At 40.1% G+C, this 57,041-nt stretch carries 58 protein-coding genes and 1 tRNA gene (1 of these 59 running past the window's edge); 27 read left to right on the top strand and 32 right to left on the bottom strand.

All coding sequences use genetic code 11. From position 1 onward, the window contains the following. Positions 1-192 carry the 3' end of a DNA translocase FtsK gene (locus ACWIUJ_RS08725; protein WP_454170325.1) on the top strand. Its footprint begins 2,763 nt before the window's first position, so 192 of the gene's 2,955 nt are visible here — the last part of the coding sequence; its start codon lies beyond the left edge, outside the window; its stop codon occupies positions 190-192. 37 nt (positions 193-229) lie between these two features. Here ACWIUJ_RS08725 and yedF read toward each other — a convergent pair whose 3' ends face one another. From yedF to rsmA, 6 genes are all read right to left on the bottom strand, one after another. After that, entirely contained in the window at positions 230-466 is a 237-nt protein-coding gene (yedF, locus tag ACWIUJ_RS08720) for a sulfurtransferase-like selenium metabolism protein YedF (RefSeq protein WP_454150191.1), read from the bottom strand. 10 nt (positions 467-476) lie between these two features. Continuing rightward, the gene (yedE, locus tag ACWIUJ_RS08715; protein WP_454170324.1) at positions 477-1,706 is read right to left on the bottom strand and encodes a selenium metabolism membrane protein YedE/FdhT; all 1,230 of its coding nucleotides are present in this window, start codon (positions 1,704-1,706) and stop codon (positions 477-479) included. Positions 1,707-1,832: 126 nt separating this feature from the next. Further along, entirely contained in the window at positions 1,833-2,072 is a 240-nt protein-coding gene (locus ACWIUJ_RS08710; protein ID WP_454150195.1) for a DUF2443 family protein, read from the bottom strand. A 19-nt stretch (positions 2,073-2,091) separates the two neighbouring features. Further along, positions 2,092-3,063 (bottom strand): KpsF/GutQ family sugar-phosphate isomerase, encoded by a 972-nt coding sequence (locus ACWIUJ_RS08705; protein WP_454170322.1) that lies wholly within the window; start codon positions 3,061-3,063, stop codon positions 2,092-2,094. 10 nt (positions 3,064-3,073) lie between these two features. Continuing rightward, a complete protein-coding gene (locus ACWIUJ_RS08700) occupies positions 3,074-5,095 on the bottom strand; it encodes a ribonuclease J (RefSeq protein ID WP_454170320.1) in 2,022 nt (673 codons plus the stop codon). Beyond that, positions 5,095-5,979, bottom strand: a complete 885-nt coding sequence (rsmA, locus tag ACWIUJ_RS08695; RefSeq protein ID WP_454170318.1) for a 16S rRNA (adenine(1518)-N(6)/adenine(1519)-N(6))-dimethyltransferase RsmA — start codon at positions 5,977-5,979, stop codon at positions 5,095-5,097. The genes ACWIUJ_RS08700 and rsmA overlap by 1 nt, the downstream gene beginning before the upstream one ends. 196 nt (positions 5,980-6,175) lie before the next feature. Here rsmA and hisF point away from each other — a divergent pair, with 196 nt between their 5' ends. The 5 genes from hisF (at position 6,176) to ACWIUJ_RS08670 (ending at position 10,132) form a co-directional block, all read left to right on the top strand. Then, a complete protein-coding gene (gene hisF, locus ACWIUJ_RS08690; protein ID WP_454170316.1) occupies positions 6,176-6,934 on the top strand; it encodes an imidazole glycerol phosphate synthase subunit HisF in 759 nt (252 codons plus the stop codon). 73 nt (positions 6,935-7,007) lie between these two features. Then, complete coding sequence (locus ACWIUJ_RS08685) at positions 7,008-7,607, top strand: 5'-methylthioadenosine/S-adenosylhomocysteine nucleosidase family protein (RefSeq protein WP_454170314.1); 600 nt, start codon at positions 7,008-7,010, stop codon at positions 7,605-7,607. After that, complete coding sequence (gene rlmN, locus ACWIUJ_RS08680; RefSeq protein ID WP_454170312.1) at positions 7,604-8,791, top strand: 23S rRNA (adenine(2503)-C(2))-methyltransferase RlmN; 1,188 nt, start codon at positions 7,604-7,606, stop codon at positions 8,789-8,791. The genes ACWIUJ_RS08685 and rlmN overlap by 4 nt, the downstream gene beginning before the upstream one ends. Positions 8,792-8,807: 16 nt before the next feature. Further along, positions 8,808-8,936 (top strand): hypothetical protein, encoded by a 129-nt coding sequence (locus ACWIUJ_RS08675; RefSeq protein ID WP_454150209.1) that lies wholly within the window; start codon positions 8,808-8,810, stop codon positions 8,934-8,936. Then, on the top strand, positions 8,933-10,132 hold the full coding sequence (locus ACWIUJ_RS08670) for an epoxyqueuosine reductase QueH (RefSeq protein WP_454170310.1): 1,200 nt from the start codon (positions 8,933-8,935) through the stop codon (positions 10,130-10,132). The genes ACWIUJ_RS08675 and ACWIUJ_RS08670 overlap by 4 nt, the downstream gene beginning before the upstream one ends. Before the next feature lie 3 nt (positions 10,133-10,135). On the opposite strand, the gene ACWIUJ_RS08665 is transcribed toward ACWIUJ_RS08670, so the two are convergent. After that, on the bottom strand, positions 10,136-11,494 hold the full coding sequence (locus ACWIUJ_RS08665) for a M99 family carboxypeptidase catalytic domain-containing protein (RefSeq protein ID WP_454150213.1): 1,359 nt from the start codon (positions 11,492-11,494) through the stop codon (positions 10,136-10,138). Between the two features lie 176 nt (positions 11,495-11,670). On the opposite strand from ACWIUJ_RS08665, the gene ACWIUJ_RS08660 reads away from it, so the two are divergent. Next, positions 11,671-12,186, top strand: a complete 516-nt coding sequence (locus ACWIUJ_RS08660; RefSeq protein WP_454170308.1) for a flagellar FLiS export co-chaperone — start codon at positions 11,671-11,673, stop codon at positions 12,184-12,186. Then, complete coding sequence (gene gltX / locus ACWIUJ_RS08655; RefSeq protein WP_454170307.1) at positions 12,186-13,517, top strand: glutamate--tRNA ligase; 1,332 nt, start codon at positions 12,186-12,188, stop codon at positions 13,515-13,517. Before ACWIUJ_RS08660 ends, gltX begins: the two co-directional genes overlap by 1 nt. Before the next feature lie 2 nt (positions 13,518-13,519). Here gltX and ACWIUJ_RS08650 read toward each other — a convergent pair whose 3' ends face one another. From ACWIUJ_RS08650 to ACWIUJ_RS08615, 8 genes are all read right to left on the bottom strand, one after another. Beyond that, positions 13,520-14,272: an SIR2 family NAD-dependent protein deacylase gene (locus ACWIUJ_RS08650; RefSeq protein WP_454170305.1), complete on the bottom strand. Its 753-nt coding sequence runs from the start codon at positions 14,270-14,272 to the stop codon at positions 13,520-13,522. A gap of 12 nt (positions 14,273-14,284) precedes the next feature. Next, positions 14,285-14,596 carry a thioredoxin family protein gene (locus tag ACWIUJ_RS08645; protein WP_454150221.1) on the bottom strand — a complete coding sequence of 104 codons (312 nt, stop codon included), beginning with the start codon at positions 14,594-14,596 and terminating at the stop codon, positions 14,285-14,287. Positions 14,597-14,657: 61 nt separating this feature from the next. Beyond that, positions 14,658-14,990 (bottom strand): branched-chain amino acid transporter permease, encoded by a 333-nt coding sequence (locus tag ACWIUJ_RS08640; RefSeq protein WP_454170303.1) that lies wholly within the window; start codon positions 14,988-14,990, stop codon positions 14,658-14,660. Continuing rightward, a complete protein-coding gene (locus ACWIUJ_RS08635; protein ID WP_454170301.1) occupies positions 14,983-15,738 on the bottom strand; it encodes an AzlC family ABC transporter permease in 756 nt (251 codons plus the stop codon). The genes ACWIUJ_RS08640 and ACWIUJ_RS08635 overlap by 8 nt, the downstream gene beginning before the upstream one ends. A gap of 24 nt (positions 15,739-15,762) precedes the next feature. Then, entirely contained in the window at positions 15,763-17,406 is a 1,644-nt protein-coding gene (argS, locus tag ACWIUJ_RS08630; RefSeq protein ID WP_454170300.1) for an arginine--tRNA ligase, read from the bottom strand. A gap of 17 nt (positions 17,407-17,423) precedes the next feature. Beyond that, positions 17,424-17,657 carry a twin-arginine translocase TatA/TatE family subunit gene (gene tatA / locus ACWIUJ_RS08625; protein WP_454150228.1) on the bottom strand — a complete coding sequence of 78 codons (234 nt, stop codon included), beginning with the start codon at positions 17,655-17,657 and terminating at the stop codon, positions 17,424-17,426. A 48-nt stretch (positions 17,658-17,705) separates the two neighbouring features. Next, on the bottom strand, positions 17,706-18,311 hold the full coding sequence (gene gmk / locus ACWIUJ_RS08620; protein ID WP_454150230.1) for a guanylate kinase: 606 nt from the start codon (positions 18,309-18,311) through the stop codon (positions 17,706-17,708). Next, positions 18,308-20,284 carry a hypothetical protein gene (locus ACWIUJ_RS08615; RefSeq protein WP_454170298.1) on the bottom strand — a complete coding sequence of 659 codons (1,977 nt, stop codon included), beginning with the start codon at positions 20,282-20,284 and terminating at the stop codon, positions 18,308-18,310. Before ACWIUJ_RS08615 ends, gmk begins: the two co-directional genes overlap by 4 nt. Before the next feature lie 86 nt (positions 20,285-20,370). Between ACWIUJ_RS08615 and ACWIUJ_RS08610 the strand changes: the two genes are divergently transcribed. Then, the gene (locus ACWIUJ_RS08610; protein ID WP_454150233.1) at positions 20,371-20,886 is read left to right on the top strand and encodes a phospholipase D-like domain-containing protein; all 516 of its coding nucleotides are present in this window, start codon (positions 20,371-20,373) and stop codon (positions 20,884-20,886) included. Positions 20,887-21,003: 117 nt separating this feature from the next. Further along, entirely contained in the window at positions 21,004-21,603 is a 600-nt protein-coding gene (locus ACWIUJ_RS08605) for an NAD(P)/FAD-dependent oxidoreductase (RefSeq protein ID WP_454150235.1), read from the top strand. A 91-nt stretch (positions 21,604-21,694) separates the two neighbouring features. Here the strand turns inward: ACWIUJ_RS08605 and polA are convergent, their stop codons facing one another. The 4 genes from polA to dnaA form a co-directional block, all read right to left on the bottom strand. Continuing rightward, the gene (gene polA / locus ACWIUJ_RS08600; RefSeq protein ID WP_454170296.1) at positions 21,695-24,430 is read right to left on the bottom strand and encodes a DNA polymerase I; all 2,736 of its coding nucleotides are present in this window, start codon (positions 24,428-24,430) and stop codon (positions 21,695-21,697) included. A 4-nt stretch (positions 24,431-24,434) separates the two neighbouring features. After that, positions 24,435-26,753 carry a DNA topoisomerase (ATP-hydrolyzing) subunit B gene (gene gyrB, locus ACWIUJ_RS08595; RefSeq protein WP_454170294.1) on the bottom strand — a complete coding sequence of 773 codons (2,319 nt, stop codon included), beginning with the start codon at positions 26,751-26,753 and terminating at the stop codon, positions 24,435-24,437. Positions 26,754-26,785: 32 nt separating this feature from the next. Continuing rightward, positions 26,786-27,847, bottom strand: a complete 1,062-nt coding sequence (dnaN, locus tag ACWIUJ_RS08590) for a DNA polymerase III subunit beta (RefSeq protein ID WP_454170292.1) — start codon at positions 27,845-27,847, stop codon at positions 26,786-26,788. A gap of 198 nt (positions 27,848-28,045) precedes the next feature. Next, complete coding sequence (gene dnaA / locus ACWIUJ_RS08585; protein WP_454170290.1) at positions 28,046-29,371, bottom strand: chromosomal replication initiator protein DnaA; 1,326 nt, start codon at positions 29,369-29,371, stop codon at positions 28,046-28,048. A 118-nt stretch (positions 29,372-29,489) separates the two neighbouring features. Between dnaA and ruvC the strand changes: the two genes are divergently transcribed. Then, on the top strand, positions 29,490-30,002 hold the full coding sequence (gene ruvC, locus ACWIUJ_RS08580; RefSeq protein ID WP_454150245.1) for a crossover junction endodeoxyribonuclease RuvC: 513 nt from the start codon (positions 29,490-29,492) through the stop codon (positions 30,000-30,002). A gap of 92 nt (positions 30,003-30,094) precedes the next feature. On the opposite strand, the gene ACWIUJ_RS08575 is transcribed toward ruvC, so the two are convergent. From ACWIUJ_RS08575 to ACWIUJ_RS08560, 4 genes are all read right to left on the bottom strand, one after another. Next, entirely contained in the window at positions 30,095-30,691 is a 597-nt protein-coding gene (locus ACWIUJ_RS08575; protein ID WP_454150246.1) for a redoxin domain-containing protein, read from the bottom strand. 193 nt (positions 30,692-30,884) lie between these two features. Beyond that, a complete protein-coding gene (locus ACWIUJ_RS08570) occupies positions 30,885-31,973 on the bottom strand; it encodes a type I restriction endonuclease (protein WP_454170288.1) in 1,089 nt (362 codons plus the stop codon). Between the two features lie 12 nt (positions 31,974-31,985). Beyond that, positions 31,986-32,420, bottom strand: a complete 435-nt coding sequence (locus ACWIUJ_RS08565) for a hypothetical protein (RefSeq protein WP_454170286.1) — start codon at positions 32,418-32,420, stop codon at positions 31,986-31,988. A gap of 10 nt (positions 32,421-32,430) precedes the next feature. Next, positions 32,431-33,123, bottom strand: a complete 693-nt coding sequence (locus ACWIUJ_RS08560; protein WP_454170284.1) for a hypothetical protein — start codon at positions 33,121-33,123, stop codon at positions 32,431-32,433. Positions 33,124-33,256: 133 nt separating this feature from the next. Between ACWIUJ_RS08560 and ACWIUJ_RS08555 the strand changes: the two genes are divergently transcribed. Next, positions 33,257-33,667 (top strand): helix-turn-helix domain-containing protein, encoded by a 411-nt coding sequence (locus ACWIUJ_RS08555; RefSeq protein WP_454170282.1) that lies wholly within the window; start codon positions 33,257-33,259, stop codon positions 33,665-33,667. Between the two features lie 60 nt (positions 33,668-33,727). Here ACWIUJ_RS08555 and ACWIUJ_RS08550 read toward each other — a convergent pair whose 3' ends face one another. Genes ACWIUJ_RS08550 through accD form a run of 5 tightly spaced genes read right to left on the bottom strand, consistent with a single transcriptional unit; the run spans position 33,728 to position 37,886 of the window. Continuing rightward, positions 33,728-35,125 (bottom strand): FAD-linked oxidase C-terminal domain-containing protein, encoded by a 1,398-nt coding sequence (locus tag ACWIUJ_RS08550; protein WP_454170281.1) that lies wholly within the window; start codon positions 35,123-35,125, stop codon positions 33,728-33,730. Positions 35,126-35,136: 11 nt separating this feature from the next. Next, entirely contained in the window at positions 35,137-36,180 is a 1,044-nt protein-coding gene (locus tag ACWIUJ_RS08545; protein ID WP_454170279.1) for a hypothetical protein, read from the bottom strand. Between the two features lie 16 nt (positions 36,181-36,196). Then, entirely contained in the window at positions 36,197-36,571 is a 375-nt protein-coding gene (dksA, locus tag ACWIUJ_RS08540) for an RNA polymerase-binding protein DksA (protein WP_454170277.1), read from the bottom strand. 18 nt (positions 36,572-36,589) lie between these two features. Next, positions 36,590-37,042 (bottom strand): 23S rRNA (pseudouridine(1915)-N(3))-methyltransferase RlmH, encoded by a 453-nt coding sequence (gene rlmH, locus ACWIUJ_RS08535; protein ID WP_454170275.1) that lies wholly within the window; start codon positions 37,040-37,042, stop codon positions 36,590-36,592. After that, complete coding sequence (gene accD / locus ACWIUJ_RS08530; RefSeq protein WP_454150262.1) at positions 37,017-37,886, bottom strand: acetyl-CoA carboxylase, carboxyltransferase subunit beta; 870 nt, start codon at positions 37,884-37,886, stop codon at positions 37,017-37,019. Before accD ends, rlmH begins: the two co-directional genes overlap by 26 nt. A 100-nt stretch (positions 37,887-37,986) precedes the next feature. On the opposite strand from accD, the gene recO reads away from it, so the two are divergent. Further along, a complete protein-coding gene (gene recO, locus ACWIUJ_RS08525; protein WP_454170274.1) occupies positions 37,987-38,607 on the top strand; it encodes a recombination protein RecO in 621 nt (206 codons plus the stop codon). A 16-nt stretch (positions 38,608-38,623) separates the two neighbouring features. Here recO and ACWIUJ_RS08520 read toward each other — a convergent pair. Beyond that, positions 38,624-38,714, bottom strand: a tRNA-Ser gene (locus tag ACWIUJ_RS08520). Between the two features lie 160 nt (positions 38,715-38,874). Here ACWIUJ_RS08520 and fabD point away from each other — a divergent pair. The 5 genes from fabD to ACWIUJ_RS08495 are packed head-to-tail and all read left to right on the top strand — an operon-like array spanning position 38,875 to position 42,166. Beyond that, entirely contained in the window at positions 38,875-39,795 is a 921-nt protein-coding gene (gene fabD / locus ACWIUJ_RS08515) for an ACP S-malonyltransferase (RefSeq protein ID WP_454170272.1), read from the top strand. A 60-nt stretch (positions 39,796-39,855) separates the two neighbouring features. Beyond that, positions 39,856-40,566: a 5'-methylthioadenosine/adenosylhomocysteine nucleosidase gene (locus tag ACWIUJ_RS08510; RefSeq protein ID WP_454170271.1), complete on the top strand. Its 711-nt coding sequence runs from the start codon at positions 39,856-39,858 to the stop codon at positions 40,564-40,566. Then, positions 40,563-41,144: a SixA phosphatase family protein gene (locus tag ACWIUJ_RS08505; RefSeq protein ID WP_454170269.1), complete on the top strand. Its 582-nt coding sequence runs from the start codon at positions 40,563-40,565 to the stop codon at positions 41,142-41,144. The genes ACWIUJ_RS08510 and ACWIUJ_RS08505 overlap by 4 nt, the downstream gene beginning before the upstream one ends. A 4-nt stretch (positions 41,145-41,148) precedes the next feature. Next, positions 41,149-41,688, top strand: a complete 540-nt coding sequence (locus tag ACWIUJ_RS08500) for a type II secretion system protein (RefSeq protein WP_454170267.1) — start codon at positions 41,149-41,151, stop codon at positions 41,686-41,688. 25 nt (positions 41,689-41,713) lie between these two features. Continuing rightward, positions 41,714-42,166 (top strand): type II secretion system protein, encoded by a 453-nt coding sequence (locus ACWIUJ_RS08495; RefSeq protein ID WP_454170265.1) that lies wholly within the window; start codon positions 41,714-41,716, stop codon positions 42,164-42,166. Here ACWIUJ_RS08495 and ACWIUJ_RS08490 read toward each other — a convergent pair whose 3' ends face one another. After that, on the bottom strand, positions 42,167-43,081 hold the full coding sequence (locus ACWIUJ_RS08490; RefSeq protein WP_454170263.1) for an NAD(P)H-dependent glycerol-3-phosphate dehydrogenase: 915 nt from the start codon (positions 43,079-43,081) through the stop codon (positions 42,167-42,169). A 114-nt stretch (positions 43,082-43,195) separates the two neighbouring features. Here ACWIUJ_RS08490 and ACWIUJ_RS08485 point away from each other — a divergent pair, with 114 nt between their 5' ends. After that, the gene (locus tag ACWIUJ_RS08485) at positions 43,196-44,059 is read left to right on the top strand and encodes a prephenate dehydrogenase (protein ID WP_454170261.1); all 864 of its coding nucleotides are present in this window, start codon (positions 43,196-43,198) and stop codon (positions 44,057-44,059) included. Next, positions 44,056-46,032 carry an ABC transporter substrate-binding protein gene (locus ACWIUJ_RS08480; RefSeq protein ID WP_454170260.1) on the top strand — a complete coding sequence of 659 codons (1,977 nt, stop codon included), beginning with the start codon at positions 44,056-44,058 and terminating at the stop codon, positions 46,030-46,032. The genes ACWIUJ_RS08485 and ACWIUJ_RS08480 overlap by 4 nt, the downstream gene beginning before the upstream one ends. Before the next feature lie 167 nt (positions 46,033-46,199). Here the strand turns inward: ACWIUJ_RS08480 and ACWIUJ_RS08475 are convergent, their stop codons facing one another. Beyond that, entirely contained in the window at positions 46,200-48,194 is a 1,995-nt protein-coding gene (locus ACWIUJ_RS08475; RefSeq protein ID WP_454170259.1) for an Eco57I restriction-modification methylase domain-containing protein, read from the bottom strand. 50 nt (positions 48,195-48,244) lie between these two features. Here ACWIUJ_RS08475 and ACWIUJ_RS08470 point away from each other — a divergent pair, with 50 nt between their 5' ends. Both ACWIUJ_RS08470 and ACWIUJ_RS08465 read left to right on the top strand, forming a co-directional pair. Further along, the gene (locus ACWIUJ_RS08470; RefSeq protein ID WP_454170257.1) at positions 48,245-49,180 is read left to right on the top strand and encodes an SAM-dependent methyltransferase; all 936 of its coding nucleotides are present in this window, start codon (positions 48,245-48,247) and stop codon (positions 49,178-49,180) included. After that, positions 49,177-49,719, top strand: a complete 543-nt coding sequence (locus ACWIUJ_RS08465; protein ID WP_454170255.1) for a restriction endonuclease — start codon at positions 49,177-49,179, stop codon at positions 49,717-49,719. Before ACWIUJ_RS08470 ends, ACWIUJ_RS08465 begins: the two co-directional genes overlap by 4 nt. A gap of 33 nt (positions 49,720-49,752) precedes the next feature. Here ACWIUJ_RS08465 and ACWIUJ_RS08460 read toward each other — a convergent pair whose 3' ends face one another. After that, positions 49,753-50,298: a hypothetical protein gene (locus tag ACWIUJ_RS08460; protein WP_454170253.1), complete on the bottom strand. Its 546-nt coding sequence runs from the start codon at positions 50,296-50,298 to the stop codon at positions 49,753-49,755. A gap of 208 nt (positions 50,299-50,506) precedes the next feature. On the opposite strand from ACWIUJ_RS08460, the gene ACWIUJ_RS08455 reads away from it, so the two are divergent. The 5 genes from ACWIUJ_RS08455 to nikC all read left to right on the top strand — a co-directional run bounded on the left by ACWIUJ_RS08455 (position 50,507) and on the right by nikC (position 56,990). Further along, entirely contained in the window at positions 50,507-51,439 is a 933-nt protein-coding gene (locus tag ACWIUJ_RS08455) for an ABC transporter permease subunit (protein ID WP_454170251.1), read from the top strand. Positions 51,440-51,549: 110 nt separating this feature from the next. Further along, a complete protein-coding gene (locus tag ACWIUJ_RS08450; RefSeq protein ID WP_454170249.1) occupies positions 51,550-52,758 on the top strand; it encodes a DNA methyltransferase in 1,209 nt (402 codons plus the stop codon). 2 nt (positions 52,759-52,760) lie between these two features. Continuing rightward, on the top strand, positions 52,761-54,659 hold the full coding sequence (locus tag ACWIUJ_RS08445) for an ATP-binding protein (protein ID WP_454170247.1): 1,899 nt from the start codon (positions 52,761-52,763) through the stop codon (positions 54,657-54,659). Between the two features lie 11 nt (positions 54,660-54,670). After that, a complete protein-coding gene (locus ACWIUJ_RS08440) occupies positions 54,671-56,068 on the top strand; it encodes a DNA double-strand break repair nuclease NurA (protein WP_454170245.1) in 1,398 nt (465 codons plus the stop codon). 1 nt (position 56,069) lies between these two features. Continuing rightward, complete coding sequence (gene nikC, locus ACWIUJ_RS08435) at positions 56,070-56,990, top strand: nickel ABC transporter permease subunit NikC (RefSeq protein WP_454170243.1); 921 nt, start codon at positions 56,070-56,072, stop codon at positions 56,988-56,990. Positions 56,991-57,041: the final 51 nt, after the last annotated feature.

The raw sequence follows: 57,041 nt of genomic DNA, 5'->3' as shown, positions 1-57,041 counted from the left end.
AACAGCGAAGAAGATGGTGAAATTTTAGGGCAGATTAAACGCTTTATGCTAGAGAGCAATTCGACTTCTATTAGTGCCGTGCAACGAAAGTTTAGCATAGGCTACAACAAAGCGGCGAAATTTGTCGAGGAGCTTGAAAAAGAGGGGTTTTTAAGCAAGCCAAACCACAAAGGCGTGCGTGATATTTTATAATGCCCTTAGGCAAGGATAAATCTTGCCTAAGACAGGGTTACTTGCGGATTAAATACCGAATGCTTGAGCCAATTTGCTCGACTTTTAGCACTTCATAGCCGTGATTTTTCGCATCAATGGGAATGTTGTTGATACTTTGTGCGCAATCACTAATGACCTCTAAAATCTCGCCTTTTTTAAGACTTGGCAATGCTTCAAGTGTCGCAATCGCGGGATATGGACAGGGCTCTCCTTGTAAATCAAGCTGATAAGTTGGGATTATTTGATTACTCATTTTTGCCTCCTTAGTCATTTGTATCTGTCTTTTTAAAATACGACCTTTGCACTAAAAGCACAAAACCCAAAAAAAGCAATAACAACGCGTAATTTGCCACCAATCCACCATAGTTGCCAAAAGATTCTAAAAGGTTGATTTTAGGGAAATCTGTCGCCAAAGGTGCGGCATAATAATCCCAAGTAGCAGCAAGCAATGTCGCACCGATGATATTGCCAACGCCCACTACCCAATAATGTGTCTGTCCCTCAACAGCACGATACATCCAGCCACACTCACAGCCTCCAGCCACCACAATTCCAAAGCCAAAGAGCAATCCACCAATTACGGCATTTGGTCCTGCCCAAGCGGTCTTTGGCGCGACATCAAGTAAAATGTAGCTAAATACACCAATGCTTGAGACAATCATACCAAAAATAATCGCACGCGCCATCACGCCGCGTCCCGTCAAAAACAAATCTCTAAACGCAGAAGTAAAGCAAATCTGCCCGCGAGAAATCACAAAGCCAAAACCCACGCCAAATACAATCGCAAGCGCAAAAACGGAAATCTTCTTGCCCTCAGGCACTGCGCCAAATGCCATAATAGAACCAACCCAAATAGCCACCAAAAGCAATACACCAACACCCAATGCAAAAAAGAGTTGTTTTCTTTGTGGGCTTTGTGTGATGGTTTTTTGAGAATCTACCTTAACGAGCTGGACCTTTGCGCGAAATATTGGCAAAACAACCACTTTCGCACCAAAATACACACCCACCATTGAGGCGATAGTAAAAAACCACGCGTGCAAGCTAAACTGCGGAATCCCCGTAAAAAAACTCGCCAAATTACAGCCCATACCAATGCGCGCACCAAAGCCAGCTATTGCCCCACCAATAAGAGCTTGCGCAATGCGAATGTTGCTTTGAGGTAGGCGAAACTTCACATTGTTTGCCATTAGTGCCGCTGCGAGCGCACCAGCAAACATTCCTATAATCATCACGCCATCTACTCTATCTAGTGGCGTGCCTTTAAGTCCTATAATTTTGAAATATCCCCAATCGCTTGTATCAACTCCAATGAAGTTAAGGATATGTCCGCCCCAACGAGTAAATTCGCCCGTTACAGCCCAATAAGTGCCTGTGATTCCAAAATAATACGCACTCATCACGCCAAGTGCGATAACTGCGGGAACAGGCGACCAAAATTTCACCAAAAACCGCTCCCTAAATCCGTGCCAAAATGAAGAATCTCTATCCATTTCAACCACTCCAAAAACAATAAAATACAATTAGAATCTGCTCTATGCGAAGTCTATGTGAGACAAAAGAATCTAATGTAAAGCCTTAGCCTAAGGCAAGTAAATGCGATTATAACAAAAAATGGGTTAAAACACAAGCATTTCACGTTTGAGTTTATTGAGTGCATCAATTTGTGCTTTGAGCTTCTCTACTTCTGCGTCAATTTGTGCTAAAAGTGTGAGATTTAACCCTTCTGGATAATCTTTTGAGCCTCGTTTTATCATAATGTAATCCACCATCGAAATTTTTGCCATTCCTAGCAAAATATTGATGTCATCACGAATGTCCTCAATTTTTTTGAAAATTTCATCAATGCGTTCAAACATTTTGCCTCCTTAGTGGAATTTAAGATTTAATACCCGCACTTATCAGTGTATGTAAGTGTATCACGCCTTGTATTACATTTTGCTTATTTGTGATGATAAGTATTTGAATTTTGTTCTTTTCAATCATTTTTAATGCTTCAAAAGCAAGCATATCTGGGTCATTACAAGTCTTTGGATTTTTGGTAGCATAGAGCAAGGCGCGCGCCTGCATATCAAAATCCTTTTGCATTAACGCCCTACGCAAATCTCCATCGCTAAGCACGGCGAGGAGTTTGCCATCTTCTACAATAAGCGCGTTCCCAAGTCTTGCCTCACTCATTACCATAATGCACTCTTTAAGCGAAGTGTGAGAATCTATAATAGGCAGGTTGGTTGTTTGCATTAAGTCTTTGACCTTTACAAACAATCTCTTGCCTAAGCTCCCACCGGGGTGAAAAGAAGCAAAACGCTCTTGTGAAAAATTACGATAATACATAAGACACACGGCAAGCACATCGCCTAATGCAAGAGTGAGTGTCGTAGAGCTTGTAGGAGCTGTTTGGAGAGGACAGGCTTCTTTTTGCACGAAAATATCTAAAAATAACTCGCTCATTGTAGAAAGGCTAGAGTTTTTGTCTTTGCTCATTGTGATGATGGTGTTGCCAAGTCGCTTAATGTGGGGAATCAGATTTAAAAGCTCCTCACTCTCCCCGCTATAACTAATCGCGAGCACAACATCATCTTTTTGGATAACGCCCAAATCCCCGTGCATTGCCTCCACAGGGTGCATAAACATACTTGGCGTGCCCGTAGAAGAGAGTGTGGCAGCAATCTTTGCGCCAATATGCCCACTTTTACCCACGCCCGTTATGACAAGTTTTCCCCTGCTTGCGCCAATGACTTGCACAATCTTTTCTAGTTGCGCACTATTAAGGCGCGAAATAGAATCTAAAAGCGCGCTAGATTCTATTTCTAGCACAGATTTTGCGATAGCCAAATAGTCATTTTTCATTATGATGTTCCTATATCACATACGCCATTGCTTCAATAGCAGGATATTTTTTCACTTTTTTAAAGATATGCTTTCTAAAAGTTGCAATAATTTCTTGCTCCAAACCATTTGCATTAAAATGTTCTTTTTTGTAATTTTGAACAATAAGCTCTAACACCTCGCCCATTTCTTTTTCAAAGCCCTTATCCTCTTTATTCGCCACTAAGCCATAGCTTGAGATTTTAGAACTAAGAATCTTGCGCTCTTTGCTCACTTGTAGCGACACTACCACGATTCCATCATTAGCGAGCACTTGTCTATCCTCGACAATGTCAGTGTCAATTTGGCGGTTGATTTGGTTATCAATGAAGATTTTGCCATTTTTTACACTACGCACTTTGCGCATATAGTTTGGATTGACTTCGATTTGGTCGCCATCTTCCATAAGAAAGATGTTTCTCTCATCTACGCCACATTTAATCGCTGTTTCTTTGTGTCTAGCGATATGGTTGTATTCGCCGTGCACGGGGAGGAAAAACTTTGGTTTAATAAGGCGGAGCATTAACTTTTGCTCCTCTTGGGCGGCGTGCCCGCTCACGTGGATTTCACTAAAGTCTTGATACGCTACTTTTGCGCCTGATTTCATCAAAAGGTTTATTACCGCTGATACGCTCCCCTCATTGCCCGGTATGGCTTTCGCAGAGATAATCACCATATCACTTGGTTTAATCTTAATGTGGCGATGCTCGTCCGTTGCCATTCGATACAACGCACTCATTGTCTCTCCTTGAGAGCCTGTGGTAACGATGAGAATCTCCTCATCAGGATATTTTTCCACTTCGTGCGCCTCGATAAAGACATTTTGTGGAATCTTAATATATCCCAATTCCAAAGCAATCTCTAAGTTTTTTTCCATTGAACGCCCGATAACTGCAACCTTGCGGTTAAACTTTATCCCATAATTGATGGCTTGATACACGCGGTGGATATTTGAGCTAAATGTGCTCATTATCACGCGCCCTTGTGCTTGTTTGAAAAGTGCGTCAAATGTCGGTCCTACGCTAGATTCACTTGGTGTGTTGCCTGACCTATGTGAATTTGTAGAATCACTAAGCAACAACATCACGCCCTCTTCCCCATAATGCGCCAATCTATGCAAATCTGTGGGCAAGTCATCAACGGGAGTGTGGTCAATTTTAAAATCTCCCGTATGCAATATCACACCTGCTTCTGTCCTAATGGCAAGTGCGCTCGCATCAATGACAGAGTGGGTAATGTTTATCCATTCCACCTCAAACTCATCAATGACAATGGGCTTGCGCTTTTCTACGATTCTAAAAAGCGAGCGATACTTTTCTAAGCCGTGCTCATCAAACTTGCTCCCAATCATTCCAAGTGGCAATGGCGTGCCATAAAGCGGAAATTGTAATTGCTTATAGAGATAGGGGACTGCGCCAATGTGGTCTTCGTGGGCGTGCGTGATGATTACACCTTTAATTTTGTCCTTAATCGCGTGCAAATAGCTAAAATCTGGAATCAAAATATCCACTCCGTGCATATTCTCATCAGGGAAGCTCATACCCACATCAATGACAATGGCACTATTTTGTGTTTCAATGACCGTGATGTTGCCACCAATTTCACCAAGCCCACCTAGTGGTGTGATTCTCACGCTTGCCTTAGTGTTTGTGTTGATTTTTGCGTGCGCATTAAGGCTCTCTTTTTGGATTTTCAGATTCGCCTCAACGCCCTTTCTTAAATCTTTGTGTAACCCCAAATTACTTTTTTCATTTGGGTTTTTTACTTCCCTCACGCCACCTACGCTTTCATTTTCATCATCTTTGTGATGAGAAAATGGATTTTTTCCAACCCATTTGCGCCCCTCAAATTTTTCTTTATTTTTGTTATCAAATGGTTTAGTGTGAGATTTGTTGCCATTTTGTCCATCTTGTATGGAATCTTTGGCAGGTTGTTCGCTTTTAGGGCGAAATTTTTTAGTGAATTTTTGAAATCGCCCCTCTTTTGGCTGATTTTGATTGTTTTGCTCTTCCATTATAATGCTCCTTGTAATTGCTGAAATATATGGTGATATTGCTCTGTGCTCACCTCGCTTGGTCGAGCATTGAGAGGAATATTAAGAGTAGTAAAAATATGCTGGAAGTTTGCTAAACGCTCCAAATTGTTGATGAGCTTTTTTCGCGGGGCACTAAAGGCTTTGCGTAGAAATGCCTCAAAATCCACAAAATAAGATTCTCCAAATGTGTTGGGGGCAAATCTGTGTTTTTCCTCAGTAAATTTTTCTACACAAAATACGCTTGAGATTACTTTTGGACTTGGATTAAATGCCTCTTTTGGCACATCAAAAAGCAATCTCACCCTACCAAAACTTTGTATCAATACACTTAATGCGCAAAATGCCTTTTCTCCCACATCTGCACAAAATTTACGCGCTACTTCTTTTTGCGTCATTACTACAAATGCCTGACATTTTTCATCACGCAAGACACGCAAAATAATATGCGTGGCGATATAATACGGCAAGTTGGCAACAAGCATATACTCACTTTTCCAAAGCCAACCTTGAGTATCCTTACAAGCAAGCACATCTTGGTTAAGCAACAATATTTTATTATCCTTAATGCCACTGTGCGGGTTTGATACATTGGTTGGTTGCGCGTCTAGGCACTCACTGATAAAATGCCCATCGCACAACATTGGTGAAAAATTTTTAGCAAACAAAGAACATAAATCCTTATCGACTTCATACGCCACTAAAGGACCTAATTTTACTAACTCTTTACTCAAATCACCCAAGCCAATCCCAATCTCCACCATCTGTGCAGAGGATTTGGGAATCGCTTCAATGATTCTTTGAATATAAGACATATCGTGCAAAAAGTTTTGTCCAAAATGCTTTTTTGCTCTATACTTCGACACAATCTACCCAAAGACCTTAAGAAAATAGATTTGCCACGCATTATAGCAAAATTTATGTAAATGTAAATTGTTCTTGCAAATTTACACAACAAAATGTGCCAAATGTGGCATAATTGTCAAAGCAAAATATGTTCTCAATTATAAAGAACAAGTCGGTTTTGACTTTAAATTTCTAAAAAGTGCTGAAAGGATAACTATGGGCTTTGCAAAACGCATTATTCCCTGCCTTGATGTCAAAGATGGGCGCGTAGTAAAGGGGGTAAATTTCATAGGACTAAAAGATGCTGGCGACCCAATAGAAATAGCAAAGAGATACAATGATGAGGGTGCAGATGAGCTTGTATTTTTAGACATAACGGCGAGTGTGGAAAATCGTGGCGCGATTTTGGAAGTGGTAAAAAAAGTCGCAAAAGAAGTTTTTATCCCTTTTAGTGTGGGTGGCGGTGTGCGAAATTTAGATGATATTTACGCGCTTTTAAACGCGGGGTGTGATAAAGTAAGCATTAACTCTGCTGCGATTAAAAATCCCAATTTGATAGAGGAGGGTGCGAAGCGATTTGGCTCGCAATGTATGGTGGTGGCTATTGATTACAAAAAAATCGCGCCACAATCGTGGAGTGTCTTTATCAATGGTGGGAGAATTGATACAGGCAAAGACTTGCCACAATGGTGCAAAGAAGTATATGAACGCGGGGCTGGAGAAATCCTACTCACAAGTATGGATAACGATGGAATGAAAAATGGTTATGATACAGAGGGATTACAATGTGTAAGTAAAATGGTGCAGATTCCAATAATAGCAAGTGGTGGTGCGGGGAAAATGCAAGATTTTGTAGAAGTTTTTAATGCGGGGGCGGACGCGGCATTGGCTGCAAGTATTTTTCACTATAATGAAATCGCAATCGCTGATTTGAAAACATATTTGGCGGATAATAGAGTGCCGATTCGGTTATGAATCTAATGAGATTTTGGAGTGAATTTTGGAAATTTGTGGCAATTTTAAACTGCGAATCTAAAAAAGGACAAAAATGTTTATCTGTGCTAGGGGTGAAAATTTTAATTTTGCCAAAGATATTGGCGTGGGCTTGGTAGAATCTGCTATCGAGCTAACGGCGATTATTTTGCGCGAGAATCCCAAATTTTTGATTTTCATCGGTAGTGCGGGAGCGTATAGCAGGGACATAAAATTGCTAGATATTTTTGTAAGCAACTCCGCCACGCAAATCGAATCGTCTTTCAGCAAGGGTGAATCTTACACGCCGTTAGAGAACAAAATCGAAATGGTTTCATATGAAACATTGGGCAAATCTAAAAATTTGGGCGCGAATCTAGCCACGATTTTGGATTCACGCCCACGCGCGATTGTCAATAGTAGCAACTACATTTGCACGGACGAATCTTTCGCACACAAAATGACAAATGCAGGGATTTTGCTAGAAAATATGGAGTTTTTTGCCATTCTAAAAGTCGCGGATTATTTTAAGATTCCCGCACTTGGAATCTTTTGCATTACAAATCACTGCGACAAAGATGCGCATAAAAATTTCATCGCACTTCACAAAGATGCGCATAAAAAATTATCAATGTTTGCACTTGAAGTAGCAAGTGATTTGGTGGGGGGTATATGATACACTCGCAAAAAAATATCTTTAATTATACGCTTGATGAGCTAAAAACCATACTCAATCCACCCTTTCGCGCCAAACAAATATACAAGTGGCTATATGTGGATTATGTCAGCGATTTTTCACAAATGTCTAATCTCCCAAAAACGATGAGAAAGGATTTAGACAAAGAATTTTGTGTGCGCAATCTAAAGATTGTAAAGATTCAAAAAAGCACCGATGGAAGCAAAAAATATCTCTTTGAAACAAAAGACGGACACACTTTTGAATCTGTGCTATTGCAAATGAAAGAAAAATGCTATGACGAAAATGGAGGAATGAGCGCGAGCGAAAAATGGACTATTTGTGTTTCTTCACAAATTGGATGCAAAATTGGATGCGCATTTTGTCTCACGGCAAAGGGTGGTTTTGAGCGAAATTTAGAATCTGGAGAGATTGTGGAGCAAGTTGTGGCAATCAAACGCGACAATGACATTCCCCCACAAAAACGCGTAAATATCGTATATATGGGAATGGGAGAACCTTTAGACAATCTAGATTCTGTCGCGCAAGCCATTAGAATCCTTAGCGAACTTGATGGGCTTAGCATTTCGCCACGCAGACAGACGATTTCTACAAGTGGCATTGCACCAAAAATTAAAAAACTAGGACAGCTTAATCTTGGCGTGCAACTTGCGATTTCTCTACACGCTGTCGATGATACATTGCGTAGTCGGCTAATGCCAATCAACAAGGCATACAATATCGCTCAAGTGCTCGAGGAAGTGCGTGCTTTCCCCATAGATTTGCGTAAAAGGGTAATGTTTGAATACTTGATGATTAAAGATGTGAATGATAGCCTCATTGAAGCAAAAAAACTTCTCGCTCTGCTTGACAAAATCCCAGCCAAAGTCAATGTAATTTTGTTTAATCCACACACAGGAAGTGAATTTGCGCGTCCAAGCACACAAAAAGCACAGGAGTTTGCCGACTTTTTGACACAAAGGGGTTTGCTCTGCACCATTAGAGAATCAAAAGGGCTTGATATAGACGCAGCGTGTGGACAGCTACGAGAAAAAATGTTAGCAAAATCTACACAAAACAACGCAACGGAATCTAACGATATGCAAATGCCATTGACATTAAACGCAAAACAAACAAAAGATTCTCACAATAATAATGTTTCATATGAAACATTATTATCATAAAAACAAAGGAGCAAAAATGGGCATATTGGATTGGGTGTTAATCGTTTTTTTGATTGTGGTTTTTGTCGGTGGAAGTGTGTGGTTTTTACGCATTGCATATAGCGATGAAGACAAAGATAACAAAAACAACGGGGAAGACAAATGATTTTGGTGCATATTTGTTGTTCGGTGGATAGCCACTTTTTTTTGCAAAAGTTACGCGAAAAGTTTTTAGATTCTAAACTTATCGGGTATTTTTATAACCCAAACATTCACCCAAAGGCAGAATACGATTTGCGCTTAAGTGATGTGAAACGAAGTTGTGCGATGCTTGATATTGAGCTCTTTGAGGGAGAATACGAAACACCACATTGGTTTAATGGTGTCAAGGGCTTAGAAAATGAACCAGAAAAAGGCGAGCGATGCGTAAAGTGTTTTGACATTCGTCTTATACAAAGCGCGATTTTTGCAAAAGCGCGGGGGATTACGCGATTTACCTCTACACTCTTATCAAGCCCTATGAAAGAGCAAGAGATTCTCTACGAGCAGGGGGACAAAATCGCACAAGAGCATAATTTGGAATTTATAAAACTTAATGTCCGCGCAAATGGCGGCACTCAAGAGCAAGCTGCCCTTGCCAAAAAAGACAACCTGTATCGACAAAATTATTGTGGTTGTGAATTTGCGCTCAATAAGCAACGCGAAAAATCTAACAAAATCGCTTTGGAGCTCATCGAAAATGTTGGTAGGCAATTTCTCCCAGCAAGCAATGAAGATAGAATCCGCACTTTCGCTCGGCGCGATGAACTTGAGCAAACACACACACCATATATTTTATCCAAGCGCACCATTCTTGCGTGGCGAGTGCTTCGTGCAAGCGCACGATGTGGCGATGAATCCATTGACATATATGTGCTATGCAACTCTCAAAGCAAAAATGCCACAAAGACTTCAAGCATTGTATGGACAAAAACGCTTGTCCCATCTCCGCATTTTCTCGCACCATTTTTGGTGCAAAATGACATTGGGTTAGAAAAGATGCAACAATCGCTCCCACAAACCACCCCAACAATGCAAAGCGTATTTGTAGGATTAGCAAGCAAAGATGATAGTATGTTTCTTAGCGTAAAGGACATTAACGCATTGTGTGAAACTTCATACGCTAGCGTGCGTGAAATGCTACAAAATCCATTACCCTATGAAGTAGAATCTGCACTTAGGATTTGTTTATGTGGATTTGGAAGTATCAACCCCATTGTTGTGCTTGATACGAGGCGCACTATAAGTTTGCGCCTCAGCATTTGCTCTGTATTTCAAGAAGAAAATGTGTTTAGAATCACCGAAGAGATAAAAACGCAGTAATACCTACTCAAACTCCACGATAATCATACCCGCGAACAATTCATCTTTATAAAACTCTACTCTATACATTTTTTCTGCACTATCCACAGAAAATCGCTTTTGTATTTTGCTTTTTTGCACGAGTGTATCAAATTCTTGCGGTTTGTTAGAAGTATCGCCCGGTTTTACAAAACCAATCACATTTGCTCTGTATCCCTCTTTTGATTTGATATAAAAACTCTCTTTTGTGCGCACAATAGAGCCAATAGCAACTTCACGCTCCTCGTTATCAAGCAACATTTTCACCGAAGAAAGCGAATCATCAAAACCCAAATACAATGGCTTTAAGCGTCCCATTGTGCGATTGCCATATTTTATGTCAATAAGCGTGCTGTTGCTCGTGTGGGCTAATCCCAAAATATAGCTTTTAGAATCGAGCTTTATGCCTTGCAAGTCCTTTTTTGCGCTAAGTGGCATTGGGAAATAATTAAGCGGGCTTTTTAACCCAAAAATAGGAATTTGAATGTTTGATTGAATGCTTAGCGTGATAGAAGTATCATTGATGAGTTTTGCCACTGCTTGTGGATTAAGCTCAAAATGTCGCTCAAACTCGATTCCCAATGCGTGTAAAAAGCCCTCGATTCCAAGCAGATGATAATAAGTTTTTTCCCTTAGAGGCAAGGTTTTTGAGGCTTCGTGAGCAAATGCTGGCTTGTTATTAGTAATAGCAAAATAAGTGAGGGATTTTTGCATTTCTGTGTCTTTGAGTGCGGTATGGGTATTGCGGATACGATATTGGTGGAAAGGCTTTAGCAAGCCCTTATTGGTGTGCTCAACAACTTTGTTGATAATATCGTGCAGATTCCCAAAATGCTCAACATTGATAGAATTTTGGTCAATAATAGAGCAATTCCCCCATCGCCTTGGTCCAAACATTTCATTCACATATTCTTCGCGATAAAACCCGCTCCCATCGTGCATATGAAATATCGCGCTCACCTCTGGTTTTAAAATTTCTGCCTTAATCTTTTGTATAACGCCATATTCTGGGTCTTTTGCACTAAGTGTGGCAAATTTACGATTTAAATCCCCAAACACACCACGATTGTTAAAAAACATTGAATGCGGGCTAAGAGATGGGACTACACGCACATTGCCTTTTTTGATAGTGTAATATTGGAGTAAAATATTTGTGGCATTATACGCTCCGGGCTCATCACCTTGAATCCCAGACATTATAAGCGCAAACGGTCCATTAGGATTTTGTGTAGGCATATCATAGACTTTAAAATCAATAGGGCTAACCTTGCTGTCTGCCTCCACACCAAAAGCAACGCAGACAAACAACAATGCCAACAAAAATGCCCTTACACCAAAATTCATAATGCCCCTAATCTTCAAGTTTAATAAAAAATAAAAGACAAAAAGTATAACACAAAAACACAACAATCTTTGCTAAACGCCACACATTTATCAAACCAAAAGCACTTCGTTTTTGGTATTTTAGGAATAAAATATGCTTTGTGGTTCAACAAGTTTATCTTTAGGAGTTAGCTCAAATGGAACATCTCAACACACAAACAATACAAGGCTTTGCTCATAGCAACCAAGAAGGTGCTACACAAAACGCTATTAAGCAATTTAACCAAGACAGCAAGGGTCTTAATGAATTTATCGGGGTGTTGCAACTTGGAAATATCGCCCTTAGCAAGATTGAGTGCGAACTTGCTAGGCTAGATTCTTTGCAAACCAAAGAATCTAACCCAGCCTATATCCACGCAAAAAGCACCGTTTTTGTCCAAGTGCAAAACATTATCAATGCAAGTGCATTTTTAGGTATGCCAATTTTTGAAACCAACTTTACCTCCAAAATAAATGGAGAATTGCACGAAATATGCTTTGAAAATCCACTCAAAGCAAAAGACATCGCCTCTATGAGTGCATATATAAAGGACAAAAAGCAAGAATCTAATGAGTTGCTTTCATTGCTCTCTGCCGCTCTCCTTAGTGGTGGCGATGATGCGCGCTTTGAGCAAGTTAGCAGTGCGGATTTATCGCGCCTTTTTAAATCATAATGCTTCGATTCGCACCCTCGCCCACAGGCGATATGCACATTGGCAATTTGCGTGCCGCCATTTTTAATTACATTATCGCCAAACAAAGCAAAGAGCCCTTTTTAATCCGCATAGAAGACACCGATACAGCAAGAAACATAGAAGGCAAGGATAAAGATATTTTAGCCCTGCTCAATCTCTTTGGTTTGCTGTGGGATAAACTCGTTTATCAAAGCGACAACTTCGCTCATCACTTGAAAATCGCAGAATATCTCATCGCTAAAGATTTGGCGTTTTATTGTTACTGCACTCCAGAGTTTTTAGACAAAAAACGCGAAGAATTTATCGCACAAAAAAGAGCGTTTCGCTATGATGAAGCGTGGGCAAATGAACAAAAAGATTCCAATCCAAACCCCGTGATACGACTAAGAGGGGCAAAAAATGATATTGTTTTCAAAGATTGCATTAAGGGGGAATTGCATTTTAGTGCCCAAGAAATTGATAGCTTTGTGATTGTCAAGCAAGATAAGATTCCTACTTATAATTTCGCGTGTGCGGTTGATGATATGCTTTATGATATTAGCTTTATCGTTCGTGGAGAAGACCACACCAGCAACACACCAAAACAGATTCTTATCCACAAAAACTTAGATTATCCCAAAGACATCAAATACGCGCATTTGCCCATTATTTTAGGGGAGAGCGGGAGTAAAATGAGCAAGCGCGATAGTGCTTCTAGTGTGAGCTGGCTTTTGGAGCAGGGCTTTTTGCCAAAAGCGATTATCAACTATCTTGTGGCAATGGGAAACAACACACCAAAAGAAATTTTTACCCTTGATGAAGCGATAGAATGGTTTGATATAAATAAAATTGCTAAATCGCCTGTGAAGTTTGATTTAGCACGCTTACGCTTTATCAATAGAGAACATTTAAAGTTGCTTAACGAGCAAGAATTTGCCCTGCTTTTAGAATCTAAAGACCCAAGTATCGGGGGATTAGCAAAACTTCATCTCCAAGAAGCAAGCACGCTTAATGAGGTGCGTGAAAAAATTGACTTAATCTTTAACACAAAAGATATTTACGCCACTTATGAGGGGCAGGATTTCAGCACGCAGGCGCAGATTCTTTATGAATGCTTTTGCGCGCTTATGGATTCTCATCACAACGCGTTAAATGACTATGAAGAGCTCAAAAAAGAATTGATGTCGCGCAGCAAGCTTAGTGGCAAAATGTTTTTCAAGCCTCTTAGAATCTTGCTAACAGGCAGGGCACAAGGTTTGGAGCTAAATGAGATTTATCCATTTTTGCGACTTTTCTTACGCGATATTATACGCATAAAACCCAAAAACTAGCCTCATAAATGCGGGGCAAAAAAGCCCTTAAGTATGGAATCCACGCGCTGTATGGCATCAGTCGCACTCTCATAAATAACCTCATCAAATACGCGCTCATCGATACTTTGAGATTGCTCAAGATTGTTTAGAATCTTTTTGCCGATGCGAGGATTAAGCGCGAGCAGACTGCTAATGTCTATCACGCTCCCGCTTGTGCCCACCACCAGCACACAATCACACTCTCTTAAAGAAGTAAAAACTTCATACATTGTTGCATACAATGGGGCTTGTTCGTAGAAAAATACAATTTTTGGCTTTATTTTTTCATAGCCACACTGCACACAAGGCTGAGAATTATATGCCTCATAACCAATGGTGGTAACATTCTCACAGCGCGGACAAACAAGTTTGATAAGCTCTCCGTGCAAATGCACCACATCTTTTGCCCCCGCACGCTCGAGCAAATCATCGACATTTTGTGTAAGGTATATCACTTCTATACGCTCAGGGCACTTTTTGTTTGATAATTGTGCGTTGAGCGTTTGTGGCAAGGTGGCGAGATATTGGTGCATTGCATTTGGAGCGACATTTTTAAGCTCGGCTCGGCGCAAATTATAAAAATTATGCACGAGTGTGAAGTTTTTCTCCCAATTTTGGAAATTACACACTTCCATTGGGTCATAATTTGCCCACAATCCATTGCTATCGCGGAATGTCGCTACGCCCGATGGTGCGCTTAGCCCAGCCCCGCTAAAAACCACTAATTTTGGCATACAGATTCTGTGCTAAAGCACTTGGTTAAGAAGCGTTTGGATTTTTTGTTTTGAATCTGGCTCAATAAGTCGCTCTATTTCTTGCCCGTTTTTATACCCAATAAGTGTCGGTATTCTACGCACGCCTAGTGCATCTTTTAGAGCCGATTCCTTATCGATAGAGATATGATAAATATGTGTTTTGTCTTTATATTCCTTGCTTAATTCTTCTAAAATTGGCTCGATTTTGCGACAATCTGGACACCAAGAAGCCCCAAGCACCACCAAACAAGAATCTTTTTGAATAACCGTTTCATATTGCGTTGCATTTATTTGTTCGACCATATTGTAATCCTTTGTGATAAGTTATAATCGCGGAGCTAGTTTATAGTGTTTGTTTAAATGTTTAGTAAAGGCGATATAAAATTTGACTTTGTGTTAAAAACATAAATAATCCCGTGCCTAGCGCAATGGCAATAAATTCTACGCGAATACACAAATACATTATCACCACCGCAAGAGTAGCGAGTATCTCATTAAATGGCAAAGTCGATAAAGAAGTATCCTTATAGCAATATACCAGCAAGATTCCCATACTCGCACTAGGTGTAACTTTGCCAAGGTAAGTAATAAAATGTGGAATCTTCTTGGCAAAAAGCACAAAGGGCAATGCGCGTGTCGCAAATGTCCCAAGCGTCAATGCCAAAACAAATATGGTAAAATCAAATGCACTAATCATTGCAAGCGTCCTTTTTAGTGCTTGTATGAGAATCTGTGGGAATGGTGCTTTTGGGTGCAAAAATAGGCTTGCTTAACGCAAAAAACACAACACAAAGAGCCATCGCATACAACAAAAAATCTGCTCCAAAAATAGCCAAGCTCACAATCCCAATCCCAGCACCAATGAGAGCCAATGTTGCGTTTTTCTTGCATTGTTCTAAAAAAATCACAATAAAAATGGCGTTCATCACAAATTCAATGCCCTGCGTGCTAAAGCCTTGCGCTTGTATGCTCTTAGCAAGCAATGCCCCCAAGCAACCACCAACCACCCAATAAAATTGATTGAGTGCGGAAATATAAAACATAAAAAGCGGTTGATTGTGTGGGTGTGTTTTTACATTTATAAGCGCGAAAGTTTCATCGGTGAGAGAAAAAATCATATAAAATTTTCGCACCTTAGTATAATCTTGGAATCTATGAAGCATACTAATGCCATAAAAAATATGGCGCGCATTTATCACTAAAGCAAGCACCACTAAAGCAATAAAATCAAGTCCTTGTGCGAGCAAAGAAACCGCGACAAATTGCATAAGTCCAGCATAAATACACACGCCCATAATAAATGCGTGTAAAACGGTGTATCCAGCATTTCCAAGCAACACACCAAATGCTCCACCAAGCAACAAATACCCAATCATAATAGGCAAACTCGCATAAAAAGAATCTCTAAAAACCAATTTCTTAGGGTATGGCGTTGTATCAGTCATTGTGTTGCTTTGGTGGGAGATAAATTACATTTTTGTTTTTGCGTGAATGCCAAGCAAAGAAAGCCCAAGACTTAAAGATTGCGAAACCGCAAGCAAAATTTTTAAAATTGGGGTTTGATGGGGATTATCTAGGATTCTATGTGCGTTATAAAAGCTATGCAAAAGGCTTGCGAGCTCGCGTAAATATTCGCAAATTTTTTGCATTTCTCTTTGTGCAAAACTTGATTGTATAACTTGATGAATATTTAATGCGCAAAAAAGCAGGTTTTGGGCGTCTTTGGCGATAGTGCAGTCCTTTTGTCCTAAAAATTCTACAATACTTGATTGTGTGATTTGTGCTTGTGTGAGATTTGACTTTCCTAGTAGTGTGTGGATTCTCGCATTTGCATAGTTGATATAAAAAACGGGATTGTTGGAATCTTGCTGACTTAGTGTGTGAATGTCAAATTCTAAATGCGTATCGGGCTTTTTAGTAAGAAAAATAAAGCGCAAACAATCCGCACCAATCTCATCCACTACATCACGCACGAGAATATAAGTGCCAGCGCGTTTGCTCATTTTATAAGGCGCGCCATTTTTTAGCAAACTCACCATTTGGGAGAGCAAAATCTCTAATTTTTTACTCTCATAGCCCAAAAACTCTAGGCTTGCCTTTACTCGAGCGATATAGCCGTGATGGTCTGCCCCCCAAATGTTAATATAACTATCAAACTTTCGCAAAAACTTATCACGATGATAAACAATATCCCCAGCCAAATAAGTTGGCTCGCCATCTTCACGCACAATAACCCTATCTCTTTCATCGCCCTTTTGGCTAGATTTAAGCCATATTTTGCCCTCATTTTCATACACGGCGTCATTATTTTGCAAGATTTGCAGTGTTTCTTGCCATTGGCTAAAAATAGCCCTCTCACTCACAAAATTATCAAAGCTAATGCCTAAATCAGATAAATTTTGTTTAATTTCTGCAAGCATTAAATCTTTGGCAAATGTGCTTAAAGTGGCTATTGCTTGAGTGTTGTGAGAATCCGTGAAAATCTGCGCTCCAAAAGCACCTAACGCCTCTTTAGCGATATTTTGTATATACTCGCCTCTATAACAATCCTCCTCCCATTCCTGTGGATAGTCATTATTTTGTGCCATAAACACCGAACGACCGAGCTTGGTAATCTGTGCGCCCGCATCGTTAATATAATATTCTGTAACAATATCATAACCCAAAAACTCTCCCACGCGCTTTAAGCTATCGCCAAAGACAGCTCCCCTTGCGTGTCCTATATGGAGCGGTCCTGTCGGGTTGGCACTCACATATTCAAGCAAAATGCGCTGGTTGTTTTTGGGTTGTGCAATAAAATATTTTCCACTTAGCGCGCTCGCGCATAGGGAATCTAAAAAGCTCGCGCTTAAAGTAAGGTTAATATAACCATTGAGTTGCGAAGCTTCGCTAAAACATTCGTGTTCGTTGAGCTTTTGACAAATTTCATTAGCAATGGCACTTGGCGATTGTTTAAGGATTTTTGTAAGCACAAACGCCACAGGCGTAGCAAAATGTCCTAAATCCTTGTTTTTAGGACGCTCTATGGGAATATCAATGGGTGAAATATTAAGCGGAGAGAGAATCTCGGTGTTTATGAGATTCTCTAAAAGCGATTTTATCTGTTTGTGCATCTGCAAAAATTATTTTGTTAAGCTTGTGTGCTTGGTTTTTGCTCATTAGCATTGGTTCGTGTGATGTCCTTGTTGGCATCTTTTGGTAGATTCTCTGGCTTTTTGTCTTCATCGTCCTCTTCATTTATAGCTTTTTTAAAGTTCTTTACCCCGCTACCTAAGCCTTTCATTAACTCTGGGATTTTTTTCCCACCAAAAAGCAACAACACAATCACCAAAATAACAATTATTTGCCACGGACTTGGTCCCATATTTCACTCTCCTTACAATTAAATAAGCCACATTATAGCAAAAAAGGCTTAAATATAATGCCAATTTTTTGCTAGGCTAGAATTTTTATCGCTATTTGCATAAAACAAACTTTTAGCAATACAAACGATAGCCTCCCTCGCCTCGTTTATGTCATCATTTATAATGACAAAGTCAAATTCGCCTAAATGTTGCATTTCACTTTTAGCTTGGGCGAGCCTTAGCTTTATGGTTGCTTCATCATCGGTGTTGCGCATTTGCAGGCGAGATTTTAGAATCTCCGCGTTTTTGGTGGTGATAAACACGCTTTTTACTGCGTTGCCAAAATGTTTTTTAATGCTTGTGTGTCCCTGCACATCGACATCAAAAACCACAAGCCTGCCTTGCTCTAATGCTTGTGTGATTGGCAACAACGAAGTGCCATAGTAATTATTATGCACTTGTGCGTATTCTAAAAACTTGCCCTCTTTAATGTGGGTGAGAAACTCCTCCTCACTCACAAAGTGATAATGCACACCATCTTGCTCACTCTCGCGCTTAGCGCGCGTGGTAGTAGAGATAGAAAAATACGCATTAGGGATTTTTGCTAAAATTTCTGCACTCAATGTGCTTTTCCCACAGCCACTAGGACCTGATAGGATAAGCAATGCGCTCATTTTTTGGCGTCCTTAAAACTTATGTTAATAGAGACTTCCATTCCATCAAGCAGCGTTTTTAACTCATTGCTTGCCATAGACTGCAACGCGCCCTCTAAAGATTTGCCTATGGCATTTTTCACTGCATCTATTTCAGCTGGCGAGACAGCGGATTGTGAGTGAGGTTGTGCCACCTCATCGCTTGATGTGCTATCTTGTGGGGTTTGCGACTCCGCCAATGGCTCCTCACCCAACGCTTCTGCCACTTCATTTTCATTAAGGTTGCTAAAGTCTTCCGTGCCTTGCGGGCTAGATTGGGAATCTTGGGCTATGTCAATGTCCGCCACATCATCTGTGGACGCGCTAGGCTCATCTGCAGGCATTTCTACATCTGCTAGAGCTACCTCATCAAGCGCAATATCCTCGCCCAACTCATCAGCTACGCTTGTCTCTGCGCCACTTTCTTGCACATTGTCTTCTTGCGGGAGAGATTCTGTAATATCTTCTAATGCAACCTCTTCAGCCTCTTGTGGGGCTTGTGTCGCTTCATCTTGTGGCATCTCTGCCACCTCTGTCGCTGGCTCTGGCTCTTCTTTAGCTGAGACCTCATCTTGTGAAGCCTCGCCTAACTCAGCACTTGTATCAGCAAAAAACTCTTGGGCTTGCTTGGAATCAGATTCGCTATCTTGACTTTCTTGCGCGGTAAGCTCGCTCGCTTGGGCGACTTCATCGACCTCATCGTGCGCGACCTCATCTTGGATTGAAGATTCTTGTGGCACTTCATCTTGCGCGGGAGATTCTGGAGATTCTTGGATTACATCTTCTAGCTCTTGGGCTTCTTGGTGGGATTCTTGGGTGGTGGCTTCTTCTTGTGGGGTAGATTCCACCTCATCGCTAGAAGTTGGTTCTTGGGTTAAATCTATGGAATCTAAGTCTAACTCTTGGGCTTCTTGCGTAGATTCATCAGGTTTATCCGCAAGCTCTAAACCAAGTGCGTCTAAATCCAAATCGCTTTCACCAGCTGTATCGGATTCACTAGGAGATTCGCTTGCCTCTGCTAAATCTGGTATTGCGTCCTCTGTAGATTCGCTTGGGGTAGATTCTGTCGCTGGTTGGGAGGCTTGCTCTTGTTTTGTCTCTCCATTGGATTCATCGCCGATAGCATCAAGCAGTTCGCTTACTTCACTTATTTGCTCCTTATCAAGCACTTGTGGTTGTGTATCGCTTGCCTCTGGAGCTAGGGTTGCTGGCTCTGCTTCAGCTTCATTGTCCTCTTTGGTGGTTGGCTCTGGGGGTGGTGTGGCTGGTGGTGGAGTGTCTTTGGCTTCTTCTTGTGGGGTAGATTCTGTTTCATCGACCAAATCATCAAGGTTAATATCATCAATATCAAGGGATTCTGGTGCTTGTTCATCTTTATGTAAATCCGTATCTGCGAGCAATTCTTCTGTGCTTATTTCTTTGGCTGGGGGCTCGCTTGCGGATTGCTTGGCAAAGCTATCATTGACTTTCTCTTGTGGTGAGGCTTCTGGGTGTTTAATATTGAGCTCTTTTGAAAGCAAATCAAGGCTTGAAAGAGAATCTTCAGCCGTGCGCATTGCGCGTGTAGCCTGCAAGACAGAATCTACACTCATATCTTCTGGCACGACCTCCTCTTCTATGGATTCAAAGCTATGCTCCTTTTTAGACTTGGCGATTTCTTCGATGATAATGTTTAAAATATGCGTGGGGATAAAGGGTTTTTTAATATACTCGCTAAATCCGCTATACATTTCCTTAGAATAGATAAGGCACGCACGGCGATTTTTTAGAAGCTGTTTATATTTTGACTTATCAATACTATAACACCCATCATCAGCGATGATGTAATCATATTTGGCAATGTCGCCGATTTCACTAGGCTCACGCACTGTTATAAGTCTCACATTTGCTTTGGCTGCCGTAACCTCAATAAGCTTTTGAACAATTGGATTGGTGTTAATAAAGAGAATCTGCATTGCACGCCCTTATTATTTAGTTTTATAAAATCGTTAAAGCTATTAGGGTATTATAGCCAAACAATTTAGTTTTTAAGGAATGTTAAATGAAAAAAGTTTTTCACTTGTGGATTGTTTGGTGCGCCTTAGGCTTTGCTCAAAGCATTTATTTCCTCCCTAACGAAAACAAAGAGGCTTTAAACGCCCTTACATCTGCACTCTCAAATGCACAAAGCGAAATTAAAATCTCCATTTACACTTTTACACATCGTCAAATTGCCAATGTCTTGCGCGATAGTGCCAAAAAAGGCATAAAGGTGCAAGTCATTTATGACAAATCACAAAACCTCCAAAGCAAAAACTCTACCATTGGTTACCTAGCAAAATATAAAAATATTGCTGTTTGCACGCTGGAGGGATTAAAAAGTGGCGACATTACAGGAATAATGCACCAAAAAATGGCAATAATTGACAACAAAACACTTATTATAGGCTCGGCAAATTATTCAAAACAAGCATTTGAACGAAGTTATGAGTTGCTTTATTTCACACAGCAAAATGAGGTGGTGCAAAAGGCGGTGCAAAATTTTGAGACAATGTATAAAAACTGCACGCCCTTTTGAACAAAACCTTAACAAACAAATACAAATATTATCATTTTTATATTACAATCCCAAACATTGTAGCAATGCCTCAACTTATGGGGCAATGCTACACAAATTTAACACAAAGGATACATTATGAAACATTCTATAACAATCATTGGTGGCTCTGTGGCGGGACTTACTTCCGCGCTTATTTTAGCAAGTGCAAAAGGTGAAAAACTTGATTTTGACATCACCATTGTCGATGAGGGCAAGGGGGATTTGCACGGTGCAGCAATTTATAATGCGCCGCTATTCCCACTAGGAGCAAAGGCTGATGAGATTTATGCGGGAATCAAAAAGCAAATAGATTCTATGCTACAAGTGCGTTACATCAAGGGGAAAGTAAATGAGGTAAGCGGGAGCAAAGGAAACTTTGAAACAAAGGGGGAGGGATTTTCCCCATTAAAAAGTGAATATGTCATTTTTGCCACAGGGGCGGGCGAATTTGACATTAAGGGCTTTGAATCGTTTGTGCGACCACATACACTAATCCCCAAACCAAATAAAGTGCGCCTAGAGTGGAGTGGCAGACAGGAAGTGAAGCCCGGGGCGTATGTAGCAGGCATTGCTTCTGGGATTACCTCAATGGTAACAACAACCATTGGAAGCGCGAGTGAAGCAGCGTGTGCGATTTTAAGTGATATAGCTGGTGAGGTTACTTATCACCACGACACGCCAACATCAAGAAAATAATCCTAACTACCCCTTTGGTGGTAAAACTACCACCAAAGATTCCACTTAATAGCTCCCAACAAAAAGCCCAAGTGCTAATGAACCACCCACATTACTTAAGTTCTGCCCAATTTGTCGCAACGCTCACATTGCATTTAAGCGGGACATTGAGCGTATAAACGGAATTCATTATGGATTCTATGTGCGGGAGATAATCTTTTGCGCTTTGTTCTGGTGCTTGGAAAATAAGCTCATCGTGCACTTGCAAAAGCATTTGCAAATCGCTTGTGTGATACCGCCTATGAAGCTCAAGCATACCGAGTTTAATCAAATCTGCCGCACTCCCTTGAAAAATGCAATTTACCCCCTCGCGCAAAAAGTTTGCTTTCATAAATTCGCTCGTATTAACAAAGTCAAAATATCGTCTCCGCCCTAAGAGCGTCTGAGAATAGCCATTTTGGAGCAAAAGTTCTTTTTGTGTGTGAAGATAGTCTTTTACTGTGGGAAAAAGCTCAAAATAACTATCAATATAGTGTTTCGCTTCTTTGGTGGGGATTTTTAGCGTTTCGCCAAGTTTCCTTGCGCCCATTCCATAAATGAGCCCAAAATTTATACTCTTGGCAATCGGGCGCTTGCTTTGAGCTTGAGATTCTCCAAAAAGGCGCAATGCCGTCTCATAATGAATGTCTTTGTCCTGCATAAATGATTGTATTAACAAAGAATCTTGACTAAAATGAGCCAAAAGACGCAACTCAATTTGAGAATAATCCACGCTAATGAGCACGCAACCCTCTTGGGCGATAAACCCCCTGCGAATCTCGCGCCCATATTCACTCCGCACAGGGATATTTTGCAAATTAGGAGATTTGGAGCTTAATCGCCCCGTAACCGTGCCTGTTTGCAAAAATGAAGTGTAAATTTTGTGCTGTGGATTTTGCTTAGCATATTTTAATAATGGCTCAATATAGGTATTTTTAAGTTTATTCATCTCTCTGTAATCAAGGATTAGAGGAATTATAGGGTGAGAATCTACAATTTTATTAAGGGTGGCTTCATCGGTGCTTAAACCGCCCTTGACCGCTCTGCCACTTTGCAAGCCAAACTTATGAAAAAGCAAGTTTGAGAGCTGTTGGGGAGAATTGATGTTAAAATTTTCGCCCGCTTGCTCATAAATCTCTTTGGTTAGTGTGTGTAAAATTTTGCTAATTTTGTCATCTTGTCGCTCAAAGAGTGTCGTGTCAATGCGTATGCCCCTTGATTCCATAGCACAGAGCACTTTGATGAAAGGAAACTCCAAATCGTGTGCCAACTTAAGAATCTCGCCCAAATCTCTTGCATCAAACTCGCCTAAAAGGTGCTTATACAGGCAAAATGTCGCTACGGCATCTTCTGCGGCGTATTCTGCGGCGATATGCACTTCGACATTAGCGAAGTTTTTCTCTTTATCCACCACACTATCAAAGCTAATCATTTTATGATTAAAGTGTTGTGCCATTTGCTTATCCAATCCCACAGGCTTTGCAGAATCTAAAAGCCAGCTTAAAATCATCGTGTCGACAATTTCGCCCTGTGGCTCTATGGAAAAGTTTTTTTTCACAAGGGCTATGTCAAATTTTAGATTATGCCCGATGATGGGGTGGGCAAAAATCATCTCAATGGCTTTTTTCGCCTCTTGTTTTGGAATCTGTGTGTTTTGATTCGCGCCTAAGTAGGTATGTGCGATAGGGACATAATAGCCCTTTTTCCCATCTAGGCAAAAGCTAAAGCCAATGATGTTTGCTACCCTTGTATCAAGACTATCGCTCTCTGTATCAAAGGCGATTTGGGCTGTGCTTGATATGCTCTTTAAAAGAGCGAAAAGGGCATTAGAATCTGTTATAACTTCCCATTCATACTCAAACCTTGTGTGGGTGTCTTTTGTCTCTTTATTTGGGTTTTTTTGCACTGCGTTTGCATATTTGGCATTTTTTGATGTTGCTTTGGAATTTGGTCCTAAAATTTTATTTAAAATCCCCTTAAATTCATATTCTTCTAATTCATTAACAATGTGCAAAAGGGGATTTTGGCTTGGCATTGCACAAGCGGCAAAGTCAATCTCTAGCGGAATGTCGCGCACTAAAGAAACAAGTTGTTTTGAGATAAATGCTTCGTTTTTAGAATCTTCAATAACTTTGGCAAGGCGGGGAGTCAAAATGCCCGCAATTTCATCGGTGCGTTCATAAAGTGATTCCAATGAACCAAAATGTTTGATGAGTTTGCACGCGCTTTTTGCCCCGATGCCCTTAACTCCACTGATATTATCCACACTATCGCCAACTAAACTTTGATAATCCACAAACTCGCAAGGCAACACACCAAATTTTTCCTCGCATTCCCTCTCTCCAATAAGTCTCTTTTTTATAGGGTCATAAATATGTGTTTGGTCGTTAATAAGCTGATAGAGGTCTTTATCGTGGCTTATTATGCGCACGCTTAATCCTTGCTTTTGTGCGAGCGTAGCCACAGTGGCGATAATATCATCGGCCTCGTATCCCTCTACGCTAAGGTTAAACAAATTCATTTTGTTAATCCACTCTATGGCGATTGGAAGCTGTAAAACCAAATCTTGTGGTGTTTCTTGGCGATTTTGCTTATAGGGAGGATAAAGAATCTTGCGCCTATTTACCCCTCCGCCCTCTAGGGCGAAAATTATATAATTGCATTGCTCATCTTTATAGAGACTTGATAAAAGATTACAAAACCCTAAAAGCAAGCCTGTTGGGAATCCATCTTTGTTTTTAAGTGGTGGAAGGGCGTAAAAAGCGCGGAAAAAAAAGCCAAAAGTGTCTATTACCGTGATAGTTTTCATTTAGTTAAATATCAAGGTGTTTGACATCTTTGGCGTGATTTTGAATGTAATTTCGGCGTGGCTCGACCTCATCACCCATAAAGAGCGTAAAGATTTCATCAGCGCGTTCATCATTGTCTGCTTCGAGTTTCACGCGCAATAAAGTGCGGTTGGCAGGCGTCATTGTCGTCTCCCAAAGCTGCTCTGGATTCATTTCACCCAAGCCTTTATATCGTTGTATGTAGGCGTCTTTTTTGGCACTTTGCTCAATTTCTTCAAGCAATTCAATAGGTGTCTTGCTTTTGATAAAATCAAGGTTGCGCTCAGCGATTTTTTGATAGATAAATTGTGCTTCTTTAAAGAAACTATCGTTGTAAAGGCTTTCGTTGATACTAAGCTCCACAAGTCCCACTTTTGTTTGGATATAAAGCTCTAGTCCCCGCTCGCTTATGTTTTTGTTTAAAATATTGCATTCGCGTTTGGCTAAAAATTTTTGTATTTCACCAAAAAGTTTGTCATAATCGGTGCTAATGTGCTTTGGATTCTCAATTAGGTGCTGGATAACCTCAATCATTGGATAATGTTTTTCAAGTTCTTTTAAAATAGTGCGATAGTGCGCGATGATTTTTAACACTTCGAGTAATTCCGCATTCCCAATGCCCTCGAAAACAAAATCTCCAATGCCATTTTCAATCAAATATTCACTCAACGCTTTATCATCTTTGAGATAAATCTCTTTCTTGCCTTTTTTGAAGCGATAGAGCGGAGGTTGGGCGATATAAATATGCCCATTTTCTACCAAAGGCTTTAAATAACGATAAAAAAATGTCATTAAAAGCGTCTGTATGTGGCTACCATCGACATCGGCATCAGTCATAATGATGATTTTGTGATAGCGCAATTTTTCGATATTAAATTCCTCGCCAATCCCACACCCAAAGGCGGTAATCATATTTTTAATCTCTTCGCTTTTAAGAATCTTATCAAGGCGAGATTTTTCCACATTTAGGATTTTCCCGCGCAAAGGCAAAATAGCTTGATACCCTCTATCGCGCCCTTGTTTTGCACTACCACCAGCAGAATCTCCCTCTACTAAATATATTTCAGATTCTGTTGGGTCTTTGCTTTGACAATCAGCGAGCTTGCCCGGCAATGTGCCAACAGAAAAATTTTCTTTTTTGCGCGTAATATCACGGGCTTTTTTTGCTGCTTCTCTCCCACGCGCCGCCATAATCGCTTTTTGCATAATCGCTCTTGCGTCATTTGGATTCTCTTCAAAGAACTTTGCGATTTTTTCATAAGTGAGCTTTTGGACGATTGGTTTTACAAAAGAGCTTCCTAATTTGCCTTTTGTCTGTCCGACAAATTGGGGCTCAATGACTTTGGTTGAGACAATAGCGACTAACCCCTCACGCACATCATCGCCAACCACCTTAGAATCTTTTTCTCTTGCGTTTGCATTTGATTCTATATAATTCATAATCGCACGACTTAAGCCCGCTCTAAATCCCGCTTCGTGTGTGCCTCCATCTGGCGTGCGAATATTATTCACAAAGCTAAGTAATTTTTCATCATAACCATCATTATATGCAAGAGCGACTTGCACTTCGACATCTTGTTCGCTTGTCTCAAAACTTATAATTTGTGAGACTAAGGGTTTGTGGTTTAAATCCTGCACAAACTGCAATAATCCGCCATCAAAGTGATACACTTCTTCAAAGCTCATTCTTTCATCTTTAAAAGTGATGGTTACATTTTTATTTAAATACGCGAGTTCTTTAAATCGTTTTGCAAGGATTTCTTTATCAAATTCTACTACTTCCATAATCTCAGAATCTGGGAAAAATTCAATAGTTGTGCCGTGCTCTTTTGTCTCTCCGATGACTTCTAGCTCACTTTGTGGAATCCCTTTAGCAAATTCTTGGCGATAAATGCTTCCATTTTTTTTGATTGTCATTATGAGCTTTGAAGACAAAGCATTCACCACTGATACGCCCACGCCGTGAAGCCCACCAGAGACTTTGTAAGAATCTTGGTCAAATTTCCCACCTGCGTGCAAAACCGTAAGCACCACAGTGGCAGCTGGGATATTTTCTGTGGGGTGAATATCCACAGGAATCCCGCGCCCATTATCCTCTATAATCGCACTTCCTTCATTAGTAAGTGTAATTGATATATGCGTGCAATATCCTGCCATTGTTTCATCAATGGAGTTATCTACTACTTCATACACCATATGATGCAATCCGCCTACATTGGTATCTCCAATATACATTCCCGGACGCGTGCGAACTGCTTCTAAGCCTTTTAAAACCTTAATACTACCGCCACTATATTCTTTCATTATGACCTCATTTAGCTAAGAGTTTAAAGCAATTATAAAATCACAGGCATAATAATTGTGCTAAAGTTATCATCACTTAAAACAAATGGTGTGTTTTCTTCTTTTACCCCAAGAGTAAATTCATTTGATTCCACTTGAGAGAGGAAGTCAGTGAGATATTTTGATTCCGCACCAAAAGTAAAGCTCTCAATATCTGTTTGAATTTCAATTTTTGTGCGTGTTTTGCGGTTTTCATCACCGATAGATTCAAACAAAATCTCATTTTTAGTGATAGTGATTTTAATCCTATTAGAAAGCGAGCTTACAATTTTGTTGGATTCCACAAATTTATCTTTTGGCAATTTGATTTGGTGAGAAAACTCTTTTGGGATAATTTTCTCATAATCAGGGAATTTGCCATTGATTACTTTGCTAAAAAAGATATATTGTGGAGATTTGATGATAATATGAGTTTCGTTAAAAAATATTTCTATGGAATCAACGAAGAGCTTTAGTATTTCGTTAATAGCGCGTTTTGGGATAATAACCCCAAGTGTATTAACCCCTTGACTTTCGTGTTTTACGATAGCTAAACGCCTTGTATCTGTGGCTACGAAGTTAAAAGCATATTCTTTTACATCAAGCAAAGCTCCGTTTAATTCAAACTTAGGATTGTTTGTATCCGTAGCAGAGTTGATTTTACGCATTGAGCCAAGAAATTTCTCTGGTTCAATGTTAATTTGTTGATTTTCGTCATATTGTGGCATTAAAGGAAACTCTTGTGCATTGAACATTTCAAGTGTAGTATCTGAAGCCCCTTGTTTAATGATTAAAGAATCATTTTGCACTTCAAGTAAAATATCACCCTCTTTAAGATTTTTGATGAAATTTAAAACATCTTTACCGTTTGCTGTGGCTTTTCCTTCTTCTTCCATACTTACTTCGATTTGTGAGGTAATGGCTATTTCATAATCTGTAGCCTTTAGTGTGAGCTTGTTGTCCGCACACTCAAAGTAGATATGTGAAGTAATTTGTGATAAATCTCTTTTTTCCAAAAAGCTTTGAAAGTTTGACAGAATTATCTCAAATGGAGTTTTTGAAACACTGCATTTCATTGTAGTCCCCTTTAATTTTAGATTTTAGTAGTAGTAGTAGAGCGATTGAAAATGTGAAAATTTGCTAAATCTCACGCATTTTACGCTTTTATCAACGATGAATTATTCACATTGATACATTTATATTTTCACATTTTGCTTTGTAAATAAACAAAGATACCCAAAAGCCCAAAACGCTACATTATATCGTATTTTTTCTCAAACTTCGCTTATATTATAGTTTTTTACTTTGTTTTGGATTTCTTCGATGAGATTTTTGAGGCTTTCATCTTTTTTCATCGTTTCTTTGATACCTTGTAAAGCCTTGCTTATGGAAGTATGGTCTTTCATATTAAGGCTACTAGCGAGTTGGGCGTAAGAATTCAGCGTTAAAGCATTGGCAATATAAATGACAATGCGTCTTGCTTGAGAAATTTTGCGACTTTTTTCTTTAGAAGTGATTTCACTTGGCTTGATGTTAAGTTCTTTTGCCACAATGCTAATAATTTTATCCACGCTAATATTTTCCATACTTTCTTTTAAATATGCCTTTATCACGCTTTTAGTAATGCTAAGTTTGTTTGAGTCTGGATTCAGGTTTGATTGGAAATTTATCCCCTGTATGATTCCCATAATCTGCCTTGTATTGCTAATTTTTGTAGCGATATAGCTAATATTTTCAGAATCAAGCTCAAAGTCATACAGCGCGCATTTGCTTTTGATAATTTCAATTTTTGTATCAAGCTCGGTATTTTCAATTTCTGTCATAATGCTTTGTTCAAAGCGTGATTTTAATCGCTCATCAAGCCCGCGAATCTTATTTGGTGGTTGGTCGCTTGTCATTACAATTTGTTTTTTATTTTCATAAAGCTCATTAAAAGTGTGGAAAAACTCCTCGCTACTCGCTTCTTTTCCACCAAAAAATTGCACATCATCAATAAGCAAATAATCACATTTCCTATAAGTATCACGGAAAGATTCCATTGCTTTTTGACTTTTTATGCGGCGCATAAAGTCATTTAAAAATTTTTCTGAAGTAATGTAGATGACATTTTTTCCCTTTTGCGCAGTGTGATTTCTAATGGCATTAAGCAAATGCGTTTTGCCCACGCCTGTATTGCCATATATAAGGACAATGGGATAAGAGGCTTGATTTTGTGCCACGGTTTGTGAGATTCTAAAGGCGTATTCATTAGATTTGCCGATGACAAAATTATCAAAAGTTTGGTCATAATTAAATGGCTCTAAAGGAGGTTCATCGAGATTCTCATTTTTTTTGGTGTCTAAAGTTTTCACATTGCTTGAAATTTGTTTTATTTTTATTTGGATTTCAGGCTCGATTCCTCGTAGCTTTTGGGCATAAAGTTTCAACTGCTCGACATAATGTACCCGCACCCAATCCGCAATATAGACATTTGGGGCTAAAAAAACCAATAAATCCTCTTTAGAAGCGGATTTCACAAATTCCAATTTTCCCAAAAAAGTATCAAATTCGTATTCACTTATTTCGTTTTTAAGTTGATTTAGTATATCATTTATCTCCATAAAATAATCGCCTTAGAAAATAGATATATTTTTCACATTTCCCCGTGAAAGAAATGTGAAAACTTTAGACTTTTGTTTTTGGCGATTATAAAATATTTTAGCTTAAAGTGGATTGAAAATGACAATTTTAGGGATAGACCCCGGGACGAGAAATTGTGGATATGCAATTATCCAAGCAAATAACGCAGGCATTAAGCTCATAGAAGCGGGATTTATCAAAATCAAACAAAGAATCTTGCAAGAGCAGATTATGGAGTTCATCGAGGGAATCGAGCTCGTGCTCAAATCCCATAGTATTGATGAGGTTGCTATTGAGGATATGTTTTTTGCGTATAATCCAAAAAGCGTGATTAAGCTCGCACAATTTCGCGGGGCACTAAGTTTAAAGATTCTCCAAGATTTGGGCAATTTTGCTGAATACACACCCTTGCAAGTCAAAAAAGCCCTTACAGGAAATGGTAAGGCGGATAAAACGCAAGTCGCCTTTATGGTAAAGCGTATTTTAGGCATTAAAGGCGAGATTAAACCCCTAGATATTACTGATGCTATTGCGGTGGCGATTACACACTCCCAGCGCGTAAAGTTGCGAGAATCTAATGCCAAAAAGCCACAACCACCAAAAAATAACTAAAACAACTACAAGAAAAATTTTAAGATTCTAATGATGAGAGAAGTTTGTGTGAAAGCAAGGCACGAGTTTATCGCGCACCTTGCTTGAGAATTTTAGAGTTTAGAAGCGTTTTCAGCAAGATAGCTTGCCACACCTGCTGCATTTGGTTTCATACCTTTATCGCCTTTATTCCAGCCTGCTGGGCATACTTCGCCGTGTTGCTCGACAAAAAGAAGCGCATCAACAAGTCTCAAAGTTTCATCGACATTGCGTCCAAGTGGTAAATCATTGATTGTCGCGTGGCGAATGACTTTATTTCTATCGATTAAAAATGTCCCGCGCAACGCCACCGCACTATTAAAAAGCACATCATAATCGCGTGAAATCGCCTTTGTGATGTCGCTTACGATTGGGAATGCAACTTCGCCAATCCCGCCTTGATTCACAGGTGTGTTGCGCCACGCGAAATGCACCTCTTTAGAGTCTATGGAGATTCCAATAAGGTTAATCCCACGCTCATTAAATTCTTTTACGCGGTTGTTAAACGCGATAATTTCGCTTGGGCAAACAAAAGTGAAATCTTTGGGCCAGAAAAATAAAATCGCGCCGTTTTTGCCTATGTTGCTATAAAGCTCGAATTTATCATCGAATGTCCCATCAGCCTTTAGTGCCTCTGCTGTAAAGTTTGGTGCTTGTTTTGTAACTAGCATATTTAACTCCTTAAATTAAAAATTTTTTTGATAACAAATTATTATCAAGTGCGTATTGTAAAAAATTTTTGTAACGAAATTTTAAACGAAATAAAATTTTTGTAAAAAATCCTTGCGATTCCTCAATAGATTGTTGAGTGTTTTTGTTTTTAGAATCGAGATTGCTTTTGGCTTTTTGTGGGAAACAAACCCATTAGATTCTTTTCAAGCGCATTTTTAGCGATTCTAACAATTCATTTTTGTATTTGTAAATGTCGCTAAGATTATTTATCGCAAAGCGCGTTTCTTTCGTGCTGTCGTGCTTATCGGGGATTGCCAAATATTTGTCGTTTATGTGTTTGAGGTAAATTCTGCAAATCCACTTATTTTTGTTGTTCTCCAAAAGTGTGGAGAAATACCTTGCCGTTGCCGTCCCTCGTGGCACGATATTTTGCAAGGTTGCCTTTGGATTTTCCATTAAAATCCCACGCACGATATAAAATGCCCCAATCTCATCTTCGCTTAACTCTTTGCTATCGCCCTGTGATTCGGTATTTTCACACATAGATTCGCTAACCTTATCGCTTATTAGTTCGCTACACGCGCGGATTATATGCGCCCGAAATTCTTTTATTTTGGGCGCAGTCTTTTTTGTGCCCTTAAACCGCGAATCCAACACAAAGCCCACAAACTCATCGCTAGGTTTATTTAACTCTTTTGCCAAAAATTCTTTTATATCCGCACACTGCGCATTTTTATCGTTTTTCTCTAACATTGCCCTTGCTTTATTGCGAATCGTAGCAAGATTGCTTGATAATTTTGCTTGACTAAAAAGCTCCAAAATCGCCAATTTTTCGCTAGTTAGGCTAGTTTCCAAAGGCGTAGATTCAAGATTGAGCACCATAAAGGGCGTTGAATCCATCGTCCTTAATTTTTCCGTATTGCTAAAAAATCGATACTCCAAGCCATTTGTCAAAATCGCAAAGCTACAATCGGCGCACAATGCAAAGTAATTTTTTAGTTGATTTATATGCTTATTCAAGTCCTCTTTGTGGTGCTTTATTTCAATCAGCACAAGCGGTTTTTTGTTTCGCAAAATCGCATAATCCACCTTTTTGTCTTTGTTGTCGCCCACATCGTATTCAGGCAAAATTATACGAATATCATCTAATTTGTAGTCCAAAGCCTTTAAAAATGGATTTACAAATCCTGTGCGCGTTTGCGCTTCATTTATGATATTTGCCTTGTCTTTTGCGATTTTCTCCGCAAGTGCTTTTAGGTTTTCTAATAATGTTTGTGGCATATTTAATCCTCCTTATATTTTTTCTTTGTATTTTTCCTCACCATATCCTTCGTGTCCGCAATTTCTACACCTCCAATTTATACCTCTAACACCAACTCTATAACGATATATAGGTTTAGGTGGTCCATTTTTGCGCACACCTCCTCCCTCAGTTACAATAGATTCGCTAATTGTCTTTTGGCTGATATATGAAATACAAAAAGGTTTGCCACAATTTGGACATTTTGAATTAGCTTCGCTAAACGAATAACCCCAACCATATCCAAAATATCCAAGCACCAATCCAAGCACTATGGATAATATGCCTAGTGGGATAATATACCACTCTTTTTGCTCTAGCGTAAAACAATACCAAGCTATACCTGCCCCGATACCCACTAGAACTATTCTCCAAGCCCATCCTACTATTTTTGCCCAAGATTCATCACTATTTGATGGTAAAGCCATTTTTTCCTCCTTATTTTGCTGTTTTGGCTTGTATATATTTTGTTGCAAGTTCTTTGTCAAATTTAATCTGCAATTCAAAATACTCTACCATAACTTCTAAATATTGAAACGAAAGCTTATCTTTTAAAACACCATCTTTGTTAAATAAGTGCATCTCATTTATCAAATATTCTATGTCCTCTGAATATAGCTCTTTCCGCCTTTTTACATCATCTTCGCTATGTTGATTTTTAAGCACATTCCAAAATGCTTCAAATACTTTACATTCTTTTGCTGCAAAAAGCACATATAAGTAAGTTAGCAAAACATATCTATTACTATAAAATATTAAAGATTTGCAGATAATATCATCATTACCGAGAAAGTCAAGATTTTCTTCAAGCCACTCCCAACTATGATATCTTTTATTAACCCGTTCTATCAAAGGTTCTATTTGTTTTTGAAATTCACTACATAGATTTGTAGTTTCTTCAATCCCATAAATAGCTCTTACAATCATAGGCTTCCAAACAAACACCTCTGCAAAAAGACTTAACGCAAAGTTTGTGGGATTTTCCTTTATGCCTTTGTGTATTTGTATGCCTAACTCATTTAGCTTATCTTTATCGCCATTCTCAATAATCTCTAAAATCCTTTGTCGTTCGCTATTTTCAGCCGACTTATCGTTATTGTTCGTGCCAAAAATCTTGTCAAATAAAGCCATTTTGCCTCCTTTTTTATAATTTCACAAGAATCTACTTAAAATTATATCTTTTCAATAATTAAAATATTCTTAATCGCTAATTTTAGATTCTATAATCACACTTTTATAGCAAATCACAAAAAAAGACAAAATTATGACAATTTTAGAGCGAATCAACGCCATCTTAAAGGCAAAAAATATGACAAAGCGTGAGTTAGCAAATCGCATTATCGCACTTGGATACCGCGCTAATAAAACAGGCGAGATTCCTAGTGAATCAAGCATTTACGCCTATCTCAATGGGAGCATTGAGCTAAAGGCGGATTTGCTCCCCTATATCGCAGAATCACTCAATATCTACGAGCAAGAACTCTTTAGTGCAGAGGCAAAAAGCCAAAAAATATTACAAAAACTTTATCGCAATGATATAGAAAAATACGCTGAAATTATTGATTTATTAGAATATGTCTCACCCAAAACTTTAGAGACCCTACAAAGCGTGCTACGCAAAAATAAAACCCAAACAGAAAACTTTAATACAATTTTGGTAAATTATCTCGCGTAAAAAAATGCGGTTGAAATAAATAGAATCTATAAGTCCAACTCTATAAAACAGCCTAGATTCTCATTCTAGTCCCATTTTATGCGGATTTAGGATATTATTTGGGTCAAACGCCCTCTTTATCGCGCCAAAAAGCTCCATTTCCGCCTTGCTAAAAGCTAGGTGCATAAATGGGGCTTTAGATAGCCCGATGCCGTGCTCCCCGCTAAGTGTGCCCTCTAGCTCCACCGCGATTTTGAAAATTTCCTCGATACATTTATGCCCGCGCTCTAGCTCGGCTTCATCTAGGGGCTTGCTTGGGTCGCCCACCATCACATTTGTATGCACATTCCCATCGCCTGTATGCCCAAAGCAGGGAATCTTAAAGCCATATTTCTCACTCACTTGCCCGATTCTCTCTAGGAGTTCGGGTAGGCGCGAGCGAGGCACGGTGATGTCTTCATTGAGCTTTTTTTTGCCATAGATATTGATGCTTTGGCTTACATTGCGCCTAGCAAACCACAAATCTTCCTCCTCTTGCGCGTTTTGCGCGATTTTAAATTCTATACAGCCATTTTCTTTAAATTTAGATTCTAAAAGGGCGATTTGATTTTGGATTTGCACTTCTAAATCCCCATCAACTTGCGTGATTAAAATCGCACCCGCCTCCGTTGGCAAGCCTTTGTGAAATTTCTCCTCCACCGCACGAATGCTTAAATTATCCAAAAACTCCATTGCCACAGGCGTAATCCCGCTTGCCATACTTTTATACACGGCATTCATCGCGCTCTCAATGCTTGGAAACACGCCAAGCGCGGATTGTTTGAATTTGGGCTTGGCGATGAGCTTGAGCGTGATTTCGGTGATGACGGCGAGTGTGCCTTCACTTGCGATGAGGATTCCCGCGACATTATAGCCCGCGACATCTTTTATGGTTTTTTTGCCCGCACGGATTATCTCACCATTTGGTAGCACCGCGCGCAACGCCATTACAAAGTCTTTGGTGATTCCATATTTGGCGGCACGCATTCCGCCTGCGTTTTCGCTGACATTGCCCCCTAGTGTGCTATACTCTTGGCTTGCAGGGTCTGGCGGGTAGAAAAGCCCTAATTTTTCCACTTCGTTTTGGAATATTTTATTTACCACAGCGGGCTGGACGCGGGCGATGAGGTTTTTTTCATCGATTTCTAGGATTTTGTTGAAATGCTTTTCTAAGGCGAGGATTATCCCGCCTTGTGCGGGCAATGCGCCTCCTGTGAATCCACTGCCCGCACCGCGCGGTATTACGGGGATTTTGTGCGCATTAGCGTATTTGAGTATCGCGCTTACATCGCCCTCATCGCGCGGGAATACCACCGCTTCAGGCTCGTATCGCTCACGCGTAGCGTCATAGCAGTAGGCGAGCAAATGTGCTTTGTCATCGTAGCAATTCTCCTCCCCTACGATATTTTTTAGGGCTTTTATATGGGTAGAATCGAGCATTGTTGTAGTCCTTAGATGTCATAATTTAAAAATATATCAAGCGGAAATCGTTTGCCACTCTTGCGTAAATCTAAATACGCATCAATAAGCCTAAATTCATCTTTGCCGTGCAAAGCGCGTCTTTCCTTTGCCTGCTCAATCATTTCTAACTCAAACATCACATAAAACAGCGCGATTTCGGCGTTTTCATCATTATCTGCGAAGTTTTTAATCGTATGATACCACACATCGGGCAAAAGCACGGATTTTGTGGCTTTGGTAAAAGTGAGGTAGTCCGCTTGATTAAAGCCCAATTTTTTAAAAGTTTTTCCTAAAAATTCCACACTAAAAACCTCGCTCTCTCGCACAAAGGCTTGAATAAGAGAATCTTTTAGTTCTTTGATGTGTGAGTTGTGTGGTTCATAGGCGACATCAAGTGATAAAAGTCGCTCCAAGTCCTTTTTATCGCCGTTGGTGAGAATCTGCGTGAGCGCATAGTCGCGCAATTCCTCAGGTTCACCCTTGCTAAGCGTATTAAAGGCGAATTTGACATCATTTTGGATTTTATTTTTGTTGTTTTGAATGCTAAATTTATTGTCCTTAGCCAAATTGTAGGATTTTAATTCGACATTTTTGCCATTCATCACATTTTTGTAATCTTCAAAAAGTTTATCAATCTTTGGCTCAAAGCATTCATTAGAATCCAAGCGAGGCTTAAGATAAAAGCGTGCAAGGATTTTAGAAATTTTAGAAATTTCAGCATTTTTATATACTCGCGATTCTATGGGTTTATTGAGGGCTTGCTCGTTAATTTGAGAAAGCAACTTGCTAAAATCTCTTTGTGTGTGATAGCCTTTCATAAACTCCTTTCCCCACGAAAAACCAAAGAGCACCAAAGTGCAAATGAAAAATAACCCAATAAGTGCCAAAATCCACGCTGCCACAGGCATTGGAGGAAGTTCATAGTTGGTAAATGGCACTCTTGGCGCGTAAATACCCAAATCAAGCAAGTATAAATACGAGCCAAACACCATACAAAATATAAATAAAAAAAGTGTGTAGTATCGAAAATTCATTATTTCTCCTTAAGTGCTAACTTTTTAGTTTTTCACGCTTTTTGGCTAGGTTTTGATTTTCTTCAAAATGCTCCCGACATTCAATGCAATACTTGGCGTGAGGTTTAATTTTAAGTCGTTCAAGGTTGATTTCATCATCACACATTTCACAGATTCCATAACTTTTGTTTTTAAACTTGCTAAGCGCGTGTTGAATGTCTTTGATTTCGCTTTCATACATTTGCATTATGCTTGTGATTTTATCTCCGTGCGTGTGTGCAGCGATGAAATCCCCGTCATCTTTTAGCTGTGAGCCGTGCCACTGCGTGATAACTTCATTTTTTTCTAGTAACCCATCGCACAACTTTTGGAGTCGCTCTTTAAGCAGATTCTCAAAAAATTGATAATTCATAAATCCCCCTTTGTTTGATTATTTGTGATATGGATGATTGGCTATAATGCTTAGTGCGCGATAAATTTGCTCGCACAAAACAATTTTAGCAACCTTATGGCTTAAAGTAAGCGAGCTAAGACTAATGCTTTTAAGCCTTTGTAAAAAGTCCTGCTCAAATCCATACGCCCCCGCGATAAAGAAATTTACTTCTGCATTGTTTTCTAGCATTTTAGCAAAGCCCATAGAATCGAGCTGTTGAGATTGTGGGTGCAAAGCGATATTAAGACTTTGTGGTTTGATAAATCCCTTAAGGGCGTTTGAATAAGATTGCTGTGCTTCTTTTGGCGAGGACTTTTGTGCTTTGGCAATGCTTGGCGTGAAAATATCAACCACATTGAGATTTGCGCCAAATTGCCTTGCTTTGGTTATATGTTCTTGTATCATCGCCACAGAATCTGCCTTGCTAATACAATATAGGTTGCATTTCATAGTTTTTGTTTAAATATCGTGCCAGATGAGAAAGCGTGGATTTAAGGTTTTTACGCTCTACCACCATATCAATAAGCCCGTGCTCTAAAAGAAACTCCGCCGTTTGGAATCCCTCTGGTAAATCTGTCCCAATGGTTTGTTTAATGACTCTAGGTCCTGCAAAGCCGATGATTGCCCCGGGCTCAGCGATAATGACATCACCCAAAAACGCAAAGCTCGCGCTTACTCCACCAAAAGTCGGGTCTAAGAGCACAGAGATAAAGGGAAGTTTTGCTTCGCTTAGTAAGTTTAGTGCAGCAGAAGTTTTTGCCATTTGCATAAGTGAAAAGGTAGATTCTTGCATTCGCGCTCCACCGCTGGTGGAAAATATAATAAGTGCTTGTTTTTTGACAATCGCTCTGTTGATAGCACGCACGATTTTTTCGCCTTCTACTGAGCCAAGAGAACCACCCATAAAGGCAAAATCAAACATCACTATTTGCACGCCAATACCATCAATAAGTGCTTCTCCAGCGATTGCTGAGCTAGGACGCCCTGCTTTTTCCTCACCTTCTTTAATGCGTTGCTTGTAGCTTTTTTTATCTACGAATTCTAGCGGGTCTGTGGGGCGTAAATCTTTGTCAAACTCCATAAAGCTTTCTTTATCGCACAACAACTCAATGCGCTCTAATGCGGAGATTCTGAAGTGATAATTGCATTTTGGGCAGATATGGCATTGAGAGTGGATTTCCTTATAATACATAAGAGCACCACATTGAGAGCATTTAATCCAATGACTTGGCGCATCTTTTGCTTCAGCGCGTGGCTCAGGCTTTTTTGACTTGAAAAAATCACTAAAAGACATTGTTTCCCCTTATTTTGTTTTGGCAAAATAATAGCAAAAATTTGCTTAAGAAAAAATTGTAGAATTATGCTATCAAATTTTGTAAAACTTAAGGTAAAAAGTGCAAGGTTATATTGTAAAAATTATCCCCACCAAAAGCGAAGACCTTATTTTAAAGATTCTCACGCCTAAATCGCTTAGGAGTTTTTATCGTTTTTATGGAGCTAGGCATTCTACTATTGCGCTTGGCAGGAAAATCGATTTTGATGAGGTGTTTTCTCCACACTTCCTCCCGCAAGCACGCAATATTTTGCATTTGTTTTATCAATGGGAAAAGGAATATGAGCGCGTCTATGCGTGGCAGAACTTTGTGCGTTTGTTAGAGCGACATTTAAGCGAAGTGGAGGAAGTGGAGGAATTTTATTTTAATTTGCTGGAAAAAAGCGCATTGCACTTGGAGCGACAAAATCCCTTAAGAGCACTTTTAGAATCTTATGTGGGACTTTTGGCTTATGAGGGACGATTGTTGCGACAAGAGCAAGATAGGTGTTTTTTGTGCGATGGGGTGTTAGATTCTCATATCGTGCTAGCGCAATCTTTCCTCTTTGCCCATCCGCATTGTGTCAATGGCACTCCTATGCAAAAGCAAGCTATATTGGAGTTTTTACACACACAAAAAAGCCTCAACCTTGATGATAGCGATGTGGAAAAATTATGGAAAGTCCTGTGTCTAGGGTTTTAATCGTATTGCAAGATAATGGCGGACAGGGAGGGATTCGAACCCTCGGTAACCTTGCGGCTACGCGTCCTTAGCAGGGACGTGGTTTCAGCCAACTCACCCACCGGTCCAACAAAACAGAGCATTTCTAGCTTTGGCTATCAAAAATACCAAAAATAAAGAAGTTGCGATTGTAGCGCAAAAAAATTAAAATTCCACTTAAATGCTTAAAAAATTTGCTATACTCGCACTTTAAATTTTATACATTCCAAGACTTAAGGCATCGATACAATGAAACGATACGCGTTTATTTTCCCCGGACAAGGCAGTCAAAGTGTGGGTATGGGAAAAGAATTTTATGAAAATGAACCCATAGCAAAAGAGCTTATCTCTCAAGCAAGCGACATTCTTGGTTTTGATTGCAAAGATTTGCTCTTTAATGAAAATGACAAACTCAACCTCACTCAATACACACAAAGTGCGATATTTTTAGTGAGTTTTATCGCACACAAAATATTTTCTCAACAATGTGGCATTACCCCAACGCTGTGCTTTGGGCATTCTTTGGGCGAAGTGAGTGCGTTTATTATCGCTGGGGGTGCGAGTTTTGAGAATGGCTTGAAACTTACCTTTAAACGAGGCGAACTAATGGCAAGGGCGTGTGAGGGGCAAGACGCTGGAATGATGGTCGTGGTAGGATTGCAAGAGGGTGTGTTGCAAGATTTTTGCAAGGGCAAGCAAGACATTTGGTGTGCGAATTATAACGATGATAGGCAAATTGTGCTCGCTGGCAAAAAGAGTGCGTTAAGTAGTGTGGAGAGCGCACTCAAAGAGCTTGGCGCGAAACGCACCTTATTGCTTCCAATGTCTGTGGCAAGCCATTGCCCGATGCTCGATTCTATCAAGGGAGAATTTACAACCCTCCTTGAGAATCTCCTCGAGGGCAATGCGCAATATGAAATTATATCTAACGCTACAACACAAGGATACACCACTAAAGACAAAGCAAAAGAGCTTTTGTGTGCACAGCTTACTTCGCCTGTGCTTTATGCGCAATGTGTGCAACAGGTAGATGAGCGCGTTGATGGATTTATTGAGTTTGGCAATGGCGCGGTGCTCAAGGGTCTTAATAAGCGATTAAGTCAAAAACCAACTTTGAGTGTCTCAAATATGACTACACTTAAAGAAACACTTGATTGTTTGCAATCTTAGGTTTTTGGAGGGGAAGCGCGCACGAAAGTTTAAGGTTGCAATTCTAGGAAAGGAGGTTGTATGAAAATAGGCATCATTGGGGCAATGGTTGAGGAAATCACGCCGTTGCTAGAGTTTTTCAAAAATGCACATTTGAATATACAAACACAAAATATCGGGGGGAATGTGTATCATTGCATACACATTAAACAAGATAGCGTGTATATCGCATATAGCAAGATTGGGAAAGTTCATAGTGCTCTTGTGGCAACAATGATGATTTCACATTTTGGTTGCGAAAGGATTCTTTTTAGTGGAGTGGCTGGTGGATTAAGGAAAGATTTGCAAGTGGGCGATTTGCTTATTGCCACCAAACTCTGTCAGCACGATGTAGATATTAGTGCGTTTGGACACCCTTTAGGGTTTATCCCTGAGAGCGCAGTATTTATAGAATCTGATGCAGAGTTAAACTCCATTGCACGAAGCGTTGCGGGTTCTATTGGCAAAGAGTTAAAAGAGGGCGTAGTTGCCTCTGGAGACCAATTTATCAATGATGATAGCAAAAAGCAATGGATTATCCAAACTTTTGGCGCGTGTGCCGTAGAAATGGAGGGCGCAAGCGTAGCGGTAGTATGCGCTGCTTTTGGCGTGCCATTTTGCATTTTCCGCTCCATTAGCGATAGTGCGGATACAAACGCGGATATAAGTTTTGATGAGTTTTTAGAATCTGCTTCCAAAGTGAGCGCGAAATTTTGCATTGAGTTTATCAAAAAGTTAGGAGTTGGAATATGAAAGAAAAGTTAAGTTTGGGGCTAGAGCGTATCATTCTCATTCGACACGCAGATAGTATGGAACGGGAGGTTTTTGCCAAAAGTGGCAAGAGTGATTTGGAGCGCCCTTTGAGCAAAAGTGGCAAGACACAAAGCGAGGCGATTGCCGCTTTTGTAGCAAAGGTTTTACACACAAAGAAGAACCCTATATCGTGTTTGCTTTCTTCTCCTGCCACAAGGACAATGGAGACAATCAAACCATTAACAAAGGCTCTTAAAAATCTACCACGCGCACTTTGTGATAGCATTTCGCCAGATTGTGGAATCGAGGGCTACAAAAGCGCGATTAAGGCTAATAGTGTAAATGCGGGTGTTTCGACACTGCTTTTTGTCGGGCACGAGCCTGATTTGGGTGAGTTTGTCAAATATGCTATTGGCGCAGAAAGTGATGCTTGTTTATGTGTCCAAAAAGGCTCGACAATAGAGCTACAAAGAAACAAAAACAGCGCGAAAATAGAGGGAGGATTCTCTTTATCGTTGTTTATCACGCCAGAGCATTTGGGTGGGAAGCCCAAAAAAGTGAGCAAAAAAGAGTCTTAAAGCAATGTCGCCACACTCTAAGAATCTCACATCAAAAAACACCACACGCTTTATATGTGTAAATCGTGTGGTTCAATGGGGTTTAGCAAGGAATTATCGCGCGTTTAGTATGCTTGAGTTGGTGTTTGTCATCGTTATTTTGGGCGTGCTTGCCGCGATTGCTATCCCTAGATTTTCATTAACGCGCATTGACGCGCAGGTGGTAGCGATTGAAAACGACATAAACAACGCCATTAGCGCGATTCAGCGTGAAGTATTTTCACAAAATATTGACCCAAAGGCACTTAACTCCACGCAAATTTTCACACTAGCAGGACTTTCAAGTGCCCGTTGGATAGTGCAAGGGAACGCCATACTGCTTGCTAAAAATAATGCTCCAGATTCTGAGAATAATTGTGTAAGTCTTAATTTTGACCCACAAACAAGCGTTATAAGCTTCATCATCACACAAAAAAGCGATTCTTCACTTTGTGAAAAACTTTTTTCACGCCACCCAAATGGCGGGAGACAAGTTCATCTTAATACTTCTAATGCAATATTTTAATACCAAGTAATGCGTATTTTATTTTATGGTAAATCGTTGTGTGAATGGGATTAGAGGATTTAGCGCGATAGAGCTACTTGCAGTGATTTGTATCGTTTCTATTTTAAGCATTGGGGCGGTTGGCTTCATTAGCAGGGGTAACCAAAAAGTTTGCTTGGAGCGGTTACGCACACAACTTTTTCTCGCCCAAGAAAAAATTGCAATGGCACATTTGCGAGAATTTTTATCTCCTCAAGGCACGGGCGCACTTAGGGCACAAGAGGCTTTATACGAGCTCACATTACAAAACCCTAGCAAAAATTGCGCATTTTCTTACACACAAGATTCTCTTATTGCCCATATTAGTGGTGAGCAGCTGTTTTTTCACATTAGCCCAAGCGATTTACACACCAACCCGAGAATCTATTGTGATTTTTCCGCTAAATCTCCCACCGCTAAGCTGTGTAAAAACTTTTTTCATAGAATCTTGGATAAGTAATCAAGTATCCATAAGCGCATTGAGGCTCTCTGTGATACTTTTGCCCTCAATGATGGCATTGACTTCTTTGGCGATTGGCACATAGACATTTTCGCTCTCCCCAATGCGCGTAATCGCCGCTGAAGTGAGGACACCCTCCGCCACCTCGCCAATCTCAGCTAATATGGTTTGTTTGCTTTTGCCCTGCGCTAATCCAAGCCCCACACGATAATTTCGCGACATCGTTGAATTAGAAGTCAAAAATAAATCTCCAGCCCCAGAAAGCCCCAAAATGGTTTCCATTTTTGCCCCAAAATGCTCGCCAAATCGGCTCATTTCTACCAAACCTCTAGCTAAAAGTGCGGCTTTGGCATTATTTCCAAGATTTAATCCATCGCAAATCCCAGCAGCAATGGCAATGACATTTTTATACGCCCCAGCAATTTCACCGCCTATGACATCAGGGCTTGTGTAGGTTTTCATAAATGATGGAAAAAGCGCGCCAAATTCTCTCGCTAGCACAAGATTCCTTGAATGCACCACTACCGCGCAAGGCAACTCCAAAAGCACTTCGTTGGCAAAGCTAGGACCGCCAAGATAGCACACATTTTTTGATGAAATATGTTGCTCTATTATGTCGCTTACAAGGCTGTTTTGATTGTTGGCATTGGTTTCTATACCCTTGCACACGCACAAAACCTTAGAATCTTTTGGCAACTCAAAGGTTGAAAGCCAATCACGCAGGGCATTTGTGGCAATAGCAATGACAAAAAACTCGCTTTGCAACCCCGTTTTTATATCTACTTGCTCTATGTTGGTTGCGATAAGTCCGCCTATATCGCGCCTAGATATGATTTTAACGACATTTTTCTTTGAGAATCCAAACGCTAATGCCCTCCCCCACGCTCCTCCTCCAAACACACTCACACTTGCCATATTCCCTCCTTAAAGACAAAAGCCACATTTTACCAAATCCAAGCTAAAAACATAGAGTATTTTTATGGTTTTTTTGTTAGTATTGCAAGCAAAAATAGCGATAAAGGGGAAGCAATGCAAGAAGAAAGGCTACAAAGTGGCTTAAACGCTGGCATTATTGGGCTTGGGCTTATTGGTGGCTCAATGGGATTAGCATTAAAAGAGCTTGGGATTTTTTCGTGCGTTGCAGGCTATGATGCAAGTCCTATGCACTCACAGCAGGCACTTTCTTTGGGGCTTGTTGATGAGTGCATTAGCAAAGAGGAGCTTTTGGCTGGGGGTGATGTTATATTTTTAGCCACTCCTGTGGAGGCGATTTGTGAGATTCTAAGAACTCTCACGCCAAAGGACATTAAGCCAAGTTGCACCATTATTGATTTGGGCGGGACAAAGAGCAAAATCATTGATAGCGTTCCTAAGAGCATTCGTAAAAACTTCGTAGCCGCACACCCGATGAGTGGGACAGAATTTTATGGACCAAAGGCGGCATTGCCACATCTCTTTAAAAATAAGATTATGATTGTCGTAGATAGTGAAAAAAGCGGAGAGCTTCAGTTAAAGCGGGCACGAGAGATATTTTTAGGCATCGGGAGCAAAATTATCAAAATGGACGCGACTTCACACGACAAGCATATCGCGCTTATTTCTCATATGCCTCACATTGTGAGCTTTTCTTTAGCAAACGCCGTGCTCAAGCAAGAGAATCCACAAATGATTTTAGCCCTTATTGGTGGGGGATTTCGCTCTATGACGCGTTTATCGAAGAGCTCACCACAAATGTGGGGTGATATTTTTAAGCAAAACACACAAAACCTACTTGATTCTATAACGAGTTTTCAAAATGAATTACAAAAGGCAAAAACGCTTATTGAAAACAACGATTGGGAGGGATTAGAGGCGTTTATGCGAAGTGCAAATGAAGTGGGAAAAGTAATATGAATCTGCCCTATGTAAAACGATACTTCGTGTATGCTTTTTTGGCGATATTTGCGTGTATCGCCGTGTTTGTTGTGGTGCAAAGTTGTAACACAACACCACAAAATCTCTCTCAACCCTCCCAAGACACAAAAACCCTCAATATCGCATATAAAGAAAATGTCGGTGCGCTAAACCCACAAGGCTACAACAAAAACGCGATGTTTGCGCAAAATCTGCTTTATGAAGGCTTGGTGCGCGTGGATAAAAATGGCGAGATTATCCCTGCTCTAGCGACTTCGTGGAGCGTGGATACAGATGGGCAAATCTATACTTTTAGCTTGCGTGAGGGCGTGCGGTTTTCAAATGGCGAGGAGTTTAACGCCGATGCGGTGGTGCTAAATTTTACATCGATTTTGCAAAACCGCGCACGGCATTCGTGGAGTGGGCTAGCTAGGCATATAGAGCGCGTGGAGAAAATAAATGATTTTAGCGTGCGACTCATACTAAATGCCCCTTATGCGCCCACGCTAAGCGAGCTAGCGTTGGTGCGCCCGTATCGCTTCCTAGCACCCAAAGCGTTCCCGCCTGATTTGGACTTAGTAAAGCATAATCCACAGCCCATCGGCACGGGCGCGTATATGCTAATAGAATCAAAGCTCGGGGCGTATGATATGTTTGCCAAAAATCCGCATTATTGGGACGCACAGCGACTAGCGCAGGACGGGGGATTTTATTATGATTTTGTGCGTATCAAGGTGATTTTTGAGCCCACTTCCAAAATGACGGCGTTGCGCGCGGGGCAGGTGGATATGCTCTATGGGTATGATGAGATTCCCACGCGCATTTTCCAAGAGGCTATGGAGCAATCAACGCAAAACTCTATGGGAGAGTCGCAAAATACTGCGGGAAACACCCACGCAATCAAGGCGTATTTGGGAGGGGAGGCGTTTGTGCTAAGCCTAATACTAAACTCTACGCGTCTCGATTCTAGACTCCGTGAGGCTATCGCGCTCTCAATCGATAAACCAACGCTCATCAACGCCGTGTATGGCGAGCTAGCAAGCCCTGCAAATTGCATTTTTCTCTACACGGATTTTATCCCCTCTCCCGTAGCGCGAGCGGGGCTAGGGCGTGGGTATGATTCTCTCAAATCGTCATTGCAAGCAAGCAAAGATAGCGTGGCAATCCATAATTTTTGTCGCCCTACGCAAAGCGAAGTATCTAAAAAAGGTGGCAATATTTGTCATACTGAGGCTTTGCAAAAAGCCGAAGTATCTCAAATATCAAACAATAGAGATTTTTCGCTTGCTACGCAAACGCAAAATGACAAGAAAGGCGGGCAAAATCTTGCCGAGCATAATCCACAAACCATAGCGCGAAAAATCAATGCGCCAAATTCAGAATTTAAACCAAAATCCACAAATCTCCCCCCCGCACAATACGCCCAAAATCTACAAAAAGCCCGCGAGATTCTCGCTACTTTGGGCTACACGCAGGCAAACCCGCTAACACTAGAGATAGCATTCGCAGGCGATAAACCCAGCCAAAAAATGCTCTCCCAAATCCTCCAATCCCAGCTAAAGCACGCGCATATCGCGCTTTCTTTGCGTGCGCTCGAGCCTAGTATGCTCCAAAATCGCAAGAAAAATGGCGAGTTTGATATAGTCTTTAACGAGTCGTGGGGCGCGCCCTATGAGCCTCTCTCAATGCTTGTTTCCTATACCACGCCCACAGGGCACGGGGATTTCATCGCGCAAAGTGGCTTAGAAAACAAAAATGAAATAGACGCGCTTATCTTGCGCGTAGTCGCCGAGCCAAACGCGCAAAAAGCGCAGGCTCTCTCCTACAAGGCGTTGGATTTGCTTTTGCAAAGTGGCGTGTATATCCCGCTTGCCATAGAGCGCAACAAAGCGATAGTGCGCTCGCAGATTAAAGGCGTGGAGGGCGTTAGCGGGCTAAGCTATGAGATTCCCGTATGGGAGTTTTGGGAGTAGCGTTGGGCTTGTCTTTGTGGCACAAAATCGCGGATTCTTTGCGTAGGGCTTGGGTTACATACGCATTGGTATGCGCCCTCGCCTTACGCTTGAAAACCACGATTTTATCTAAAAAATACTTCGCGTAATGAATTCAAGCATAAAACCCACAAGCGCACCGCAACTACTCACTCCCATAGGCTTTTTAGTAGTGCGATGTAGGCGGGTTGTTTGGAGTGCAAAACTTTGAAAGATTCTAATATGTGGCAAAAGTCGCTCAAATCTAGCCCGTAGAGTTTTGCCACCTTTATGTCAAGCCGTGCTTTTAGGCTGTCGTAGAGTTTTTGCGTTTTTGGGATTTCGCTTTTTGCTATGTCAAATTCGTTTGCGAGTTCGCTAAAATGTCCCGCGCTGTCGTTGTAGAGTTGCAATATTAACGCGCTTTTTGCGATAAAGGCGTAGGTTTCATCGCTTTTGATTTGCTCATCGCTTGGCTGTGGCAGTGGGATTCGCTCCAAATAGGTTTTATTCACATTGATTTGAATCATTGTCCGTGCGAGAAAATCTACGATTAGCGAGTTAAAAAGCCCTAGCGCAAAGCAGATTCGCCTGTGGCTTATATCGCTTGTGCGAATCTGTCCTAAATCTAGAATGTATCGCTTTGGAATATGTTGCCATACACTTTCGTAACAGCCACATTGTTTTGGTATTAGCGTAAAAATCAGTCTCCGCTCATCTGTATCCCTAGCAATGTCTCTAAATCCTAGCCGAAAGTAGGCTCTGTCGTATTTGATAAGGGTGGTTTCAAAGTCGCCCACACTGACTTTTTTGGGCTTTATGGATTCTAAAAGTCGTCCATACTCTTTTGAATCAATGCCTAAATCTTGCTTTAAGCGATAGATTTCTTTGCTTTTTAGGCGATTATCAAAGGCGTCTTTGTCTAAAAAGTAGTTTGGTGTGCTAAATGTGGCATTAAATTGATGAATCATTTCGCCTTGATATAGCGATAAAAGCCCTTGTTTGTGCGATTCGATAAATAAATCACTATCACTCGCATTAAGTTCGGTTCTAAAATCCAACCAATCAAAATTAAGCAATTTGTAAGATTTATAACATTTATTTAAAATCTCTAAATCTCTCTTACTTCGCACTTCTTGCAATGCCAAATGCGCGGGGCTTAATGCGCGAATCTGCGCTAAATTTAGCCTTATCACATTTTGTCGTTTATAAATCTCATCAATATTTGTTTTATAAAACATTGTTTTTATGGTGTGATTTTTGGGCGTGGGAGCGTTGATAACTTGCATAAGCGCGAATTTGTAGCGTGAATCCACATCATTAAAAATCCCCTCTCTATTTTCAAAGGCATAAAAAAGGCTTAATGTGTAATTTGTCAAAATCTCTTTGCGCAAGTTATAACTGCCCTTTTCTAGCATAAGTGCGCTTGGCAAAACATAGTTTAGAGAAGCATTTGGTGCTAAAAGGGCTAAATTGCGCTCGACAAAGAAACGAAAGAGATTGCCATCGCCCTCACCTGCGTTTAGCGGGAAGTGGGCTTTGTAGTAGTCGTTGGTGGATTGTGTGCTTTGTTTTTGCGCGTCATATTGGGCTTTTATGTAGGGTTTGGCTAATTGATTTGCCTTAAATTCTGCCTTTTTGGAGTTGCTTAGTGTGCGATAGTCGCTTTTAAATTGTGGGAAAAAGTCATTATCGCTAAATTTGGTTTTGTCCCACGGCGGATTGCCTACGATGGCTTGAAAGCCATTAAATTTACCATTGCGAATCTCGGGGAACTCGATTTCGTAGTTGAAAAAGGCAAATTCTTTTGCCTTTGCGCGGGTGAAATCTGCGGCGTCTTTGTAGTCGCCCTGCGCCTCGCTTACAAGATTTTCTAGCGAATCTAGCGTGGAGAATGCTTTGGCTTGGGAGTGCGTGGCGAATTTTTGTGCGGTGAAAAAGTTGAGATAGAGATTGAGCTTATTAAGTGTAGGCAAAATCTCATTATGATAAATGCGTTTAGACTCGGCGACTTCAGATTCAGAAGTGTCTTTGAGCGAATCGAGCTTGTTATAAAGTTTGTCGAGCTCGGAGCTTATTTTGTCAAATTTGGCGAAATCTAAATAGGATTGTGCTTTAAGTGTAAAATTTGTAAATTTATCGTATAATTTGCGAATTTTTATCAACAAATTTTATTGCGCTATGTTTTGAACATATTTAAAAGAGGCTTACATAAATGACAAAAATTTTCAAATACACCAACGGCAATTTGATGAAAAATAATGTCAAAAATAAATTTGATGAATATTTCACAAAACCTGAAATTGCTAAAAAGCTGTTTGAAAAATTTTGCGAAATCGTGGGGACAAAAGAGGATTTGTCTAAATTTACTTTCATTGAGCCAAGTGTGGGTGATGGCGCGTTTTTCAAATTACTCCCACACAATAAAATCGGCATTGACATAAAGCCTACTGATTTTGACACGATACAAAGCGATTTTTTAGCATACAATTTGCCAAATAATCCAAATACGCCTTTTATCGTTATCGGCAATCCACCTTTTGGGCATCGCGGAGTGCTAGCGTTAGAATTTATCAAACACGCGCAAAACGCAGATTTTGTGGCGTTTATTTTGCCTATGTTTTTTCAAAGTTTGGGTAAAGGCTCGATTCGCTACCGCGTGCCACAAAATCTGCATTTACTTTATGAAGAAACTCTGCCTAAAAATAGCTTTTATACCCCGCAAGGCAAAGACGCTGATGTGCATTGTTGCTTTCAAATTTATAGCAAAAATCACAAAACACAAAAGCGTGAATTTAGCTGGTATAAAAATAGTGGCAAAGAGCCATTTAGCGAGATTCTGCGCGTGGTAACGGTAAGCCTAGCAAAGAACCGAGAATGTGGCAAAGAGTGGATTTTTAATAAAAAAGCAGATTTTTATCTTAGCTCGACTTTTTTCAAAGAAAATGCGGTGGTAGATAGCTTTGAAAAAGTCAAATATAAAAGCGGAATAGCCATTATTTATAATGATTTATCTCGCAAAAATGAGTTAGATAGACTTTTTAAAAACGCTGATTGGTTGCGCTACTCCACAAAGGCGACAAATGGTTGCTACCATATTGGCAAGTCGCATATTTTTCAGCTTTTGGCAGATAAGGGGTTTATGAGATGAATTTAAATGAGATTTTAAAAAATTTGATTGAGGAAAAATATAACGAAATTGCGCATTTTAAACAAAACGGGATTTTTGAAAAAATCAATGATTTTGAAGCAAACGCAGTGGGGCAAGTGGGCGAAAAATTTGTCAAAATGGTGTTTGAAAATCTAGGCATAGAAATGCAAGATTTTGGTGAAGTGATACACGATGAGTTTGACATTTGCCTAATGGATGGCACAAAAATCGAAATCAAAACCGCACGAAAGGGGCTCAAAAACGACATATTTCAATTTAACGGCATAAATCCAAACTACAACTGCAAATATATCATTTGCATAGGGCTAAGCGCGAAAGCGGCGTTTTTTAAAATCGTGAGTGGTGAGAAAATCTACAATCACAAAACACGCAAATTTTATCTCAATGTGGGCGACAAACAAAAGCAAATCGTAGCGATGAATCCACAAAATCTTGCGAATTTCAAACTCACATTAAGCCTCAAAGATTTAGAGCCATTAGAGGATTTTGAGTGGCAATTAAGGGAGATTTTTGGGTAAATTTCGTCTATTTTATGGTGTTTGTAAGACTTTCTAATTTTTATAAAAATTTTGGCTTGAAAGCGTGGAATTATCATAAAATCGCCATAATTTGCCGTTGGTAAGCAAACCAAAATCTAATTTAAGAGTGTTGAGATAGCGCAGGATTTGGAAATGCGGATTGTCTTTGATTTTGCCCGTGTCTATGGGGATATTGTAGGCTTTTGATTCTAAGATGAGCGCGATATGAGCGTTTGTGGCTTTGCGCGAGTCTTTTGGGAGAGATTCATACGCCTTTTTGTCCTCATTCGTAGCAAAGAGCAAAAAATCTGGCTTTTCTAACTTGCCTTGAATGATTTTCTCTTCTTGGCGGATAAAGTGATAACCCAAAATCTGCGCGACTTTGGCGATAAAGCTATCTTCAAATTGATGTTCGTTTTGGTTGGCAAATTTTTGCGCGTCATAGAGTTCTGTGATTTGTGTGAAAGATTGTAGCGCATCATCTTTTAGCGCGGGGAAATCGCGCACAAAATCCACGCGCAATGCGTATTGCGTAAAAAGGTTGTTTTGTAGAAAATAGAAATTATCTGTCGCACTCAAAAGTAATCCTTAAACATTGAAAATTACAGCAAAAACGGCAAATTACGCGCATTTGTATGCGTGATTTGTAAGCGGGGATTATACCATAATGCGCACTAAAAAAATGCGAGACAAAAACAATGTTTATTTTGTGATAATAAGATTATGCCTACAAAAGCACGAAATCACATAAAATCAACGCAACATAATTTAATAAGGACGACTGCAAATGAAAAAACTCATCGCCTTGCGACTTTTGTCTATCCCGCTTATCGTGCTAATTACTTCGTTTGTGGTGTTTGTGCTACTGCGGACTTGCGGGAGCGACCCTGTGGCAAGCTACTTGCTAGCTTCACAGCTCCCGCCCACGCCTGAGATTACCGCGCAGTTGCGCGCGGATTTTGGGCTAGATAAGCCCATTTTGGTGCAATATATTGCGTGGCTAAAAGGCGCGATTAGCCTAGATTTTGGCACGAGCTATATGAGCGGGCGGAGCGTGGCTAGCGATTTTGCGCAGTTTTTGCCCGTTACGCTCGTCCTTGTGGGCTTAGGGCTCGCCCTCGTGGTGCTAGGCTCGGTGGTGTTGGGGATTTTGAGCGCGAGATTTGCCGATACGCCGCTAGATTTTGTGGTGCGGTTTTTTTGCTTTATCGGGGTTTCTATGCCAAATTTTTGGCTTGCGTTTTTGCTAATGCTCTTTTTTAGCCTGCATTTGGGCTGGCTAGCACCGCTTGGGCTAGAAGAGGGGGCAAAAGGCTTTATCCTGCCTGCGATAAGTATCTCGCTAATGTCGCTTGCCATAAACACGCGCCTAGTGCGTGCAAATATGCTCGAAGTGGCTAAGGAGCGACATATCCTCTATGCGCGCTTGCGTGGAATCCCCGAGCGCGAAATCACGGTAAAGCATATATTTTATAACGCTTCATTGCCCATCATCACGGCTATGGGAATGCACTTAGGCGAGCTTTTGGGCGCGGCGTTGGTGGTAGAAAATATCTATGCTCTGCCCGGAATAGGACTATACGCCATACAGGCAATCGCTAGCAACGACTACCCCGTAATCGAGTGCTTTTTCGTGGTGATGAGCGCGGTATTTGTCGTGTGCAACGCGGTGATTGACATTGTGTATATGGCGGTGGATAGGAGGCTAAGCAGGGCGTGAATGCAGGTAAAAAGCAATATGGATATAAATTATGAAAGGCAGTCATATCGTTAAACTTTATGATATAATCCACAATCAACCTTCAAACCTAAGGACAAGGGGATATTTGCGTGGTAACCCTAGATTCACAAGACTACAAACAGCATTCGTATAGGGAATTTTCTAAGATTCATCAAATGACTGCGTATTTGGCAATGTTTCCACCAAATTTGCCACATTATTTCATAAAGAGATTTTCAAAAGCGGGGGATTTGGTGTTTGACCCATTTTCTGGGCGAGGGACTACGGCTTTTGAAGCGTGCAGAATGGGTAGAGTGGGAATCGGCAATGATTTAAACCCGCTTGCCGTATGCCTTACAAAAAGCAAAGTGAATATCCCTGCAAAAAAGCAAAACATTTTTAAAAGACTACAAGAACTTGAAACACAATATAAGCAATCAAATATAAGCATTAAGGGCATTTCAAGCGATATTAAAATGCTCTATGATGAAAAAACGACTTTACCTCAGCTTGTGTTTTTAAAGCAAAATCTTAGCAAAAAGCACAAAGTGGATAATTTTATTTTAGGAATCTTAACAGGACTTATGCACGGCAAACATAGAAAAGATGGGACTTCGATTTATTGCAGTATTGATATGCCAAATACTTTTAGTATGTCGCCAAATTATGTGCGAAATTTTATCAAATCTCACAAACTTACAAAACCAAAGCAAAATGTTTTTGCACTTTTAGCGCAACGAATCAAAGATATTTTGCAAGAGCAAGAAACAGCATTAAAAGATTTATCACACTACACAAAGGGGCATTGTTTAAAATCTGACGCGCTTGATAGCAGTGCTAAAATTGCCAAAAAATATGGTGCAGATTCTATCTCGCTTATCATTACTTCGCCACCATATTTGAAAAATATCCATTATGGCAAGTATAATTGGATTAGGCTTTGGTTACTTGATGAGGATACAAAGCAAGTTGATAGCAATGTCAGCATTTATCACAAAACACAAAAAATCAAAGGTATAAAGGATAATTTGCCCTTTGAAAAATATGCCACATATATGCAAAACCTCTTTAATAGTTGGGACACAATCTTAAAGCCAAAATCTAGCGCGTTTGTAGTGATTGGCGATGTTGAGGAGCAAAACCTTGCGCGTGATACTTGGGAATATATAGTGCAAAATGGTGGTTGTAAGCTGAAACTAAGGCAAATTATAGATGATGATATAGAATGCAATGGTGCAAGGAAAGTTACGCGAATATGGGGACAAAAAAAGGGTAAAGCCACCAAAATCGATAGAATCTTGTGGCTACAAAAGGAGTAAAAATGCAAAATTTATTTGATGAAGCGCATAAAAAAGAAATTGCCAAGACAAAAGAGCAATTTTTTGAAGCAATCAAAAATGATGAAAATTTCGTGGGGTATTTGTATGATTTAAACTACGACACGACAAATGTTTTAGTCAATGACTATTTTAAAAATGATGTTAGTGGTGTCCCGCACGGCTGTTTTTTGGTGGCAATTTATACTAATGAAGTCGCTGGTGGTAAAACAGAGGGGATTTTGCTCCGCGTGATAGGCGTAGCAGACATTCCACAAAAAAAGGAAATTATCGAGAGCATTACTGATGCACATATCTCTAAAAAAGAATCCAAAAGAGACATTGAACCAGATGCTTACACAAAGGTTTTTTATCAGTGGAATGGGCTTAGTTGTCGTGTGCTTGGGACATTTTTCTTTGATAGCGATAAAAAACTTTGTTTTGGCACAGATATGGAAAATTTCATAGGAGCGCATAATTACAAAGTCTATAAACCACAGAAAAACGAGCTAAATATTATCATCAACGAAAATATTGAGATAAAAGAAAATGAGCCACGAGAACAATTTGGCAAACTGCGCTACTCATCTAGCAAGTCTTATGATGAGGAGGGCAAATACGCCCCACAAGTCTATCTTAGGACAAATGATATAATTGCAAGGCGTAGCGCATTTTTTGGAATGACTAGAATGGGAAAATCTAATACTATTAAAATCATCATTTCAGCCATAGAATCTCTAAATCAAAACAAAAGTGCTGATGATAAAATAGGACAAATTGTCTTTGACATAAACGGCGAATACACTTTTAGCAATGAGCAGGATAAAGGTTCGATTTATGAGAAATTTAAGGACAATGTTGTGCGTTTTAGCACTTCGCTCAAAAAAGCACAACAACATAGCGATGTCAAAGCCGTGCAATATAATTTCTACAAAGATGAGACTTTGGAGGAATCGTTTAATTTGCTGTGTGATGAACTTGCGCTAATCAAAACAGCAGATTATTTTAAGGATTTTAGAAGTATTGATATGTTTGATGATAGCGATGATAGAGAGGCAAAAAGTGCTAGAGATAGAAAAAGAGCGATATATAAATGTATCTTATATATGGCAAGATTTGAGCAAAACGCTGATTATAAGATAAGGTTTTATAGATTTACTTTGCAAGATTCTGCTAGAGATAAGCAAGACAAAGAAGAACATAAACCTCACGATGGCATAAGCATAAAAGAGGCTTGTGCGTATTTTGAGAATCTAGATTTTAATGAGGTAAGTGATAAATACAAACAGGATAAACAATACGAGGCTTTATTAAAGGTATTTAAAGCTAAAAGCGTGAGTGGATATAGGGCGTTAATAGATTTAAGGACTTTGCATTCTTTGCAGGGCGGTAATGACTACAAACAAGAAATTGATAAAGCACTAAGAAATGGCAAAATCGTGCTTGTAGACTTATCCACCGCCTCAAGTGAAACACAAGAAAAATACATTGAGCGACTGTGTCGCTATATCTTTGGCAATTCTATGGAAAAATTTACTAATGAGGAAACCCCTGATTTTATCCAAATGTATTTTGAGGAAGCGCACAATATTTTTCCCAAAGATGACAAGGATTTAAAAAATATCTATAACCGCCTTGCCAAAGAGGGGGCGAAACTAAAAATTGGCATTAGCTACTCTACACAAGAAGTTAGCTCTATCGCTCCAAGTATCCTTAAAAACACCCAAAATTGGTTTATCTCACACTTAAACAACAAAGATGAGGTAAAAACGCTAGAAAAATATTATGATTTTGCTGACTTTGCACAAAGCATTATCCGCAATAGCGATGTGGGCTTTGCGCGAGTGAAACTTTTTTCTAATAATTTCATTATCCCTGTGCAAATTGATGAGTTTAAAATTTAAAGGCTTTAAGTATGGGATATAGTAAAGAAAAAGCCTCAAAAAGCGGACATCAACACATTATTCAAAATGAACTCGTGCAAGATTTTTTGCAAAAATGTGAAAAAGTGGGCTATGATGATACGATAGAAGCAGACTATGAGGGCAAAATAACGCCATTAGATGACATTAAAGACAAGGTTAATGTTGATATAAAATGGATTGTAACTGCTGATGGTGGCTACCAAGAAGTCAATATCAATAAAAATTTTCCCTCACATACGCTTTGTTTTTATAATGTCGGCATTCTGTCGTTTAAAACAGAAGATTTATTCAAACTAGAAAATCAACAAACCATAAACCCTGATGATTTGGGCAAACTAAAAGAACCTAGAATGTTTTCTTTTGTCGTGCCTATGCAAAATATCAAACTCAAAGGCTATGATTTTAAAACAAGTGTGCGAAAAGCTATTTTTGAGATTTTTAGGGACAATCAGCTTGGCGATAAAGACGGGGACTCCAAAAATTCACTCCTTAATACAATGAAATGGCTTGTTTTTAGAGAATATAGCGATAAAAATGGTGTAATGAATATAGTTTGCCCGAATCGTTGTGGCGAAATGTTGCACTTTAAAAGACAAACGGATAATTATTTAGATGAGAAAAATGATTTTATTCAATGTAGTTGCGGACATACCGCTTATATCACAGATTGCTTTCAACTTCACGATGTGGTAGATGAGATAAATGGTGCTGGTGGAATCGCCTCATATATAATGAGTGCTTTTGAAATGGTGCTATTGCTTGGTATGTTTCGCTTTTTTATGGAAAACAATAGCCAAAAGATTTTAAGCGAGATTTTATTTATTAAAGATGGACCTTTAGCCCTTTTTAGCAAATTAGATGATTTTGCCTTTAAGGTGATTCGCCCATTTATGCAGTTTATGTATGAAAAATCGTTAAGCGAAAAAGTAAGCTATATAAACTTTGTTGGGTTAGATAAAAGCGGAATGTTTGTCGAGCACCTAAAAAACACCGAATCTAAAATCACTAAAAATAGTATCGTGCTACCAAATCTTGCCTATATCAAACGATTTATCACAGGCGATAATCAATCTGTATTTGGCGAAAATACTTACTTTGGGATAAAAATGCTAATAAGAGGCGATGAAAATCTCTCTTTTGTGCTTGATGTTGCTGTGCCTTTTGGGCTAGATACTTTATACAAAGACTACATAAACAATCCAAAAATTACAGATTTTCTCTCACTAAAAAGTATCCTTGAAATTCTTTTTAGACTAAAATGTGATTTATATCAAAACGCTACACCTATGGCATTTGTGCCTATCGCGCTCATAAATAAACTTGTCTCAATTTCAAATGTCCCAAGCAAGAAAATCCTAACAATCTTTTCAAAGGATAGGGTGAAATAATATGGCAACCCACCAACCCACCACAAAATCTACCGTAGTTTCACGCCCCTACAAAACCCCCACAAACCTCCACACAAAACCCCCAAACCCCACGCACCCAAAATCCATAAAAAGACTATCCATACTTGGCAAATGCGCCCTCTTCGCGCTTATAGTCATTATCGCGTGTGCGCTTATCTTGCCATTTTTTACGCCCTATGCCCCTGAGGCTATGGATTTGGACGCGATTTTAGCCCCCACTTCAAGCGCGCATATTTTAGGCACGGATTATTTGGGGCGCGATATTTACACGAGGCTTATCTATGGCGCGAGGCTCTCGCTCTGCTCTGTCGCACTTATCCTCGCGCTTGTGTTGGCACTTGGCATAGGCATAGGCTCTCTAGCGGGCTTTGCAGGCGGGCGCATAGATAACGCCATAATGCGCATCTGCGATATATTCCTAAGTATGCCAACGGCGATTTTATCGCTACTCTTTATCGCCATTTTGGGCGCGGGGCTAGCAAATGTCATCATCGCCATCGCGCTTACGCATTGGGCGTGGTATGCGCGAATCGTCCGCGCTCTGGTGCTAAGCCTAAAATCCAAAGAATATGTCCTACTCTCTCGCGTGTATGGCGCGAGCGCGACTCAAAGCTACAAGCGCAATATGCTAACCCCCATATTTAGCCAATGCCTAGTCCTCGCCACAATGGATATAGGGCATTTTATGCTTCACATTGCGGGGCTTTCGTTTTTGGGCTTAGGCGTGCAAGCCCCACAGGCAGAATGGGGCGTAATGCTAAGCGAGGCAAAGGAGTATATGTGGAGCAACCCCGAGTTGCTATTCTACCCCGGGCTAGCACTTTTTGTGTGCGTGGCGGTGTGCAATGTCGTGGGGGATAGTTTGAGGGACTATCTTGATGTGAATGTGTATGGGCATTAGGCATTGTGCTTATTGTTGGTTGAGGCAATTTGTATTTGGATATGCAACGCC

The organism is Helicobacter sp. 23-1046 (assembly GCF_053654635.1).
Note: the sequence above shows the minus strand (reverse complement) of the source record. Positions and strands in the feature narration are given on the sequence as shown.

Excerpts from the sequence above, each read along its gene's own strand:
- yedF (WP_454150191.1), bottom strand. The coding sequence starts at position 466 with ATGAGTAATCAAATAATCCCAACTTATCAGCTTGATTTACAAGGAGAG.
- yedE (WP_454170324.1), bottom strand. The coding sequence starts at position 1,706 with ATGGATAGAGATTCTTCATTTTGGCACGGATTTAGGGAGCGGTTTTTG.
- ACWIUJ_RS08710 (WP_454150195.1), bottom strand. The coding sequence starts at position 2,072 with ATGTTTGAACGCATTGATGAAATTTTCAAAAAAATTGAGGACATTCGT.
- ACWIUJ_RS08705 (WP_454170322.1), bottom strand. The coding sequence starts at position 3,063 with ATGAAAAATGACTATTTGGCTATCGCAAAATCTGTGCTAGAAATAGAA.
- ACWIUJ_RS08700 (WP_454170320.1), bottom strand. The coding sequence starts at position 5,095 with ATGGAAGAGCAAAACAATCAAAATCAGCCAAAAGAGGGGCGATTTCAA.
- hisF (WP_454170316.1), top strand. The coding sequence starts at position 6,176 with ATGGGCTTTGCAAAACGCATTATTCCCTGCCTTGATGTCAAAGATGGG.
- ACWIUJ_RS08685 (WP_454170314.1), top strand. The coding sequence starts at position 7,008 with ATGTTTATCTGTGCTAGGGGTGAAAATTTTAATTTTGCCAAAGATATT.
- rlmN (WP_454170312.1), top strand. The coding sequence starts at position 7,604 with ATGATACACTCGCAAAAAAATATCTTTAATTATACGCTTGATGAGCTA.
- ACWIUJ_RS08675 (WP_454150209.1), top strand. The coding sequence starts at position 8,808 with ATGGGCATATTGGATTGGGTGTTAATCGTTTTTTTGATTGTGGTTTTT.
- ACWIUJ_RS08670 (WP_454170310.1), top strand. The coding sequence starts at position 8,933 with ATGATTTTGGTGCATATTTGTTGTTCGGTGGATAGCCACTTTTTTTTG.
- ACWIUJ_RS08665 (WP_454150213.1), bottom strand. The coding sequence starts at position 11,494 with ATGAATTTTGGTGTAAGGGCATTTTTGTTGGCATTGTTGTTTGTCTGC.
- ACWIUJ_RS08660 (WP_454170308.1), top strand. The coding sequence starts at position 11,671 with ATGGAACATCTCAACACACAAACAATACAAGGCTTTGCTCATAGCAAC.
- gltX (WP_454170307.1), top strand. The coding sequence starts at position 12,186 with ATGCTTCGATTCGCACCCTCGCCCACAGGCGATATGCACATTGGCAAT.
- ACWIUJ_RS08650 (WP_454170305.1), bottom strand. The coding sequence starts at position 14,272 with ATGCCAAAATTAGTGGTTTTTAGCGGGGCTGGGCTAAGCGCACCATCG.
- ACWIUJ_RS08645 (WP_454150221.1), bottom strand. The coding sequence starts at position 14,596 with ATGGTCGAACAAATAAATGCAACGCAATATGAAACGGTTATTCAAAAA.
- ACWIUJ_RS08640 (WP_454170303.1), bottom strand. The coding sequence starts at position 14,990 with ATGATTAGTGCATTTGATTTTACCATATTTGTTTTGGCATTGACGCTT.
- ACWIUJ_RS08635 (WP_454170301.1), bottom strand. The coding sequence starts at position 15,738 with ATGACTGATACAACGCCATACCCTAAGAAATTGGTTTTTAGAGATTCT.
- argS (WP_454170300.1), bottom strand. The coding sequence starts at position 17,406 with ATGCACAAACAGATAAAATCGCTTTTAGAGAATCTCATAAACACCGAG.
- tatA (WP_454150228.1), bottom strand. The coding sequence starts at position 17,657 with ATGGGACCAAGTCCGTGGCAAATAATTGTTATTTTGGTGATTGTGTTG.
- gmk (WP_454150230.1), bottom strand. The coding sequence starts at position 18,311 with ATGAGCGCATTGCTTATCCTATCAGGTCCTAGTGGCTGTGGGAAAAGC.
- ACWIUJ_RS08615 (WP_454170298.1), bottom strand. The coding sequence starts at position 20,284 with ATGCAGATTCTCTTTATTAACACCAATCCAATTGTTCAAAAGCTTATT.
- ACWIUJ_RS08610 (WP_454150233.1), top strand. The coding sequence starts at position 20,371 with ATGAAAAAAGTTTTTCACTTGTGGATTGTTTGGTGCGCCTTAGGCTTT.
- ACWIUJ_RS08605 (WP_454150235.1), top strand. The coding sequence starts at position 21,004 with ATGAAACATTCTATAACAATCATTGGTGGCTCTGTGGCGGGACTTACT.
- polA (WP_454170296.1), bottom strand. The coding sequence starts at position 24,430 with ATGAAAACTATCACGGTAATAGACACTTTTGGCTTTTTTTTCCGCGCT.
- gyrB (WP_454170294.1), bottom strand. The coding sequence starts at position 26,753 with ATGAAAGAATATAGTGGCGGTAGTATTAAGGTTTTAAAAGGCTTAGAA.
- dnaN (WP_454170292.1), bottom strand. The coding sequence starts at position 27,847 with ATGAAATGCAGTGTTTCAAAAACTCCATTTGAGATAATTCTGTCAAAC.
- dnaA (WP_454170290.1), bottom strand. The coding sequence starts at position 29,371 with ATGGAGATAAATGATATACTAAATCAACTTAAAAACGAAATAAGTGAA.
- ruvC (WP_454150245.1), top strand. The coding sequence starts at position 29,490 with ATGACAATTTTAGGGATAGACCCCGGGACGAGAAATTGTGGATATGCA.
- ACWIUJ_RS08575 (WP_454150246.1), bottom strand. The coding sequence starts at position 30,691 with ATGCTAGTTACAAAACAAGCACCAAACTTTACAGCAGAGGCACTAAAG.
- ACWIUJ_RS08570 (WP_454170288.1), bottom strand. The coding sequence starts at position 31,973 with ATGCCACAAACATTATTAGAAAACCTAAAAGCACTTGCGGAGAAAATC.
- ACWIUJ_RS08565 (WP_454170286.1), bottom strand. The coding sequence starts at position 32,420 with ATGGCTTTACCATCAAATAGTGATGAATCTTGGGCAAAAATAGTAGGA.
- ACWIUJ_RS08560 (WP_454170284.1), bottom strand. The coding sequence starts at position 33,123 with ATGGCTTTATTTGACAAGATTTTTGGCACGAACAATAACGATAAGTCG.
- ACWIUJ_RS08555 (WP_454170282.1), top strand. The coding sequence starts at position 33,257 with ATGACAATTTTAGAGCGAATCAACGCCATCTTAAAGGCAAAAAATATG.
- ACWIUJ_RS08550 (WP_454170281.1), bottom strand. The coding sequence starts at position 35,125 with ATGCTCGATTCTACCCATATAAAAGCCCTAAAAAATATCGTAGGGGAG.
- ACWIUJ_RS08545 (WP_454170279.1), bottom strand. The coding sequence starts at position 36,180 with ATGAATTTTCGATACTACACACTTTTTTTATTTATATTTTGTATGGTG.
- dksA (WP_454170277.1), bottom strand. The coding sequence starts at position 36,571 with ATGAATTATCAATTTTTTGAGAATCTGCTTAAAGAGCGACTCCAAAAG.
- rlmH (WP_454170275.1), bottom strand. The coding sequence starts at position 37,042 with ATGAAATGCAACCTATATTGTATTAGCAAGGCAGATTCTGTGGCGATG.
- accD (WP_454150262.1), bottom strand. The coding sequence starts at position 37,886 with ATGTCTTTTAGTGATTTTTTCAAGTCAAAAAAGCCTGAGCCACGCGCT.
- fabD (WP_454170272.1), top strand. The coding sequence starts at position 38,875 with ATGAAACGATACGCGTTTATTTTCCCCGGACAAGGCAGTCAAAGTGTG.
- ACWIUJ_RS08510 (WP_454170271.1), top strand. The coding sequence starts at position 39,856 with ATGAAAATAGGCATCATTGGGGCAATGGTTGAGGAAATCACGCCGTTG.
- ACWIUJ_RS08505 (WP_454170269.1), top strand. The coding sequence starts at position 40,563 with ATGAAAGAAAAGTTAAGTTTGGGGCTAGAGCGTATCATTCTCATTCGA.
- ACWIUJ_RS08500 (WP_454170267.1), top strand. The coding sequence starts at position 41,149 with ATGTCGCCACACTCTAAGAATCTCACATCAAAAAACACCACACGCTTT.
- ACWIUJ_RS08495 (WP_454170265.1), top strand. The coding sequence starts at position 41,714 with ATGGTAAATCGTTGTGTGAATGGGATTAGAGGATTTAGCGCGATAGAG.
- ACWIUJ_RS08490 (WP_454170263.1), bottom strand. The coding sequence starts at position 43,081 with ATGGCAAGTGTGAGTGTGTTTGGAGGAGGAGCGTGGGGGAGGGCATTA.
- ACWIUJ_RS08485 (WP_454170261.1), top strand. The coding sequence starts at position 43,196 with ATGCAAGAAGAAAGGCTACAAAGTGGCTTAAACGCTGGCATTATTGGG.
- ACWIUJ_RS08480 (WP_454170260.1), top strand. The coding sequence starts at position 44,056 with ATGAATCTGCCCTATGTAAAACGATACTTCGTGTATGCTTTTTTGGCG.
- ACWIUJ_RS08470 (WP_454170257.1), top strand. The coding sequence starts at position 48,245 with ATGACAAAAATTTTCAAATACACCAACGGCAATTTGATGAAAAATAAT.
- ACWIUJ_RS08465 (WP_454170255.1), top strand. The coding sequence starts at position 49,177 with ATGAATTTAAATGAGATTTTAAAAAATTTGATTGAGGAAAAATATAAC.
- ACWIUJ_RS08455 (WP_454170251.1), top strand. The coding sequence starts at position 50,507 with ATGAAAAAACTCATCGCCTTGCGACTTTTGTCTATCCCGCTTATCGTG.
- ACWIUJ_RS08445 (WP_454170247.1), top strand. The coding sequence starts at position 52,761 with ATGCAAAATTTATTTGATGAAGCGCATAAAAAAGAAATTGCCAAGACA.
- ACWIUJ_RS08440 (WP_454170245.1), top strand. The coding sequence starts at position 54,671 with ATGGGATATAGTAAAGAAAAAGCCTCAAAAAGCGGACATCAACACATT.
- nikC (WP_454170243.1), top strand. The coding sequence starts at position 56,070 with ATGGCAACCCACCAACCCACCACAAAATCTACCGTAGTTTCACGCCCC.